The sequence below is a fragment of the Sphingobacterium sp. xlx-96 genome (assembly GCF_011007365.1).
In the GTDB taxonomy this organism is placed as follows: Bacteria; Bacteroidota; Bacteroidia; order Sphingobacteriales; family Sphingobacteriaceae; genus Sphingobacterium; species Sphingobacterium luzhongxinii.
In genome coordinates this window covers 115,173-172,843 of the sequence record NZ_WFKM01000004.1, presented here as the reverse complement: position 1 = coordinate 172,843, position 57,671 = coordinate 115,173, and the positions used below count along the sequence as shown (strand labels likewise).

Here is a 57,671-nt window from a genome sequence, read left to right as displayed (position 1 = left end):
CAATTAATAATTGATAATCGTCCGTCTTCTTTTTATAGGAGGGAAGCTGTTCGTAATCATCTTTTAAGCTTTCCAATTGCTGCTCGGTCTCTGTTATCCTGTGATTGAGTAATTGTTTGTTGTCTTTAAGCTTTTCAATTTTGATTAATAGTTGCTCTTTATTATAGGTAATGTGATGGAGACTATTGATTGGTTCTCTAAAATGTAGGGAGACAGACTCAAATTCCTGAATCTCCTTTTCATACAGCTTTACTTTAGGACGTTGTTGTTCTAAGGTTTCTAGTTCAAGTTGTTTGTTGTCAAGATCAGTCTTGTTTTCCTTCTCTATACGTAGTTTATATAGTTGTTTTTCAACTTTTTCAAATTCTAGCTTTACCTTCTCTAAGAAGAGCTTCGCGTCTTCTAACGCTTGCTTATTCTCGATAATTATTTCGTTCGAGACTTCTTCAAATCCCGTAAGAGCACCTTTTATATGTTCAAGCTTTTTATTGTTATTACTTTGTAATAGACTTACTTTGGGACCAAGGTCATACTGGTTTAAAAAGAAAATCTCTTTCATCATATCTGAACGATCCTTTCCCTTTAGTTCCAAAAACTCCATGAACTGTCCCTGAGGGATGATAATTGTACGTCTGAAATTTGGATAGGAGAGGTTGGTAACTTTGGCTCCATCTGCTGACTCTAGAGGGATCCAATTGTTATCTTTCCATACATAGGCGTAGCGTTCGATGCTAGTTGTCTCTTCAAATTTTTTTTTACGTCTCCACTGCGCCACAAATCTAAATTTCTTGCCTTCGAAGTTGAGAAATTGAAAATCGATTATAGCAGTGTCGGATTTGAGGTTAAGCATGTTGTATGCTCGTTTCTCTTGCTTGTTAAGACGTTCTGTTTCGCCGTATAAGGCAAAGCTTATAGCTTCTAGGATGGAGGATTTTCCGGAGCCAACTGCTCCAAATATACCGAACAAACCTCCCTCGGTCAGTTGTGTGAAGTCGACTTCCTGTTTCTTTTGATAAGAATATAATCCTTCTAGACTTAAATATATCGGTAGCATATTATCCTTCTATATCTTTGTTTTGTGTCATTACTTCCTTAAATAAGGCATTAATCTCTTCGTTTGGATCCTGTCCGTATTTGCTTCTGAAATAGTCGGCAAAAAGGGAGTGGATATCTTGATCCAATTTGACAGTAGTTTTGGACTCTGCATGCTCATTTACACCGGTCAATACTGGAATCACGTGAATGATTCCGTCGTGAGCCTCATGTAGTCTTTTTAATTCTAGCGAAGAGAGGTAAGTGTCGGTTTCCATGGTGAGCTCGACCAATGTATCTGGGTGTTCATGAAGCCAACTTACGGCATCATCAATAGATTGAAATTTCTTACGGTGTAGTCTACGTCCTTTGGTTAGACCTATGGGCGTAATTTGAGGAACTTTAGCTGGTTCTATTTCAATTAGGACTACTTTTTTGCCTTGCCCAGCTTCTGCAAATGAATAGGCTAGAGGGGCACTGGAATATACTACTGGAGAACGGTGTCCTGCAATGTGTTGATAGCGATGTAGATGGCCCAATGCTGTGTACTGTATAGCTGTCGGAATCCCGTCGGTATAAGTGATGTCGGCATTTCCTATTTTGATTGGCTTTTCACCTTCGGGTTCTTCCAGTAGCTCTCCGCCGCGTTCCATCATGTATAGATGTGCCGTCAGTATGTTTACTCCCTTGTCGTCACAGTAGTTTTCTGCTAGTTTTGCCCAGTGGGTACTGAGCCATTGATTAAGCTCTTCGGACTTATCTTCTATCCCCATGAATTGCTTAAGCCGTATTTCATTGGCATAAGGTGTCGTTAATAAACGTATCGGGAAAGGGATGTGTGCTAATTTAATTTCTAAGAAGCCTTGATCACTGTTCGTTATCTTAAAATGATCGTCGACAGCAAACGGATGTATTTTGAAATTGGGATAACCTATAAAAATAATTCCACAGGCCTTGGCCAAAGGATCTACAGAATCTACACGATCTGGAGAATCGTGATTTCCAGCTATGGCTATGACAGGACGTTTTCCATTTGCTGTAAGACGTTTCAACGTTTGATATAATAGCTCAGTAGCTTCTACAGGAGGGTTGAATGTGTCAAAAAGGTCTCCTGCTACTAGGATTAGATCGACCTCTTGTTGTTCAGCTATTTGACATATTTCATCTAAAACATCCTTCTGTTCTTCCAGTCTCAATACGAAGTCAAGACGCTTTCCTAAATGCCAATCAGCGGTGTGGAGTATTTTCATGATACAAATCTGTAGTAAATTTTCCTCTGTCGTGTCGACAGCTTTTTTTGACAGAGGAAAAATACAGATTTTTGCCCAAAAGAACAGTTAATAAAGTATAAAAGTTTAAGGTTGTATAGCTACAGTTTTCGGCTCTTTGTTTCCGTTATGACATGTTTCACAAGTAATGTTTTGAATTACACCAGCATGTTCGTGCTTGAAATATTTCTTGTTTATTTTATTTGTCATTTTCATCATCTCTCGCGCAGTGTTTTTATGCGGATTTTCGTCGCTGGCAAAGTCTAATCCTTTTTCACCATTAGATTTTGGCGCATGACAAAAGTTACACTTAACGCCGAGAGCAGCATTAAATCCCTTCATGACCTTCTCCAACTCTTCATGTGATACATTTTTAGGAAGGACTTTTAGGTTTTTAGGACCTTCTGTCTGTATGGTGGCAGGCGCTTGAGTGAATGCACTGATTGTAACGACAACAGCGGCAATACCCGATAAAATAAGGAGTTTTGAACGATTTATCATGGTTATAACTTTTTACTTAGCGCAATATAGTTATATGATTTGAATTGTCATAGTACAGTCATGTGAATTTATGGTTAAATTTTTGATTAAGCTCATTTTCTTTGAAAGCTCGGTGTGGTTTTATAGATTTGCCCTCGACTAAACTAGGATATAAATTTATGTGGATAAGAATAATTGTAATGCTATTGATATTGGGCCCTTTTTTTCGTGTTTGTGCAGACGATGTGAAACCAATCAAAAATAAAACCTCTTATGATTTTCTATTACGATTGCCTAATAGCTATTCCGAAGAAGGAGAGAAGCAACCTATTTTGGTGTTTTTGCACGGTAAGAGCTTATCGGGGTCTAATCTAGAACGGGTGAAGCGTTATGGCGTATTGTATGCCATGGAAAAAGGTCTGGAAATACCAGGTATAATAGTAGCTCCTCAGACGATTAATGGCTGGAATCCAGATCAGGTAATGGAAGTCATAGATTATATTCTCGCTAATTATAACGCGGATGCTTCGCGGGTATATGTTTGTGGGATGAGTATGGGAGCCTATGGAACTATGGATGTAGCTGGAAAGTATCCGGATAGAATTGCGGCTGCAGTCGCAATTTGTGGCGGAGGTACAGCTAACTATGCTTGTAATCTAACACAGGTCCCTTTATGGATACAACACGGTAACCGGGATCGCGCAGTGCCATTGTCCGAATCAAAGAAGATGTTTAATGCAATAAAGAAGTGTGATGATGATGCCGACGTTACATTAACAGTGGTACCAGGAGGAACACACGGCAGTGTCGAACGTTTGTTTCATAAGGATGAGATCTATGATTGGTTGTTTTCTTATAAAAAGCTTAAATAAAAAAGAGATGCATTCAGCATCTCTTTTTTATTTAAGCTTTTGTATTTCTACAGAGCGTCAATTTTTTCTTGAATCGCTTTACTTTTCTCTTCCAACTGTAGGAAATCGTAAAGACCTTTCAATCCTTTTAAAGCGCTCTCGTTTTTAGGATCATTTTCAAGAACCTTTAAGAAATGTGCTTCAGCGGGTTTTATTTTTTCTTTCAATTCACCGACTTTAGTGGTGTATTGGTTATTGGATAACGTCTTGTCGTCGTTAACTTTTTGTAATTGCTCGCGAATAGAATTCATCAATACCACACCTGCATTTAAGTTCGCATCGTTATAGTTTGGATCGATTGCAATCGCTTTACTATAGGCTTCGTATGCTTTGTCAGCGTTGTTATTTGCGCTTTGAGCTATACCTAGATAATAATAAAGATTTTTGTTCTTGCCATCTTTTGAAATTTGATTTTCAATTTCGCTGATGATTTTTGACTCGTTACCAACAATAAGATTCAATTCGATATTCTGTACGACCGCATCATTTTCATTCGGGTATTCCTTTGCTGCTAATGCTGCATACTCCAAAGCGCTGGTTGTATCTTTAAGTGATAGGTAAAGCTTTGGTAAATCTACCAATACAGCTTTATGCTGCGAATAATTCTTTTTGTCAATCAGTTGTTTGTATTTATCAATACCATTTTGATAATCGTTGTTTTGTATTGCTGCAAGACCAGCGTAATAGGTCAACGTCGTATCCCCTGGCATGTAATTAAGTGCTTTATTGAATGCATCGTAAGCGGCCTTGTATTCTTTCTTGTCCCAATATCCTACTCCGTTATTGAAGTTAAAAGAATATAGGTTTTGTTCTGCTACGCTGATATTCGTTTTGTTCTTTTGGTCTTTGTCCAGCTCTTTAGCTTTAGCGATACCTTCGGCAGCTTTCGTAGCCTTTTCTTCACTTTTTTCGTCTACTGCCATATTCGCGTACACTAAAGAATAATAAGTCCATGTTTCCGCTAAATCTTTAGTCTTCTCATGAACAGAAGCTGCGTCGATCGCTTCTTTAGCTGTCTGTAGGAACGATACGCCTAATTGAGCGGACCCTGTGCTTCTTAATTCTTCGTATTTTTGAATGTTGGAAGCTGCTTTTTTCAGATTACTAGATTGGGCAAATACCGTAGTACCTGCTGTAACCATCGCTGATAAAATTATTGCTTTTTTTAAATCCATATCTAATTCTTATTACTATTTCTAATTATTTGAAAGCTGGTTGAGTAACACATTGACTCGATCTAGTTGATCGGGATCTTCTGCCGCTTCATAATACAATGCTAACCCTTTTAACGCATTAATTGCATAAGGTTGTATACCATTCGCCTTTAAAAGATAATCCTGCGCACCGTATTGGGCCTCTAAATTGCTCTTATCTTTTAAAAACTGGTTTAAGAAGATTAGTCCTAATGCTAAATTTGCATCGTAATTGTCCTCATCTAATTCTATTACTTTATGGTAATATTTTTTTGCGAGTTCGGTATGCCCTCCATTTTCGTTGGCAAAACCGGCCAAATAATGTAATTCTATGTTTTCTGGCTCGTACTTGATCGCTTCATCTATGATGGGAACTATCGCAGCGTAGGATTTGGACGCTGCATAGTTTTGAATCAACAGAAAAAGAATTTTTTTGTTGTTCATAAACTTATTTCGAGCGGCCTGTAGTGTGTTTAAATAGAGCTGTTTTTCATTCTTGGAGTTATACAGGTCGGCTAATGCCAAGTATTTGCCTGCATCAGCATCCGTTTCTTTTATGATTTGACTATAGTAGTCTATAGCTTCGTCAGTCTTTCCTGCTTGAGCAGCTAATAATGCAAGATTGTTAAGGACATCTTCTGATTTGGAACCCAATTTGTTTACCTGCAGAAAACTATTATAAGCTTTTTCATACTCTTTGTTTTCTATAGCTTTGTTTGCTTTATAAATATAAGCTGCAGTAAGGTTTTGATTAACATACTTAATCTCACTCTCGAAATTGTCTTTGTCTTTTTGCTTTAATTTTGCAACAGCCGCCAACGTAATGTCAATAGGATCTTTAGCTGTCTTTATCTTACGTGTCGAATCGGCATAAGCAAGCGAGCTATAAACAAGAGCACGCAACATGTTATTTTTAGAGAGAGAAGAGTCTCTCTTTGTCGCATAGGATGCGTCGCTGAATTTCTTGGCACTTTCCAGCTGCTTAATATCCCCCGTCTGTATATAACGGGCAAAACTGTTGGAGCCCTCCTTGTAATTGGATTGGGCTACAACAGTTGTACTTAAACTTATCAATAATAAGGAAGCCGATATTGCTTTCATATTTTATTCTTCTGTTGCTTCAGTTACTTGTTCATCTAAGTCGGAGTTCTCGGTAGTATTTTCGGAATTTGTACCGATTTCTTCTTCCTCTTCTTCGCGAGCAACTTTAGTAATTGAGGCTATCTCATCTGTTTCTTTAAGCGTGATAAGACGAACCCCTTGAGTGGCACGCCCCATAACACGGAGCGAATCTACTCCGATACGGATTACGATTCCGGATTTGTTGATAATCATAAGGTCATCATTGTCTGTTACATCTTTAATAGCGACGAGTTCGCCGGTTTTCTCTGTAACATTGATGGTTTTGACCCCTTTACCACCTCTGTTCGTAATGCGGTAATCTTCGATATCTGTTCGTTTACCATAGCCTTTTTCAGAAACGACTAGTACGCTCACATCAGAACTATTCACACTAATCATGCCAACTACTTCATCTGTCTCGCTTGTCAATGTAATTCCGCGTACACCGGTTGCGGTACGTCCCATTGGCCGGACAGTAGATTCATTGAATCGGATCGCTCTACCAGAACGTAAAGCCATCACAATCTCACTACTACCACTCGTTAAACAGGCTTCAATTAGCTGATCACCTTCATTAATATTGATGGCGTTGATACCATTAGCACGTGGACGCGAGTAGGCTTCCAAGGATGTCTTCTTGATCGTTCCTTGTTTGGTACACATGATAATGAAGTTGTTCGCTAAGTATTCTTGATCTTTAAGATTCTTGACTAAGATATATGCTTTTATTTTTTCATCTTTTGGGATATTGATGATGTTTTGTAAAGCTCTACCTCGTGAAGTCCGACTTCCTTCTGGAATTTCAAATGCTCTCAACCAGAAACAGCGACCTGCCTCCGTAAATAATAACATGTAATTATGAGCAGTTGCGGTAATGATATGCTCTGTGAAATCTTCGTCTCGGGTATTGGAGCCGATAGCTCCTTTACCACCCCGACCTTGACGTTTATACTCGGTCAACGGCGTGCGTTTTACATAGCTATTATGTGAGATTGTAATAACAACTTCCTCATCATCTACGAAGTCTTCCATTGTCATGTCCTCTGCTGAATGCACGATGACCGACCTGCGCTCGTCACCGAATTTTTCCTTAATTTCTAAGAGTTCATCTTTAATGATTTGCATTCGGAGACCTTCATCCATTAGAACTTGTTTTAAGTAATCGATGGTCTTCATTAATTCGGCGTACTCCTCCTTAATCTTATCCCGCTCTAGTCCTGTAAGACGACGCAACGTCATATCTAAAATAGCGCGGGCTTGTAGATCGGATAGTCCGAATTTTTCCATTAAGCCAACCCGAGCATCTTCAGGTGTCTCGGAACTACGGATTAACTTGATAACCTCATCTAGATGATCTAATGCAATAAGATAGCCTTCTAATATATGTGCTCGCTTTTCGGCTTCGGCCAATTCGAATTTAGTACGACGAACGATTACCTCATGTCTATGCTCCACGAATTCATGAATCATATCTTTCAGGTTCATCAACATCGGGCGTCCTTTGACTAAGGCAATGTTATTTACGGAAAAGGATGACTGTAGGGAAGTATATTTATAAAGGTTGTTTAAAACAACATTTGCGTTTGCATCACGTTTGATTTCATATATAATACGTACATCTTTTGTAGATTCATCACGTATCTCGGAAATGCCTTCGATTTTCTTTTCGTTGATTAGATCTACGGTACGCTTGATCATATCCGCTTTGTTAATCAAATAAGGTATTTCGGTTACGATGATGATTTCACGGCCGGATTTAGTCGTTTCGATCTCCGCTTTCGCACGCATTACAATTCTTCCACGACCTGTCTCAAATGCTTCGCGGACACCGTGGTGCCCGTATATAAATCCTCCTGTAGGGAAATCTGGAGCTTTAACATACTGCATTAATTCCGAAATTTCGATATCTCTATTGTCTATGTAGGCAATGGTACCATCAATAACTTCGGTCAAATTATGGGGGGCCATGTTTGTGGCCATACCAACGGCGATACCCGAAGCGCCATTGACCAAGAGGTTAGGGATGCGGGTCGGTAATACTGTTGGCTCTGTCTCTGAGTCGTCAAAATTCAACTGAAAGTCAACAGTGTCTTTTCTGATATCGGCCAACATTTCCTCTGCGATCTTGCGTAGACGAGATTCCGTATAACGCATTGCTGCTGGTGGATCTCCGTCTAATGATCCGTAATTTCCCTGACCATCGATCAAAGGGTATCGGAGAGACCAATCTTGAGCCATACGCACCATAGTATCGTATACGGCTGTATCTCCATGCGGGTGGTACTTACCCAATACATCCCCAACAATACGGGCTGATTTTTTATAAGGTTTTCCAGAAGTAACCCCTAACTCGTGCATACCATATAATACACGTCTGTGTACGGGCTTTAAACCATCTCTTGCATCTGGGAGCGCTCTTGACACGATTACAGACATCGAATAGTCGATATATGCCGACTTCATCTGGTCTTCAATGTTGATTTTTACTACCCTGTCATTAGCAGGTACTAGATTGTTTTCATTTTCTGTTTCTTCAGCCATATTTACCTGGTTACTGTAAAACTAATTAAGTGCATGTATAATGCTCGCACTACGCATGCGAAGATACGATTTTTTTTTCTGAAAGTGTAGGTTTTTGGAGCCTGTTCGGAACTTTTCAGACGGTTATCATTGTTAGATCTACAGCCGATGATTCTAGTCAAAAGAGACAGATTTTGGTCGTTGATTGCAATGTTAATTCGGTAAAATGTATCGCTTTGTATCGCAGATTGTATTTTTTATTATTCAGTAATAGTTTAAAATGAAGTGTTTGTGTGTGATTATTTGTTTTTTGTAAAGATATTGTATTAAAAACCTTAATTGTTTATGTTTTTGGTAACAAATAATTGTTTGCGTTAATATTAATATAAAAAATGTTGTTACATTTGTTCAGAATTTCACTTATAACACACAAACAACGAGATGAAACATAATTTTGGTGCTGGTCCTTGTATTTTGCCCCAAGAAGTTTTTAAAGAAGCTTCTCAGGCGGTATTAGATTTTAATAATACGGGATTGTCTATTTTGGAGATTTCCCATCGATCAAAGGAATTTGAGGCGGTAATTGTAGAGGCCGAACGTTTAGTTCGTGAGCTACTGAATGTACCGTTAAATTACTCCATTTTATTTCTTCAAGGGGGCGCAAGTCAACAGTTTGCAATGGTGCCCATGAATTTGTTGCCTGAAGGCGGAAAAGCTGCATATTTAGATACCGGTGTATGGGCTTCGAAGGCAGCTAAGGAAGCAAAGAATATTGGAACGGTAGAAGTTGTAGCTTCATCCAGTGATAAAAATTATAATTATATACCGAAAGGATTCACTATTCCTTTGGATGCATCGTATTTTCACTATACCTCTAACAATACCATTTATGGTACAGAGGTGTTTAAGAAACCAGATACACAGGTTCCTACGGTGGTGGATATGTCTTCTGATATTTTTAGTCTAAGTATTGATGTGCGCGATTTTGATATTATTTATGCAGGTGCGCAAAAGAATATGGGGCCTGCCGGGCTGACTTTAGTTATTGTCAAAGACGAAATCTTAGGAAAAACAGGTCGTACAATACCGACTATTTTTGATTATCAGGCACATATCAAAGCTGCGTCAATGTATAATACGCCTGCTGTATTCTCTATTTATGTATCTATGCTTAATCTTCGTTGGTTGAAAGCGAAAGGCGGTATTTCTGTAATTGAACAAGAGAATATTATTAAAGCACGTACATTGTACGATGAAATAGACCGTAATCCGTTTTTTAAAGGGACAGCTGAAGTGGAGGATCGTTCACGGATGAATGTCACGTTCGTTATGGATACACCGGGGCTGGAAGCAGAGTTTTTGACCTTAGCGAAAGAGCGGGACTTGATCGGGATCAAAGGCCATCGTTCTGTAGGTGGTTTTAGAGCTTCAATCTATAATGCACTGAGTATACGGTCAATCAATGCGCTAGTAGATGCTATGCGAGAATTTGAGGATAAACATAGAAGTTAACAAGTTATGGAGTTATCAAGTTAATAAGTCAGAATGGTTAGATGTGGACCAATGTAGATGTTAACAAGAACGCAGTATAACTCGATCACAAGATCACAAAGAATAATAATGAAAATTTTAGCAAATGATGGGATAGATCCTATCGGTAAAAAAATATTAGAGGATGCAGGTTTTACAGTAGATACTGTGCATATTCCTCAAGATGAACTAGTGAATAAGTTGAATGCTTATGATGCTGTTACAGTACGTAGTGCTACAAAGTTAAGAAAGCCTCTTATTGATGCTTGTCCGAATATCAAAGTAATTGGTCGAGGAGGGGTTGGTATGGATAATATTGATGTGGATTATGCAAGATCTAAGGGGATTACGGTTATCAATACACCTGCTGCTTCATCTCATTCGGTAGCCGAATTGGTCTTTGCACATTTATTGAACGGCGTCCGTTTCTTGTACGATGCTAACCGTAAAATGCCGGTTGAAGGTGCTGTCAATTTTGGTGGTCTTAAGAAGGCGTATGCAGCAGGTACTGAATTGATGGGGAAGAAATTGGGGGTTGTCGGATTTGGTCGTATCGGTAGAGAGACCGCCAAGATGGCTTTAGGGATAGGTATGGATGTATTGTATTACGATCTGTTTGAAGGGCCTACTTCATTGCAGCTTGATTTATCTGGGGGACTGAAAGTTGATGTTCCTGTGCGCCAAGTAGAACTTCCGGAGTTGTTTAGCGAGTCTGACTTTATCTCCTTACACGTTCCTTTTTTGGATAAGCCTGTTATTGGGAAAGAAGAATTTGCATTATTGAAGGATGGTGTCGGACTGGTCAACGCATCACGTGGTGGCGTAATTGATGAATTAGAATTGTTGGAGGCTTTGGATTCAGGCAAAGTAGCTTTTGCTGGCCTTGATGTTTTTGAAGATGAACCAACACCGCGTGCAGCACTTCTGAGTCATCCAAAGCTGTCTTTGACTCCGCATATTGGAGCTGCGACAAACGAAGCTCAGGAACGCATTGGGGAAGAACTTGCGCAGTTGTTGATAGCGAGTCTGAAGAAATAATACTTCCGTATTATTAAGAAATGCGGCACAGACCTGAACGGGGTTGGTGTCGCATTTTTTTAATTCTCTATTGCCGACTTTGCATTACGCTAAATGAAGAGGTATTTGTAGGTGTAATTATGATTTTTCTATTTTTTTAATGGTAAAAATGAAAAATCCGCATAATTATCGGTTCAATTGGGTATATTCACGCTCTAAAATAGTTTTTTGCTGTTTTTGAAAATGCATTTGGTTCTGTCGATAGAGCCTTTTGAAATATAATATAAAGTTAAAAATATAATTACTTCATGAAAATTCTAAAATTCGGTGGTACTTCCGTAGGAAGTGCAGCTCGTATCAAAGGGTTACTCGAAATCGTAGACCCTAACGAGCGTCAAATTGTGGTATTATCTGCAGTGTCGGGGACAACAAACGCTTTAGTAGAGATCGGTCAGGCTTACTTGAACGGAGATAAGCAGCTTGCCAAGCAATTGATCACAGCACACAAGGATAAGTACGAGGCGCTTATTAAGGAGCTTTTTGCCACCGAAGAAGGACTTAAGAAGGGGAAGGAACTTATCGATCACCATTTTCATGTAATTGAATCTTTAGCAAACAACGATATATTCACGCCTACAGAGGAGAAAATAATTTTAGCTCAGGGTGAATTGATGTCTACCACCCTTTGGCATTTTCATTTGGAAGAAATAGGTGTTGCATCTGTGTTGCTTCCTGCTTTGGAGTTTATGAAGATCGACGAAGACAATGAACCTATGATAGACCATATTAGGCAAAAGTTGTCCCCATTGTTAAGTGATAATCCAGAAAATAAGCTATTTATTACGCAGGGATTTATCTGTAGAAATTCTTTTGGCGAAATTGACAACTTGCGTAGGGGAGGATCCGACTATACGGCTTCTTTGATTGGAGCTGCAATAGCTGCAGATGAGGTTCAGATTTGGACAGATATTGATGGTATGCACAATAATGATCCCCGTATTGTGGCCAACACCTCCCCGATAGCCCATCTGAGTTTTGATGAGGCTGCTGAGTTGGCTTATTTTGGAGCTAAGATTTTGCACCCGCAGAGTGTATTCCCTGCGCAGCGCTATAATGTGCCAGTGCGTTTGTTGAATACGATGGATCCAGGTGCCCATGGAACGTTGATATCAAAAGCGGGCTCTGAAAAAGGCGTCATTCGGGCAATTGCTGCAAAAGATGGAATTACTGCTATCCACATACATTCGTCTAGAATGCTGTTAGCTTATGGCTTTTTACGTAAAGTGTTCGAGATATTTGAGCGTTATAAGACACCTATAGACATGATTACGACTTCGGAAGTAGCTGTATCTCTTTCAATCGACGATACAAGTAATCTTTTGGAGATCATCAAAGAGGTAGAGTTGTTTGGTAAAGTAGGTGTCGATGAGGGCCAGACTATTGTATGTGTCGTAGGGGATTTCGGAGCTAATACGCATGGTTATGCAGCACGTGTACTGGACGCAGTCAAACATTTACCTATCCGAATGATATCCTATGGAGGGTCGGATTATAATGTGTCTATACTTTTAGATACCAAATATAAAGTAGAGGCATTACGCTCGTTACATAATAGGTTGTTTTAATATTCAGAGCAAGGATATGTTTAAAAATAAGGAATTGTTGAGCCAGTTTTCTAATCAGGAGACACCGTTTTATTACTATGATTTAAATCTGCTAAAGCAAACACTCCAATCTGCGAAAAAAGCAGCAGATAAACGTGGGTTTCATGTACATTATGCTTTGAAAGCTAACTTTAATGATAGATTGCTTGCTGTTATTCAATCCATGGGATTTGGAGCAGATTGTGTCAGTGGTAATGAGGTGCAGAAATCTATTGATACAGGGTTTCCTGCGGATCAGATAACGTTTGCGGGAGTAGGAAAATCGGATAAAGAGATTTTGACCGCTTTAAAGCATGGAATTTTTGCTTTTAATGTGGAGTCTATTCAAGAGTTAGAGGTGATAAATGAGTTGGCGGGACAGCATGGCGAACGTGCTAACGTTTCTTTAAGGATCAACCCTAATGTGGATGCTAATACCCACCATTATATAACAACCGGACTTGATGAGAATAAATTTGGTGTACCAAATTCAGAGTTAGAGAAGGCTGCTGCTGTCATTAAAGGATGTGAACACATAGATCTTATTGGATTGCATTTTCATGTTGGTTCTCAGATAACAGATATGGGGGTCTTTAGGAGTCTGTGTGTCAAAGTTAATGAATGGAAGAACTGGTTTGAGGATAGGGGAACTTATATTAAAGTGATCAATGTAGGCGGAGGGCTCGGTGTAGATTATAGGGATCCAGATGGTAATCCTATAGCCGATTTTGAAGCTTATTTTGATGTGTTTGATAAGTTCTTGGAACGTAACGCGCAGCAGGAGGTTCATTTTGAATTGGGACGGGCACTGGTGGCACAATGTGGGACGTTGGTGAGCCGTGTGCTTTATACGAAAAGCGGTTCAAAAAAGAACTTCTTAATCCTAGATGCAGGAATGACCGAATTGATGCGTCCCGCTTTGTATCAAGCTTATCATAAAATAGAAAAGATAGGAGAAGGTACTAATGAGAAAGAGCTGAATTATGATGTTGTAGGGCCGATCTGTGAAAGTTCAGATAGCTTTGGAAAAGAGGTTTTACTTCCAGTGAGCAAACGGGGGGATCTAATTGCTATAAGGACGGCGGGAGCTTATGGAGAGGTAATGGCCTCGAATTATAATTTAAGGAACGAGATACGTTATCTGTATTCGGAATAACAGTTAATTTAATCCTTCCTGTGAAAGCCTCATTAGAATTTTCTAATGAGGCTTTTTTTATTTAGGTCCATCAAATGTAAAAGCAAACTCGCTGTATACAAGTGTCTTGTTTGATTTTGTTTGTTGTTTTTAGAATTATGTTCTGTTTATTTGTGTTTTTGTTGTTCTTAAATTTATTTTTATTTAATTGTATCGAATTTAATTCTTTTTACGTTATGTTTTGGAATCCGATAATTTTTCGGAGGATTTTTATTTTAAATATATAAGAATATGAACAAATTATTTTCAGTATTAATTTTGGCTACAGCAATTTTCTCGAGTTGCTCAAGCACATCTAAGATAAAGGAAATGAAAAAAGAAACCTTATCAGTTGAATTCGTTGGTAACGGGACTATTAAGAAAGCCGAAGGAAAAGTGAGTCTTTTCGCTGTATCGGAGAATATCGCTGATGTACCGGCAACATTGATTTTGGAGCAAAAGCTAACATCATCTAAATTGCCATTTAAAGTAACAGTTGAACTGCCTGAAAACCATAAGAAAATGATTAAACCGGCTGTTAGAGAGGGAGAAGTAATTAAATACTATGTGAATATCGATTGGGATTCAAATAATGATGGAGTCGCCGGAGCAGGTGATATCGTTATTGACTATGATAAAAAATTTCCGACCGTAGTCATTGGTGAAACTACCCAGGTTTTTGTCCACGAGTTAAAGTAAATTTTCAACATATAATATTGGGGAGACATGTGCAGGATTTTACTCCTGTATGTGTCTTTTTTTTTGTGCTTAATCTAGCAGGTGTCGTATGAGATAGAACGTATAAGTTGTGTAACTTTGAGGAATATTTAGAGGGATAATTTAATATGAAGACGAGAGAACTCAAGGTGTCTATTAAGGTGACAGTTCCTAAGGCAGTAATAGATAATACGGATGAGCCTTATTTTTATAAAATAGGATTTGAAAAAGAAGACGAGGTGTTAAAAAATGAAGTGGAAAATGGAATAGAAGCTTGGTTTGATGGTTTTGAATTGGTGAGTAACCGTGTTGGAGAGGATATCGAAATAACAGATACTGCTGAAGAAATGATAACGGCAAAGCTGCACTATACTGTCTTCGTAGAGAAGATCTATTAAAGAAATCGGGAAACTGGACTAGGGGTTATTTGTAAAACTGTAGGAGTCTTAGGATCTGGATTCCGTTTACTTTTGTTATGCAATAAGACATAATGTAAATGAGCAATATTGTTAGTAATTTAAATATCATTCTCAAAAGAATCGAAAGGGCGTGTTTAGATAGTATGCGTGATCCAGCAGAAGTTAAGTTGCTGTTAGCAACTAAAACAGTGCCCTCCGAACGTATTAAAGAAGCACTTCAAGAAGGACAAACTTTGATCGCAGAGAACAAGGTTCAGGAAATAAAAGAAAAATACGAGGATTTGAGAAGTATACCACATACGAGTCATTTTATAGGGCATCTGCAATCCAATAAAATTAAAGATATCTTAAAATATGACATCAGTTGTATACAATCTCTCGATCGATTAGAAATTGCCGAAAAACTACAGCAGCGATTGGCGTATGAGGATAGAAAAATTGATGTTTTGATTCAAATAAATACTTCTGGAGAACAAAGTAAGTTTGGTATACATCCCGACGAGGCGATTGAGCTCGTGAAAAGTGTTTCTGAGTTCGATAATATAAAGATTAAGGGGTTAATGACCATAGGGTTGTTTAGTGCCGAGGCAGAGAAAGTGAGACCCTGTTTTCGGCTACTCAAACAGATCCAACAGGAAATTATTGCTGAACAGATTCATAATGTAAATATGCATGAGCTTTCTATGGGGATGAGCGGGGACTTAGAAACTGCAATTGAAGAGGGATCTACGATAGTTCGTGTGGGGACAGCTATCTTTGGTCCGCGTATTTACGCAAATAGCTACTACTGGAATGAAAGCAGGCTCGGATAAACCTTAGCTGTTTAGACTATTTATTGAAGCTTTTGTTTACTGGCTGACGTCGCTTTATGTACGCCGATACTGCAAGAAATAATAAGACGGTGGCTGTAGTCGCGATAGAACTTACCATCAAAATAGCGTAGATGTCTACTTCAGGATTTAGTAGGTATAATGATGAAAAAGCAGCTATAAAATAAAGTATACCAAAAATTAGAGTCTTCATATTTTAATGCATTTATCCATATTTAGTATTTCTCATTGGAAACTATGTGTCGAGTTGCTATAGTGAATACGGTGTCCGATTCATCTTAAATATAATAATTAAACGTTACTTGTGCCTGAATTGCTACAACATTACGTAATAATATGGAGAGTATTTACGGGTTTCCGTAGTTGGGGAAACCGTATATTAAAATAGGCTACCTCGCAAGAGGTAACCTAAGAAAGAACAGACGTGTATTCTGCGTTTCTGTTAAACAAGTGTTTCTTTTTCTAAGTTTTCTTCCAAATATTTTTCTAAACTGTCATCCATTTCATCCATCCAAGCTGTATGATGAGGGGTGGCTTGCGTACCATCCATGACCGATTTATAAACTTGATCGCGGTAGCTAAGAATGTTGGTTTCTTTATCTTGTAGCCAGCTTTTGAACATTGCAGACACTTTGTCTACATTGAAGTCGGGATAATCTGTAAAAGACATCAGCTCTTTGATATAATCTGTTTGAAAGTCGACATGTTCAATACCTGTTTTTGTACTTTCTTCGTAGTCCATCCATTTTTTTATATCTAAAATGCGCTCTTCTTTTAAGGGGATATTGATCCTGCCAAGCATGTAGTCTCTTGCAAACCAGGCTTGCGTATCAAACATGTTGAATGTGTAATATTGATCCTGCATACCTAGATAGAGTAATTGCTCATTATGATTAAAAACTACGCCTTTATAAAGGTCGTCCGGATATAAGCGGTTTTTAGTCTTTAGTCTTAGGTCATCCGGTAGAAATGGGAATTTGTGCTGATACCCCGTACAGAGTATCACAGCATCAAATTCTTCAGAGGTACCATCTTTGAAGTAAGCAGTAGCACCTTCAAAATGGGTTACACAGGATTTTTCTTTTATTCCTTCGGGCCAGTTACAGCCTATTGGGTTACTTCGGTAAGCTATAGTTACGGATGCACTACCATGTTTATAGCACTGGACACCAATGTCCTCAGCCGAATAGCTACTGCCTATAAGAAGTAAACGTTGATCCTTGAATTGATCGGCTCCTCTGAAATCATGGGCATGCATTACGGCTCCAGGAAAATTTTCAATACCTTCGAAATAAGGAAAGTTAGGTGTTGAGAAATGTCCTGTGCCAACAATTAAGTAATCAAAATACTCTTCAAAGGTTTTATTGTCCTTTAAGTTGTCAAAAATGACGCGAAATTGTTTTTGATCCTCGATATAGTCCACCCATCGGGCGACCGTATTGAATTGGATATAATCGCGAGCGTTACTTTGATTGATCCTACCCTGGATATAGTCAAATAATACTTCGCGTGGAGGATAAGAGGAAATAGGTTGCCCAAAATGTTCTGAAAAAGTATAGTCAGCAAATTCAAGACATTCCTTGGGGCCATTCGACCATAAGTATTTGTACATACTTCCATGGAGAGGTTCACCGTATTTTCCTACCCCAGTTCGCCAGGTGTAATTCCACATACCGCCCCAATTATCTTGTTTTTCATAACATTTAATTTCTGGGATGGGATTACCTTTTTTCTGTTCCGATTCAAATGCTCGTAGCATAGCCAATCCGCTCGGACCAGCACCAATAATACCAACTTTAAAATTTGTCATATAATACTATTAATAAAATGTTAAGCTATCCTAAAGGGATAACTGTGATTAATTTATTTAGAAAGTGAATCATTAGATTCAAGACCATCCCGAATAAATTCGGAATGCAATGGAAGAGACTTTTTAAATCTCTAATTAGATGGCATAGCCAAAAAGAAAGGAAAAATTAGGTTTTACCAAAAAGGTAAACATGTTGAATATTATTATACAGAGCCGTAGCTATACGGATGTTTTTTCCTTCAAAAAACTCAATATACGGAAAATTAAATCATTAAGCAAACTATTACACCTTTCATTATATCTGTATTTTTTATCTATTTGACGATAGAGATCGTTCTTGATGTACTTCCAGAGTTCGTTCAGAGCGATTTAGCCTTTGATAGTGTTATAGTTGGAGGAGTTGTCGGCTTACAGTTTCTTTCAATATTATTGACAAGAAGTTATTTATAATGCCTATTATATTTTCTGCAAGACCTTTACAATAGTATTGATGTTGCGGGAGGTAAGCGTGTTTTTGAGTTTTTTCTGCCCTAAGACTTTACTGAATTCAGAATCTAAGGAGCTTCCTTTTGGAACTTTCCAATAAAAGGCTGAGCCGAACATAGCGCCTTCTTCACCTGGTGCTTTTTTTGACTGTTCGAATTCTTTTTTTAGCAAATTTTCAATACCATCTATTCCAAGGAATACATAAGTGTGGAAATTTGTATTGGGTTCAAAAGGATTACTATTTATGATGCTTTCAAGTTCCTTTTTGTTTTTTAGGAAAAGAAATGCATCATAGTCAAAGTGTGAAGAGAGGGCTTTTTCCAGAATTTCTTTTAATTCCGTCCTTGGTTTACCGGAGGAGAATAAGATATTGCCAGAAGCTAGTACCGCATTAACTTTAGCCATCCCGTTGTTTTCAAATAATGTACACACCTCTTTCATCTTCATCGTTGTCCCTTGTACGTTGACACCCCTCAAAAAAGCACAATATAGATAGTTCGATTGATCGGATTGTTTACTCATAGTTCAAGCATTTGTCGTATGTAAAAATAGGAATTATTATAGGTGACATCAATGAGGCTGAATAATTTGTGGAATATATCGAGGTAGCCCATTAGTGTTGATAAAAATTCTTGTCTGTTTACAGAATGCAGTTTTTTTTATCGAAAAGTTCAGTATGTTTTGAGTTTCTAGTGGCAGTTTTGGATATTTGTCAAATAATCTCTTTTTGGACTATACTCGATAGGTAGTCATACAAAACTAAAATTATGCAGACATCGATGGAAATAATAAAGAATAGATCAGATATTGGAGCTGGTACTAGAGGAGCGGATTTAGGGATAGATGCTATGGAGATAGCGGCGATTAATAAGGGTAGTGATTTTTTTCATCGTTATCCTTTTGTGGATGTACCGACACGTAATGACTCTGTGTACGAAAATGATCAACATCCTTATGCTAAATATATACCATATGTTTACGAGCAATGCGAGGAAGTTGCTACTGTGGTCGGTAATTGTCTTTCAAGGAATCAGTTTCCTCTAGTTTTCTCAGGAGATCATTCGTCTGCGATGGGTACAATTAGCGGTATTAAATCTGCATTTCCAGAAAAGACACTTGGCGTTGTTTGGATAGATGCACATGCCGATATACATTCCCCGTACACGACGCCATCTGGTAATATGCATGGCATGCCATTAGGTGCTATGCTAAACGAAGATAACCTGGAGTGTGCGATTAATAAACTGGATGAAGAAACCCACACATACTGGGATAAACTGAAAAACTTAAAGCTTTCTGGCCCAAAGATTAAGGCTGAACATCTTGTTTATTTTGGTGTGAGGGATACTGAACAGCCCGAAGATTCGTTAATCCAGAGCTTGGGAATACGCAACTTTATGGTGGCAGAAGTCAGAGAGCGTGGAATAGATGTTTGTATTCAGGAAGCACTTCTAAGACTTAAGGAATGTGATATACTGTACCTTTCTTTTGATGTAGACAGTATGGATAGTGATTTGATTTCGGACGGTACGGGCACGCCTGTGCCAAGAGGTTTCTTTCCTCATGAGATTTCAACCTTATTAAAAGGGGTGTCAGATTCAGGTAAAGTATGTTGTTTAGAGATTGTAGAAGTAAATCCATTATTGGATAGTCAAGGTAATAAAATGGCAGAAGTGACCTTTGATATTTTGGAAAAGCATTTTCAAGATAAGGGCGAATAGGAGTGAGCTTTGTCCTCAAAAAAGTGCAATACATTTTCAATGTATTGCACTTTTTTATTTCATTTGTTTTATGTATTTCGTTTTTTCAATAAAATATTATTAATAAAAGCTGTTTTTTGTTGATAATATTTTATTGAAATATGTATTTTTGAATGTAAATACTAATCTAATTTAATCTATTCAAATGAAAAAGACGATTCCGTTTATTGTGTTAATTGCTTTGGGTATTATAGGTCTGTTTGGATCTCCTACAGAAATGGCAAACCTGTCCAACGTCAAGCTGGATTCAGGAGATACAGCATGGTTGTTGACTTCCTCCGCATTGGTGCTGATTATGACTCCGGGTTTAGCATTTTTCTATGGAGGTATGGTTAGTAAAAAGAATGTTATTTCGACAATGTTGCAGAGCTTTATTTGTATGTGCCTAATATCGATTGTATGGGTTGTTTTTGGTTTCAGTTTGGCATTTGGCGAAGATATTGGAGGAATTATAGGTGATCCTCGAACTTTTTATATGATGAAAGGAATGCTGGGCAATGTAGCTTGGGAGGGGTTACCAACCGTTCCCCTGATTCTTTTTGCGATGTTTCAGTTAAAATTCGCTATTATAGCACCTGCTCTTATCACCGGAGCCTTTGCCGAGCGAGTTCGCTTTAATTCTTACATGGTATTTATTCTACTTTTTAGTATATTCATTTATATGCCCTTGGCTCACGCAACCTGGCATCCCGAAGGTATTCTAGCGAGGTATGGCGTATTAGATTTTGCAGGGGGTACAGTCGTACACATGTCTGCGGGTTGGGCTGCGTTGGCTTCGGCGCTTTACTTAAAAGGAAGAAGGACTCCGACACATTCACCAGCTCGGATCAGTTATGTTATTTTAGGTACGGCATTGTTGTGGTTTGGTTGGTTTGGTTTTAATGCTGGGTCGGCAGGAGGGGCGAACAGTTTGGCTGCGCATGCATTTGCAACAACCACGATAGCTTCTGCTGTAGCAGCTATGTCTTGGATTTTTGTCGATATTATTCGAGGTAAGAAGCCATCGGCAATGGGTGCATGTATCGGTGCTGTCGTTGGACTTGTCGCGATCACTCCCGCTGCAGGATTTGTAAGTATATCGCATTCTATTGTTATTGGATTAATTGCTGCTTTAGTAAGTAATTTGCTAGTATTTCTACGTAGTAAAACCCGTATCGATGACACGTTGGATGTGTTTCCTTGTCATGGAGTAGGAGGTATGGTCGGGATGGTATTGACTGCCGTATTCGCACATAACTCAATAAACCCAGTCTTGAAAGAGAACGGTTTATACTTTGGTGAGACAAATTTGTTTACAGCACATGTGATTGCACTCGTTGCTGTTTCTATTTTTGCTTTCTTTGGAGCGCTATTACTCCTTAAGCTTACTGATCTGATTGCTCCGTTGCGTGTGCACGAGAAAGATGAAGAATTGGGGTTAGATAGAACACAGCACGACGAAGAATTATAAAAAAAACGCCTGAAGCGGGGAGCTACAGGCGTTCTTAACTAACCAATTATTAACCTAAATTATGAATACCCAAAGTTAACCGTATAAATCAATTTAAAATGTTAAATACTTGTTAATATTGATATAGTCATAGTATTGTGACATTTTATTTTTTTATGAGAATAAACTCTGCCGATAAGAGATGGGGGATATACCTTTTGTGTTTTAAATATCTTCGAAAAATAGCTGGGTGATGGATAATGCATCGCATATGAAATCTCCGCAATATCTAGTGTTAAATTCTCCTTTTTACCCGGATTAATTATGTCGTACTATATCCTATCTCTTGTCGAGAATTTATAATTTTACTACCTTGCCCTTATATATACCTAATTACCATAAAACTAATAAAAAATGTTTTTTTTTCGATTTTCTGTTTTTTTTATTGCCTCTCTGTGGGGATTGACATTGAGTGGACAACATAAGAAACCCAATGTGGTAATTATTATTTCGGATGATCACTCCTATCAGACTATCAGTGCCTATGGTTCGAAATTAGGTCGGACGACTAATATAGACAGAATCGCCCAAGAAGGTGCTACTTTTAATCGGACTTATGTAAATAATTCGATATGTGGCCCAGCTAGAGCGACCCTTTTAACAGGGAAATATAGCCACAAAAATGGATTCAAAGATAATGAAACCTCTACTTTTAATTTTTCGCAGAATACCTTTATTAAAGAGTTGCAACAAGTGGGGTATAAGACAGCTTGGGTCGGTAAAATTCATTTAGGTGAGGAGCTTCAAGGATTTGATTATTACGATATATTGGTAGGACAGGGGCATTATTTCAATCCGGATTTTATTTCACAGGATGGAAAAAAGAGAAGTGAGGGCTACGTGTCGGATATCGTTACTGAAAAGGCATTGGCTTGGTTAGATTCAACGGCAGATAATTATCCATTTTGTTTGGTCATCGGCCATAAAGCTACCCATAGAACCTGGATGCCTGACCCCAAGGACTTTGGGGAATTTGATCAGGATAGTATCCCTCTTCCTCCTAGTTTCTTCGATGATTATTCAGGGAGGTCTGCAGCAGCAGTACAGGAAATGTCTATTAATAAAGACATGAAGATGGGGTACGATTTAAAAATGTTTGAATCCTGGGAGAAAATGATGGTGGATGGAAATTTTAAAAGGATGAACCCGGAACAGAAAAAGCAATATGCAGCATATTATAAGCCAATTTATGAAAAGTTGGAAGCAGCTAATCTTTCTGGAGATGATCTTGCTAAATGGAAATATCAACGCTATATGATAGATTATCTAAATACGGCGCGTTCTATGGACAGGAATATAGGTAAAGTGTTGGATTATCTAAAAGCGCGTAATCTTGATGATAATACGGTGGTGATTTATCTTTCTGATCAAGGATTCTATATGGGTGAACATGGATGGTTTGATAAACGTTTTATGTACGAAGAATCGTTTCGTACCCCAATGTTGATGAAGTATCCAGGGACCATCCCCGTAGGGGCACATATCGATGCCAATATTGTCAATGCAGATATTGCTCCTACAGTATTAGAATTGGCCGGGGTAGATATTCCTAAAGATATGCAAGGGCAATCTTTCGCTAAAGTTCTGAAATCTCCTTCTAAACCCCATCGTAAAGCATTGTATTACCACTATTTTGAAAATGGCGAGCACGCGGTGTCTCCACATTTCGGCGTAAAGGACGATCGCTATAAATTAATTCGTTTCTATAAACGTGTAGATGTATGGGAGCTCTTCGATCTGGAAAAAGATCCACAGGAGTTGAATAATGTTTATAATGACCCTGCCTATAAAAGTGTTGTGGCTAAGATGAAAGCGAAGTTAAAAAGAGAAATTAAGAGTTTTGATGATAAGGAAGCAGAGGAGATCTTTTCAAAATTTTAATATGTTTTGATAAAGCCCTGTTTTCCTATACATAGGTGCTCCTTCTCTTAAGTACATTTTAGTAGTATGAATATATTACAATGCCCCATATAACTTACTTTTGTGAGGTATGATCGAACATTTTTTTTTAAGTTTTGGTATTTTCAGTAAAGAAGAGGTAGCAGGTTTTTTACCCCTATTTGAATATCGGACATTGTCCAAAATGGGTTATTTTGCTCAGGCGGGTCAAGTCTGTAAGGAAGTCGCTTTTATTGAGTCAGGTATATTCCGTTCCTATTATCATACGGAGAAGGGAGATGATGTTACTTATTGTTTCCGTTTTCCTAACGGTATGTTGGGGGCTTATTCTTCTTTTATCTCGGGTGCACCGAGTGTCGAAAACTTGCAAGCCCTTACTGAAGCGAAGATTTGGGTTCTAACTATGAAGAAGGTAGAAGACTTGGAAGCGTCTGACCCGAAATGGACGAAGTTCTTGAAGATCATAGCCGAGCAACAATATATAGAGCTTGAAGAACGGGTGTTTCAATTGCAAAAAGAAAGTGCTTCATCGCGTTACGGTAGTTTGCTCAAAAAACAACCTGATTATATACAATCCATACCTTTACAGTACCTCTCTTCTTATCTGGGGATCACCCAACGACATTTAAGCCGTATTCGTAAATCGCTTTCTTTTTAGACATTTGTCCTGTATAATCGGTTGGTATAGCTGTTAGCTTTGCATACTATATTTTCGCAGACATGAAGAAGATCTTAATTATCAATGGACATCCCAATAAGAAATCTTTTAACAGTGCTTTGGTACAAGCCTATTGGGATGGAGCACTTGGGCAGCAAGCCGAAATAAGGGTTATTCCTATTGGTGAGTTGCAATTTGACCCTAATCTACAGTACGGATATCAACAACGGATGGAGTTAGAGCCCGATTTGATACAGGCTTGGGATAGTATTTTATGGGCCGACCATCTCGTTTGGATTCATCCTGTTTGGTGGGGTGGGCTCCCTGCAGTAACCAAGGGCTTTGTGGATCGACTTTTTTTGCCTGGTATGGCGTACAAGTACCGTCCAAATTCTGTTTGGTGGGACAAGTTGCTGCGTGTTAAGACCGCTCATATTATAACCACTCTGGATCAACCGGGATGGTATTACCGTTTATTTTTTGGAAGGCCTAGTGTCAATCAACTGAAAAAGTCGATTCTGGAATTCTGCGGAATCAAGCCGGTAAAGGTTACGTATGTTGGGGTTATACGTAATTCAACGGATGCTCAGCGTACGAAGTGGTTGGATAACATAAAGGCTTTGGGACGTCAGTTACTTTAACGGAGCTTCCAGCAAGAGTTTCTTTACACTGTTTTTGATGTATCCATTCTCGAAATAGGTGTAGATGTTCTGGCCTGGACAATTGGTATGTCCACAATAGTCGCGATGGGTGGCTATTGTTTCAGGCGATATGTCATACTGTTGACAGAAAGAAGCAGTAAGCTTCACCAGGACATCTAGGAGGTGTTCATTGAGTTGCTGTTCATTGTAGTTTCCCAGAAAAGATATCAAAAGATGGCCTGTAGGATCATAGTCTGTATTGGTCTCGCCCACTGTCAGCACATCTCTACCTTGATAGACAGTGCCATCTGGAGCTATCAGGTAGTGATACGGGATATCTGTCCAATTGCGCTCAGGTCCCATGCACCAAGTCTGTATATTCTTTAGCCTTTGTTTAGCATCTCCATTTTCCAATACTATTTTTCCTCCTTCGTGATGTATGGTAATTCGTACAGGGGTATGCTTTTTATAAGGACGTGCTGTTTGTGCATTCCAACTACTACGTGGTTGTATGATTATTTCTATAGAAGGATCTATAGGATAGAATGACATTAAAGGAAATAGAAGAAGTAAGAACAAAAGCTTCATGTTGATTTTTCTTAGGTTTGCTAATGCAATTTAGGTAATTTTAGCCGTACTTTTTATTATTCCAATATGTGTTTCAATCTGCGCTTTTTTTCTGTCTTTGTTCTTTCTCTCTTTTCTATGGCCTGTTTTGGTCAGGATTTAGAGCGCGAACAGAAAGACCGGGATCTAAAGATATTGGTGATTTCGGATTTGAATGATGCGTATGGTTCGGTCACATACAGTACGGAGGTACATCGTTTGGTGGGGCGGATAAAGGATATCAATCCAGATATTATCTTATGTGGAGGGGATATGGTCGCAGGACAAAAAGCCTCTTTACGTAGATCTCAGCTAGATAGTATGTGGAGCGGATTTCAGGCTTCGGTGTTGGAGCCTATCCAGCAGATGAATATTCCTTTTGGTTTTACGATGGGTAATCATGATGCTTCTCCCAATTATAAAAATGATCGGGAAGCGGCTTCTGCTTTCTGGACAGCGTATAAAGATCAGGCAAAACTTACTTTCGTAGATGATACCCACTTTCCGTATTATTTCTCTTATCTAAAGAATAACATCTTGTTTTTGAGTTGGGATGCTTCAGCATCGGTTATTCCTGATGCGGTAAAGAGCTGGATGGTAACACAATTGTCCTCTGACTATGCGCGGAAAGCAAGGGGGCGAATAGTTTTAGGGCATTTACCTTTATATGCTATGGTAGAGGCGAAAAACAAACCCGGAGAAGTAATAGAGGACGCCGATGCTACCTTAGCTTTCTTTAAGGACCATGCTGTGGATATGTATATTTCCGGGCATCAACATGCTTATTTCCCAGGGTCCAAACAGCAAGTTACACTCCTTCATAGTGGTTGTCTAGGAGGGGGACCTAGACCGTTGATTGGTCATGACGCTCCGGCTTACAAATCGTATGCAATTATTGACATTCCAAAAAAAGGAGGAATGAGCAAGGCGAGTATACTTGGTTTCGTCGCGCCAGATGACCATAAAGTACCGCTTTATGCGTTACCCCGAGAAATAACGGGGTTCAATGGAACTGTAAAGCGTATAGATCGCTCCCTTAACGGAGAAAAATTGAACTTACCCAAGCTACCGAAGAATGCCTTACCTGCAAAGAGTATTGTACAGCAACTTTCTGATTTAGATAACGAACAACGGGAGAAAGCAATAGCGGAGAGTTTTCTTAGGGGTAACTTTCCAAAATTTATGCGGAAATTACAACGGATTGATGTAACTGGGCTGGATGAAAAGGGAAATAGGATAGATGCCTATTATTATGTCATGCCTGATTACCTCATGTTGGGTACGGATGTCGATTTCGTGCGATTGCCGATAAGACCTAGCACGGCTCAGTATATAGCCGATTCGTTGGGATTCGTGTTGAGCAATAGTAAGATCTGTGATGCTGTTTATCAACAGGCAAAGGTGAAGCTCGAGCCTTTACCATTAACAGAAGATAGAGAGCAGTTCAATACCTTTGTGGCGCACAATGTTCGTATTGAACAACAAAGACAAGGGCGAAAAGGCCTTATCGCCGGAATTAAGAAGGATGTGGTGTCGACTGAAAAGCTTCGGGCCACTAAAGGGAAATTGGCACTATACGGTTGGCATAAATTGGATGCTAAACCTATACAGCCCGTATTTACCGGACATGCCGATTATTACGTAGATTATAGCCACGGCATTCGGTTTGTATACCCTTACCTCTTTGTTGGTAAGCAGAAAATAGCATTTGATGACGCGCTAATGAACCCCTCATTGCGTGTTATGCTGACCGATGAGAACGCAAGTTCTTATTATAATTACCCTTGGTAATCCAGCAAAAGAGGAATATCTGGACTATGTCGTATTGTTATTTCTGTATCATTTAACTGTTCCAGCTTAGACCTATGTTTGTACTGTGTTTATTAAACCCCGTACAACTATGGTTAAAGCTATTTTTTTTGATGTAGACGGTACTTTATTACGATTTAATGAAGAGACTATTCCTGATTCGATTCTTGATAGTCTACGCTGTTTAAAAAACACTGGAATAAAGGTGTTTGTCGCGTCTGGGCGTTCCTATGCGCAGATTAAGCGTGTCACCGACTTTCCTTTTGATGGATTTGTTGCTTCGAATGGAGCGGTAGGCATCGATGCGGAAGGAAAAGTTCTTTATAAATCATCTATACCTTATATAGATCTATTTAATCTGGTACAATACCTAGAGTCCAGACCTTCGGCATTTTGTGTTTCTTACATGACCGAGGAAGGTGTTTTTGCCAATGATATTAACGAATTACTGAAGCATCATTATTCACTTATCCATATCCCTCTTCCTGAAAAGCGCCCTCTGTTGGAGTTGTTGCGTTCCAAAGTATTTCAGCTGACTGCCTATATCACTCCTGAGCAGGAAAAGACAATCATCGATAATATTATGGTCAATTGTGTAGCGACGAGGTGGCATGATGATTTTGCAGATATCAACAATCAGCGTTACAACAAAGCGACCGGAGTCGCCTTTTGGTTACGTTATTATGGAATTGGAAAACGTGATACGATGGCTTTTGGAGACGGTGGCAATGATATCGAAATGCTCAAATATGTTAAGTATGGAGTGGCTATGGGGAATGCGCGTCAGGAGGTAAAGGATATCGCTTATCATGTCACGGCCGAAGTCGATGAACAAGGAGTGGTACAGGCGCTAAAGTACTTTAACCTGTTACAGGAAGAAGATGGATTGATTACACTTTAATATAATAGGATCATGAAGAAAGACAGATATGAGAACAGTAGACGGCTTTTTCTGAGGGCAGGATCGCTTATTCCTGGGGGAGTGAATTCTCCTGTTAGGGCATTTAACGGTGTGGGAGGGAATCCTGTTTTTGTGAAAAAAAGGAAAGGCGCTTATCTGTACGATGCGGATGATAATACTTATATAGACTATGTGAATTCTTGGGGAGCCCTCTTGTTTGGGCATGCCTTTTTTTCTGTGGTGGATTCGATTCGGAAGCAATCACTTTTGGGGACTTCGTATGGTATTCCTACAGAAGCGGAGATAGAGCTGGCAAAGTTATTTGTCGATGCTGTACCCCATGTGGAGAAGGTTCGCTTTGTCAATTCAGGTACAGAAGCAACGATGAGCGCTATTCGACTTGCGCGCGGATTTACAGGGAGGAGCAAGATCATCAAATTTATTGGCTGTTACCACGGCCATGCCGATTACTTCTTGGTTGCTGGAGGCAGTGGCTTGTCTACATTGGGGATTGCGGATTCGGCAGGAGTACCACAGGGAGCGGTAGTGGATACTTTATTGGCTGATTTCAACTCGCTAGATAGTGTCGCGCTTTTATTTGAGCAGTTTCCCGAAAGTATTGCAGCAGTAATTGTCGAACCAGTAACAGGTAATATGGGCTGTGTGGGTCCTGTCTCGGGATTTTTGGAGGGTTTACGTAAACTTTGTTCCCAGTATCAGGCTTTATTGATCTTTGATGAAGTAATGACCGGGTTCCGGCTGGCACGGGGGGGAGCACAGGAGTATTTTAAGGTAGAAGCCGATTTGGTGACCTTTGGAAAAATTGTCGGAGGCGGATTGCCAGTTGGCGCATTTGCTGGTAAAAGTCATATTATGGATCAGTTAGCACCCTTGGGGCCTGTTTATCAAGCGGGGACACTTTCCGGGAACCCTTTAGCCATGTCGGCAGGAATACAGATGCTGAAACGGATCAATAAGGATGAAGCGCTGTATCGGAGGATTCAACATAAGACGGCTTATTTGGAAGAGGGATTGAAATCCTTGTTTGAGGAATTGCAGATTCAGGTCTGTATCAACAGTGTAGGTTCTATGATTTCTCTGTATTTCAATAGCGATGTGGTTACGGATTATGTATCAGCCCAAGGTGCAGATGCAGGTGTATTTCGTACGTTTTTCCATGGTATGCTGGAGCAGGGAATTTATCTTCCGCCTTCTCCATTCGAGTCCTGGTTTTTGTCTGATGCGCTTACGCAAGAAGACCTCGATCATACTATTGAAGCAGCCCATTCAGTACTGTCGGGTATGCTAAAAAATAAAATAACAACAGCGTCTGCGCTAAGCTGGACTAGGTGATTTTGCCTGAACTGTCATGGCAAATTTATTACCATATGGCGTATCTTTGGGTAACAAAAGATGATCTACTAAAGTGAAGATCTTAAGGTCAGGTGACTGATTGGAAGGTAAAGGTTTGCAAGACCTTTTATAATGGTTCGAATCCATTCCTGACCTCTTTTTCCAAAGCCATATATCCCCAGCCCGGGTCGATTCTAATCATATTCTTTAAAACGAATAATTATTCTTTATGGCAATGTCAAGATTTTATAGTTTACTTTTTAGTTGTTTACTGTTGTACAGCCCGCAGGTTTCCAAAGCACATGTCATGCTCCCTACCTCTTTTTCATTTCATGATATGGATTGGATAACCTGTCTTGGGGTTGTATTGGTTTTATTTCTGTTTATCGTCTCGACTTTACTCTATAAGTATATCAATCGGTACTGGCAGTTGCTACAAGGACGCCTGCATCGAGATGAAGGTTATGGAAAACGTTTGGATGAGCTGATACGGGATAGCAGTGCAGAGCAGGTCAGTCGATTATGGAGCGTGATCAGTCAATTGGTTAAAAATAAACGAGTTGGTGCCGTTCTTTTCTTTCTGTTGGGAGCTGCATTACAGGCTAGAGCACAGTTTTACGAAAAAGTAGATGATCTGGATTTGCTCAGTCAAGGCGGTGTATTAGTGACGATGGTTCTGGTAGCCATTCCACTTGTTGTCGCCATTATCCTGCTGGTTGTACAGATCAGGAAGCAGGTGCGCAAGTCTGTCAATATGGGAACAAAGAAGGAAGCGGAAGAACTCGCTGACTATGTGCGGAAACAGGATGATGTAGATGCCGCTGTTTTTGAAAAGCGGATGGGGGCACTCCAATATCGGCTTTCGGATCAGGAACTGAGTGGGGCAGCGGCGGTATCTGATGAAAAAGGACTGTTGCAGAGCCGGGATTTGGAGAATCTTCCTTTCGTAGCTAAAAAGCGAAAAGCACTCCCTAGACCTAAAATAGATGCTTCAAGTTCCAGATTGATACAGTGGTTTATCGGTACGGCTACATTCTGGTTGTTATTTGGTACGACTGTAGGTGAATATCTGGGTATCAAATTTATTGCGCCCGATGCCGAAGCAATAAGCTGGCTCAGTTTTGGACGGCTACGTCCGGTACATACCAATGCTGTTTTCTGGGGCTGGTCATCCTTAGGGATGATCGGGTTGGGCTATTATATTGTTGCTAAGGTGAGTAATGTACCGTTGCAGAAAGTCAATTGGGGGTGGTACTCTTTGATATTGATCAATGCCTGCGTATTATTTGGCAGTATCAGTCTGATGGCCGGGATAAACAATGGCGGCGGCGAGTATCGCGAGTATATTTGGCCCATCATGCTGCTGTTTGCTTTGGGATTGACTTTTACCTTAGGGAGCTACCTCAAAACAATAGCAAAAAGAGAAACCAAAGAGATTTATATATCCAACTGGTATATTGTATCGGCTGTATTGTTCATTTCTATTGTTGCTGTAGTGGGCTATCTTCCTTCTTATCAAGATGGATTGGGGGAGACTATTATTCAGGGATATTATATGCATCAGGCGGTAGGGATGTGGTTTATGCTGTTTACCTTAGGAATTGTCTATTATTTTCTGCCCCAACAGCTCAATCGCCCTATTTACTCCTATAGTCTGGGTATACTGGCGTTCTGGACACAGATTCTGTTCTATACGCTTATTGGTACACACCACTTTGTTTTTAGTGCTATTCCCTGGTGGCTACAAACTGTTGCTATTGTGGCCAGTGCAGGCATGGTGATCCCTGTGGCGGCAGGTACGACCAATTTTATCATGACTTTCCGTGGTGCCTGGCACAAAGTGAGAGATAGTTATTCTCTTCCTTTTTTTGTCGTAGGTATTGTTTTTTACTTTACGGGATCGATGCAGGGAACAGCTGAAGCCTTCCGGTACACGAATCTACTTTGGCATTTTACTGACTTTACGGTAGCGCATTCCCATATGACGATGTATGGTATTATTGCCTTTCTACTGTGGGGCGGGATCTATGCCCTGCTTCCGCGTCTTACGGGAAAGGAATCCGGACAGGCAGCCATAGGTGCTCATTTTTGGCTAGCATTAATCGGTCTGATGATTTATTCGGTCTCCCTGATGTATGGAGGGACATTGCGTGGTTTAGCATGGATGGAAAATGTGCCATTTATCGATAGCGTGCCTTTGATGATGCCTTATTGGCTGTGGCGCGCAATAGGCGGTACTTTAATGTGGATATCGCATATCGTATTTGCGTATAATGTGTTCCAGATGATGGCTGTAAGTAAAGAGGATAAGTCACTTGTGGATCAGGTTATCACTTATCTGGAAGAGGAAAATGTCGAAAACAACTAAAGGAGGAAGCTAAAAATGGAAATTTTTAATAATCATAAAAAGCTATTTACAACGGCTACGGTTTTATTTCTGTTACTGACTGTTGTTATTGCTATTGTGCCAGCATTTGATAATCAGATGAATAACGGTCCTCTGCCGGATGCGCAGCCCCTGAGTGAAAATGCAAGAAAAGGTAGGGATCTCTATATATCCAATGGTTGTGTGGCATGCCATAGTCAACAGGTACGTAATGTGCATATGGATAAAGTGTGGGGCAATAGACCATCCATAGCTGCTGATTATGCATTGAGCAAGCGTGTGGATACCTGGCGAAATACAGCAACATTGATGGGGACTGAACGGACAGGACCTGACCTGACGGATGTAGGAAATAGGCAACCTAGTCTGGATTGGCATCTCCTCCATTTATATAACCCACGTCTGGTTGTTAAGGAGTCTATTATGCCGGCTTATCCTTGGCTGTTTACACATAAAGAGGTTTTGGAGGAAGGAGATATCGCAGTAAGTGTGCCTATAGCTATGCGGAAAGGGAATAAGAGGGCGGTGGCTACCCAAGAGGCACTATATCTTGTCGCTTACCTGCAGGAGCTGAAGCAGGCTCCGCTTCCTGAAGCTACAACTACGCCATCTTTTCTTTATAAGCCGGAAGAGAAAGTTGGGGGAACCGTATCAAAAATGGATGATGGACTATTGGATGGACAGACATTGTATGCCGCCAATTGCCAATCCTGTCACCAGGCTTCTGGCGAAGGATTGGCAGGAGCGTTTCCTCCTTTGAAAAATAGTAAAATCGTGCTTAGCAATGACCTCAAGCTATATGTAGATATTATCATGAACGGTTATGATTCCAGACCTGAATATAGTGCGATGCCTGCGGTGGGGCATAATATGGGCTGGACCGAGAAAGAAGTAACTGCGATTATAAACTATGAACGTAACAGTTGGGGCAATAAAGCTCCCAAAGTGAGCGAAGAGGAAGTTAAAGAAGTTATGGAGTATTTAAAAACACAAATGAAGTGATGAACAAGTTAAGAAGTATACTCGTTATTGCGTTCTGCGTAATACAACAAACGGTGTGGGCATGCCCGGTCTGTGATAGGCACCAGTCCAAGATATTAAGGGGTGTGGTGCATGGGTCAGGACCCGATAGCCAGTTTGACTATTGGATTATAGGGGCTGTAGCCTTGATTGTGCTGGCTACACTTTTTTTCTCCATTAAATGGCTGATTCGTCCCATGGAGAAGGAGCATACGCATATCAAGCGGATGATAATCAATGAAGTGGATGTTTAAAGTGCTTAGAGATGGAAGCTAAAAGCAAAATATACATATTTATGGATGAGGAGGTGAACCCTCTAGCGATAGTGACTACACCTATTCATATCGATATCGATACCCGCAAACTAGTTGATGGCAAGCATAGTTTGAAATTGGTCAGTAAAGATCCCTCTGGTAAGGAAGGAATACGGATCATTCCTTTTGAGGTACGTAATGGTCCCGCGATAGCGGTGGAGGGTATTCAGGAGAATGCTGTTGTCGATGGTGTAGTGCCTATTATGATTAATGCCTATGGTAAAGGATATCAGAAGTCTTTTCTGATATCCGGTAGTGAGACTCCGCAGACCATCCCGTTTTGGGTGTGGATTTTACTTATTGGCTTTATTGCTTGGTCGTTGTACTATTTGGTTCGTTATATGAATCTCCCGGTTGTGGAGGTGCTGTGAGTATCTGGATCAGTAGCTATTGCACATTCTGTACTAGCAATACCATCCATCTGAAGCTTACTTTTGCGGAAAATAATAACAGAACTTCGTATTTAACTTAAAACTTTTACGCATGATGGAATTAGACAACTTTATTTTTGATCTTATCGCACAAGAGCAGGACAGACAGATGAAAGATCTGGAACTCATCGCTTCAGAGAACTATGTAAGCCCGCAGGTGATGCAGGTCACAGGTTCTGTATTAACCAATAAGTACGCCGAAGGATATCCTGGCAGGAGGTATTATGCCGGTTGTGAGGTTGTGGATCAGGTAGAACAGGCCGCTATAGACCGTATAAAGAAGGTATTTAATGCCAGCTACGCCAATGTGCAACCACATTCCGGTTCGCAGGCCAATGCTGCAGTGCTGTCGGCCTGTCTTAAGCCAGGTGATAAGATACTTGGATTTGATCTGGTGCAAGGTGGGCACCTCACGCATGGAGCCTCGGTCAATTTTTCAGGCAAGTTATACAAAACCAGTTTCTACGGCGTCGATAAAGAAACTGGTTTTTTAAATTATGACCGGATCCAAGAGATTGCCCTCCGGGAACGGCCCAATCTGATCATAGCAGGAGCTACGGCTTATTCCCGTGATATCGACTATCAGCGATTTAGAGCGATAGCGGATAGCGTAGGAGCGTTGTTATCGGCAGATATTGCACATCCTGCGGGGCTTATTGCTAAGGGATTGCTGTTTGACCCAATCCCGCATTGTCATGTGGTGACAAGTACAACTCATAAAACTTTACGTGGGCCGCGTGGAGGAATAATATTGATGGGGGCTGATTTTGAGAATCCCTTTGGGCTCCAAGATAATAAAGGGAATATACGGATGATGTCTTCGCTTTTAGATGCTTCGGTTTTTCCTGGAAATCAAGGTGGTCCATTGATGCATATCATAGCCGCTAAAGCGGTTGCTTTTGGTGAAATACTTACAGCAGAATATGATAGCTATATTAAGCAGGTACAGAAGAATGCCAAAGCCTTTGAAAACGCCCTTCGTTCCCGCAATTTTGATATGGTGTCCGGTGGTACAGATAACCATTTGCTGTTAATCGATCTTTCTAGTTGGTCTATATCTGGACGGGAGGCCGAATTAGTTCTGAATAACGCGGGTATTACTTTGAATAAGAATATGATTCCATTTGATACGAAATCGGCGTTGCAGACTTCTGGTATCCGGGTTGGAACACCAGCGATTACGACACGTGGATTGCTTGAAAAGGATATGGAGACCATTGTCGATTTGATGGAGGAAGCATTGCGCAACAAAGATGATGCAAATAAGTTGAAGGGTATCAAAGAGAAGGTTAATAACTGGATGATGGATTATCCTTTGTATTAGATGTTGGATAAAGTCTGTAAAAGGTACTGTTTACCTTAGAAGCAGCGGCGTGGGGGGTAATTGAAGTCCTGTTTATGATGTTTTCTCTGTCCTCCATGCCGGACAGGCGTGACACTTGGTATCGGCCAAGTGTCCAAGCCTAGTCGCTTGAACATTCTGACCGAACGTTTGTGCTTCTCAGTACTGATGTCAGAATCTTCACAGGCGACATTAATCTAGCTTGTAAGGGGAGCGTTAATTAATGCAAAGTCCTCGCATTAATTCCTTTATCGCCTAGAAAAATTTTGACTATTGCACGAGGATGCAGGAACGTTGTGTCAAAAGTTTTGAGCGATGAGTTTTTGCGTACTTTTTGCGGAAAAAAGTACGAGCCATTCGCGGGCTTGGGCGAGAAAATTGATTGTAGAATAAAAGCTTTTAATCTAATCTTGCCTTTGCCAATATATCAGCAAGTGCTATAATTCCCTCTTTTATCTGTTCTTCGGATACAGAACCGTAGCCTAGCCGAAGTCCTTCATAACCTGTATGTTCGTAGTAGTTAGAAGGATGTAAGATGGATATTGATTTTTCTGTTAATCTGTCAAATACCATAGTCCAGTTGACGGGGTATTTAGGACATATCCAAAAAGCAAGTCCGCCTTGGGGTATATGGTAGGTAACCTGTGTAGCGAGATGTTCGCCCAACATTTTTACCATAAAGTTCTGTTTGGACTGATAATGAAGAGTCGCTTTTCGTATATGACGTTTTATGGTTCCGTCTTTTATGAGCTCGAGGACAGCTTGCTCCATGATGCTATCGCCTTGAATATCTATGATACGACGGAGATCAATAATGTTATCCAGCAGTTTTTGGTTTTTAGTAGCGAGATAACCTATTCGAAGCGCTGGTGCGACTACCTTACTTAATGTACCTATATAAACTACATTTTCCAATTCGGAGAATGCCGAAATGGGTTGTAGCGGACGATAACCAAAATGAAATTCATAGTCATAATCATCCTCGATAATGGTAAATTGATATTGATTGGAGAGACTGACCAGTTCTAACCTGCGTTGTAAACTCAGCGTGACTGTAGTCGGGTATTGCCGATGTGGAGTAAGGTATATTGCTTTTATTTTGGGGTTTGAAGCGAGATGCGGTAGGATATCTTCAACGACTATTCCATCCGAATCGACAGGAATATAAATCAGATTCGCTTCCGCTTTTTCAAATGTTTTCCAGGCTGAACTATAGCCAGGTGATTCGACGATTACATAATCTCCGGGGCGTAAAAGACACTGTGATACCAGGTACATGGCCATCTGGCTTCCTCGTGTGATGCAGAGCTGATTTTCATGCAATTGCATGTTCCGCTCTTGGTTTAACATGCTTGCGATGGCTTTTCTAAAGTCCAGGTTACCGTTAGTTTCTGAATATCCCATCATCTTCCAACGGGCGTTTCGTTTGAAAATCTGTCGATAGGCCCGTCCAAGTTGATCTACAGGCGCGATTTTGCTGTCCGGATGGCCATCATCAAAAGGAATGTGCACAGGGAGCTGTGGTTCAGGTGCAATGTCGCTTTCCGCTTGCAGGGATTTTGATTTTGAAGAAATTGGGAGATTGTGCGAGACAAAGGTTCCCCTTCTTTCTTGACTGGTCAGCCATTCTTCATTGAGCAATACCTGAATAGCTTCAATAACGGTGTTTCTGTTGACTTGTAGGCTGTTAGCCAGTGTTCGGCTTCCCGGAAGGGCGGTGCCTTTAGGGAGGCGACCTGATTTGATACTTTCGATTATAATATCTGCTATCTGCAAATAGATCGGTTTTGTAGCGGATTTGTCTATTTCTATATCAAGTGTCCAGGGTCTTAACATGTCGTGTCAGATTTAAATTGTTTGGTGGTCCAAAGATACGATTGTTTACAGATGTTTTCTATACCAGATGGTCCGATGTTGGTTTGCTTGTTTTTGTAATGTACTTGTAAATAGTTGTTTATTGTTTTTAAGTTGTTTTTGGTCTGTGGCTTTAAAGCAAAACTGGACTAGCTGGATTATCGGATTTAGACGGAATTTCGTCTTTCCAAAAGATGATCGTCAGATCTCTAGTTATGTTGTTTTAAATTTTAGCATTGTATGAACCCATTTGCCGTATTTCAGAAGTCCAATATTCATATTGTAAGAGCTCAAGGTAGCTATGTGTATGATGAAGAAGGACGAGCTTATTTGGATATGTATGGTGGACATGCCGTTATTTCTATTGGTCACGGTCATCCACACTATGTCAACGCCATGCGACAGCAATTGGATCGTATCGCTTTCTATTCCAATGCTGTCGAGAATAAATTACAGGACCAGTTGGCGCTGGAGTTAGGAGAGCAGTCCGGCTACCCGGAGTACAGCGTGTTCTTTTCCAATTCTGGAGCTGAGGCCAATGAAAATGCCATTAAGCTGGCTTCTTTTCATACTGGGCGCAGTAAGGTACTGGCGATGTCCAATGCCTTTCATGGACGTACATCTGCGACAGTTGCAGCGACTGATATTGGCTCCATGCGTGCTCCGATCAATGAAAATTTCAACTTTGTTTTTACGCCCTTCAATGATATTTCGAGTCTTAGAAAGCAATTGGAGACGGAGGTTTTTTGTGCTGTTATTATCGAAGGAATACAGGGAGTAGGTGGTATACATGTGGCAGATAATCTATTTTTAAATCAAGTACGGTCAGCTTGCGATAACACGGGGACGCTACTTATATTGGATGAAATACAGTCTGGATATGGGCGTTCAGGGCGTTTTTTTAGCCATCAATATGCGGGTATAAAACCTGATTTGATTACGGTTGCAAAAGGAATTGCGAATGGATTTCCTATGGCGGCAACCTTGATATCTCCTTCTTTTAAACCCGTTATGGGGAAATTGGGGACGACTTTTGGTGGTAATCATCTGGCTTGTGCAGCAGCTATGGCCGTATTGGAGGTCATGAAAGACGAGGAGTTGCTCCATAATACGGCTGTCGTAGGGGATTTTCTGCAGGAGGCGCTGAAAAAAATACCTGGAGTGGAGGATGTCCGCGGTCGGGGATTGATGATTGGGGTAGAGTTTGATAAAGATATAACCGCATTAAAAGATCATCTTTTGTATCAAGAGGGCGTGTTTACGGGATATGCTGGAAATTATACGTTGCGGTTGTTGCCAGCATTGACTTTTAGCTTGGAACAGGCGCAGGTATTTTTAGAAAAACTAAAAAGAGCATTAAGAAATGAAGGATAAAGACGCTAAAATAGTGAGTGTACAGAGCCTGGTTTCTACGGGGTATGTGGGAAATAATATGGCTATGTTTGCTGCACAATTGCACGCGTCGGATGTCTGTATGCTTCCTACCGTCCTGTTGTCCTCGGCTACCGATAACCCCGATTACAGGGGTGATGTGATCTCAGCTGAACTCTTTTCGGAGCTCGTAATAGGGGTGGATTTGGGGTTGGATAAGACCATATCCCATTATTTTATGACCGGTTATATCTCTGCTGTAGCCCTTATTGATACTACTGCCGCATGGATTTCTTCCTGCAAGGATAACGGGTGTGTAGCCTATTATATCTATGATCCGGTCTTTGGTGATTTCCGTACTTCAGGGCTGTACCTGTCCGAAGATGCGGTTGCTCACTCCCTAAAAATACTGCTCCCTCTATGCGATATTATGACCCCAAACCACTTCGAAATGGAGTATATATTGGGAAGTAAATTTGAAACTCAAGAAGAGTTAAGCGAATTATTGACGGGTTTTCCGCAGTTAAAAGGAAAGAAAATCATTGTTACAGGGGCCCATTTGCACGATACACCGGAGGGATATTTGGAGAATTTGCTCGTTATCGAGGGGCATGTCGAGCGGTTTATGGCAGCCCGTATACCTATAGAAGCGGTAGGAACAGGAGACCTTTTTACCGCATTGGTGACTGTAGAATTGAAAAATGGACGGTCAATATCGGAGTCTATAAACTATACGACGGAGTTTATTTCGGCAGTTTTGAGTCGGGTAAATGCGCGTGATTCGACCGAAATAAGAGCGGAAGATCTGCTGTATGCAAAGGAGAAAATGAATGTTTTACAAATTTATAAAGGAGGAAAAATAGATGAAAATTCATAAGGAAGGAAGCGCTTCGATAGGGATAGCGATAGGTATTTATGTGCTGTTAAATCTACTGTCATTTTATTTTTTCTATGGGATTTCACCTCTTATCAGTTGGTCGATTTTGCTGTTGATCACCGTTCCACTAGGGCTCGTTATTTACTTTTTTAGGATCCCTTTTCGGGACCACACAGCTAGTGATGAATGGGTAATTGCACCTTGCGATGGCAAGGTAGTAGCCATCGAAGAGGTGGAGTGTGATGAGTATTTTGAAGGTAGGAGAGTTCAGGTTTCTATCTTTATGAGTGTGCTGAATGTGCATGTCAACCGGTACCCCATAGGAGGGAAAGTGATCTATAGAAAGTATCATCCAGGTAAATATCTCTTCGCTTGGCACCCCAAATCGTCTACCGAAAATGAACGCTATTCGACGGTTCTACAACATAAAAATGGGCAGCTTATTTTGGCAAAACAGATTGCAGGAGCTTTGGCAAAGCGCATCGTGAATTACAGCGAAGAGGAGATGGAAGTAAGGCAAAATGAAGAGCTGGGATTTATCAAGTTTGGGTCTCGAATGGATGTGTTGTTACCATTGGGTACAGAGGTGTTGGTGAAGCTGGGAGATAAACCTAAGGGAGGAGTGACACCTATCGCTAGGTGGTAAAAACTATATTTATTTTTTTGTTTATATAGTTTGCTATATACATTTGATTATAATGTTTTTAAATTTAATATTATTGTTTTATTGACAAATTTTCAATGCATTTGGAGCGTTTTAAGCCATTTACGCTGTTTTTTTCTGTGTTGATTTTGTTTTATATGTAAAGTTTTACTTCTTTTGTTTTTATTTAAAGTGTTATATACTAAAGGTTAGTGTTTTTCAATTATGAAATTCGTAATTGTGTTTGGGCTTATTTTGAGATGCGGTTTTACGAAAAACACTCCAGGTAAGTGCTTACTCTCTTTTTGACTTTATGAACTGTGTTTCGACAAGAAATGCAGTTCTTGGATGGTTAGAAATCGAGTGTAATTTTAATGCTTTTTTTTGACTTTTTCCGAAGAGATTATTGAGGTGTCAGTTTTAGAAAAACGGGAAGTTGTCAAGCTTTGTTTTTTTTAAAATGAAGATCGGAAAGTTGAGGGTGAAAGTACAAGGTTGAGTCGGATATGGGGAAAAGAAAAAAGGTTTTCAAACGGGGAGAATGAAAACCTTTTGTAACCAATTATAAACCTAAATTATGATACCACAAAGATAGTGTATGTATTACACATTTGCAAGTCTTTTTTAATTTTTTTTAATAATATGTTTTTACGGATCACTTAAAATCTCTTGATGGGAATAGCTCTCCTTGGATTCCACTTGTGCTGATTTTATCCGTAGCTTTTTTTTCGTTGGTCGAAGTTGATTTCTGGATGGAGCCTATGTCGCGGCTTCGGGTTTTTATCGCTAAGAGATGATTCATGTTGTGACAGGATTCTACGACGACATGGATGACCTCGCCTTCGATCTGAAGTTTGCCGGTGACGAGTAGCAGTTGGGATTGTAAGATGACTTTGCGATAGGTCTCAAAAGTCTTTGCCCATACCACGAGGTTTGAAAAACCGGTCTCGTCCTCGATCGTTATGAAGAGGACGCCTTTGGAGGTACCCGGTCGCTGGCGTACCGTAATCAGTCCGCAGACTTTTATCCACATGCCATCGCGCATGTCGCTGAGTTTGGCAGAAGGGGAGACATGGAGGGCGTCCAGATTTTTTCGGGCAAAGCTGACCGGGTGTGCCTTGAGCGAAAGTGTGGTGCTCGCATAGTCGGCCATGACATGTTCGATCGGTGACAGGGTTGGTAGCGTTACTTCGGTTTCGAAAGTGCTGTTCGAGGGTTGTCCGGTAAACGCACCCGTCGGATGGTCTGCCAAAGCTGCGACTTCCCAAAGTGCCTGCCTTCGGTCTAGACCTATGGAACGAAAAGCATCGGCATCGCTGAGTTTTTCCAGCGCACTTAAAGGGACGCCAGCTTCGAATACCGAATTGACCGATTTATAAGCCTTCTGACGGCCTTTTGTTAAAAGATGAGCGCCTACCTCGTCTAAGCCTTTTACTTGTCTTAGACCGAGTCTTAATGCGTGATACGGCCCCGTTAGCTCTTCCAGTGTGTTGTCCCATTCGGAATGGTTGATATCTACAGGTCTGACCTGCACCCCATGCTTACGTGCATCGATGATGATTTGTGCCGGAGAATAGAAGCCCATGGGTTGGCTGTTGAGCAAAGAGGCAGCGAACACATCAGGGTAGTGATATTTGATGTAGGAGGAAACGTATACGAGCAACGCAAAACTGGCGGCATGGCTTTCAGGGAAGCCATAACTTCCAAAGCCTTCCAACTGGCGGAAGACGCGTCTGGCAAATTCTTCTTTATAGTCGTTGTTGACCATTCCCTCCACGAGCATGCGTTCGTACTCGGCGACCTTGCCTTTGGATTTGAAGGTGGCCATGCTGCGACGGAGCCCGTCGGCCTGGGCAGGTGTGAAGCCTGCGGCGACGATGGCGATCTCCATAGCCTGCTCTTGGAACAGGGGGACGCCTAAGGTTCGTTTCAGAATAGCTTCTAGTTCGGGCGAAGGATAGTCTTCTGCTTCTTCTTTATTTCTTCTTCTCAGGTAGGGGTGTACCATGTCACCTTGGATCGGTCCCGGGCGTACAATGGCGACTTCGATAACCAGATCATAGAATTCCTTTGGTTTCAGTCGGGGCAACATGGACATCTGCGCACGGCTTTCAATTTGGAAGACTCCCAATGTGTCGGCGTGGCTAATCATTTCATACACGTCTTTATCTCCCTGAGGTATGTTGGCTAAGGTCATCTCTCGCCCGTAATGCTGTCTGACCAGATCAAATCCTTTACGGATGCAGGTGAGCATGCCCAAGGCGAGTACGTCTACTTTGAGGAACCCCAGGGCTTCGATGTCGTCCTTGTTCCACTCGATGTTGGTTCGGTCTTCCATCCGGGCATTCAGGATAGGGCAGAGTTCGGCCAGGTTGTTTTGGGTGATGACAAAACCGCCTGTGTGCTGCCCGAGCTGCCGGGGGAATCCGATGTAGGTTTCGGTGAGTTCGAGCACCTTTCGCAGGAATGGATCCTTTGCGCTGAATCCTTGTGAGGTCAGTTCCTGTCCGTTGAGCCATTCTTCCGTCAGTTCGTACTTGGACTTGGCCAGATGGTCTACAGCATCCACCGAGAGTCCCATGGCCTTACCGATATCCCGGATGGCCCCCTTCCAATGCACTTGGGTTACCGTGGCTACGATACCCGAGCGGTGGCGTCCGTATTTGTTGTAGACGTATTGCATGACTTCTTCCCGACGTTCGTGTTCAAAATCGACATCAATATCAGGTGGTTCGTCCCGTGCGTCCGACATAAATCGGGCAAATAAGAGATTTATGTTTTTGGGATTCACCGAAGTGATGCCCAGGCAGTAACATACGGTCGAGTTGGCTGCGGATCCGCGTCCTTGGCATAGGATCTCCCGTTCGCGTGCAAAACGTACCAGATCGTATACGGTCAGGAAGTACGAGGCGTAATTCTTTCGGGCTATGAACTCGAGTTCCATCTCTATCGTTGCTTTGATCTTTTCGGGTATATCCCCGTCGAATTGTCGGTCAGCACCTTTCCAGGTTTGATACACCAGTTCTTCCTGTGGTGTTCTTCCTTCGGTGGTAATCTCTTGCGGATAGACGTATTTCAGTTCGTCCAATGAAAATCGGCATGCTTGTACAATTTTTAGCGTATTGTGGATGGCCTGTGGGTAGTTGCGAAACAGGCGGTGCATTTCGTCTATCGGTTTGAGGTAGCGTTCGGCATGCGCGTGTAGACGGTAGCCTGCTGTGTGGATGGTGCATTTTTCCCTCACGCAGGTCAGTACGTCCTGAAGTTCACGACGCTCGGAATTGTGGTAGTGTACGTCATTGAGGGCGACGATGGGGATGTTCAGTTCTTCCGATAGCTGGTTTAACCGAAATAGTTTTTTGTGGTCGTCTCCATTGTAAAGAAAAGACGCGCCTAGGTAAATCATGCCACGCAGGTGCTCTTGGTACTGCTTTAGCATCAGGCTGAATTCAGGTTCAAAGTCAAAGGCCTCGTTTAGCGTTTTTGGTGGTAGGATGATGAATTGTATACCTGCAGCATAGCGGAACACATCTGCGCTATAGAGGTGACACTCTCCTTTTTCAGCACGAAGATTACCTGTTGTGAGTAGAGTGGAAAGATTACTGTAGGCTTTTATGTTGGTGGGATAGGCTAGTAAACTGGGACCGTCGAGTAGATCGAGCCTGCAGGCCGGGATAAAATGGATATCCTTTTCCCGTGCTGCACGATGGGCACGTACGATTCCGGCAAGGGTATTGCGATCGGTTATGGCAATCGCTTTGTAACCGAGCTGTACCGCTTGTTCGACCAACTCTTCGGGATGTGAACCTCCCCGTAAAAAAGAAAAGTTGCTGGTGGTTTGTAGTTCTGCGTATTCCATTGTGTTTATGTAAAATAACCATGAAGGAACCATTTTGGATCCCCTTGCCCGTAATATCCGCAGCGGAATAGCCAGTATCTAGCTCCTTTTTCATCTTCCACACGGTAGTAATCCCTTGGTTGTTCGTCGCTGATCCACCATTCCTGCTCGATGCGCTCGGGCCCATCCGCTTTGACAAGCTTATATATCTTTTTACGGTGCCTAAAGAGCGCCGGTGGGTAATCGGGAAGGGGAACCATGACCTCGATAGGTTCGGGATGTGCCAGTAGGTGTAAGGGGCGTAATGCATGGCTGGGCCAGTCCGATTGGGGCTGTGTGTCTAAGGATGAGGTGGGCTCGATTGTCCGTTCAGGCCAGTGGTGAGCGGAAGGTAGAAAGCGATGGATAGATCCAGAACCTATCTTGGCTGCAATATTGTCCAGCAATTCGGCAATTTCCGGTTGCCCGCCTTTCGTTTGCCAAAGACCTTCCTGTGGAAGGATGCTGTTTTCTACCAAGGTGGCTTCCAAAACAAACAGCTCTATACCCAAAGCTGGTTCTATGTTGGGAACTTTGAGGTCAAACAATTTGAAAAGGTGGGTGGGGTTGGAGGAAGCTCTTCCTGTACCTATGTGGATTGTTTGTAGGTTGCCATCGATCCGGTATCCCCTGAATATCGCTTGACGAAGTCCCTTTTCTTCTTTCCTCAGTCTGTCGCACAAGGTGGTTAAGAGCTGTTCTAAGGCTATTTGGATACCTGTGCTGGTCGATATAGGTTCTAAGCAGGATAATCGCTCCTGATAGCTCGGTATGGGTTCTATAGGGTTGATGTGTTCCTGTTCTGTTCCTAATGCTTGTCCTAATCGGCAGATAAGTACGTCTCCAAAACGCCGTCTTAATGTGCTTTTGGGGATGTGCATAAACTCTTCGATATAACGAAAGCCTAATTTATGGAGGCGTTGCTGTATCTGTAGGGAGATCCGGAGTGCAGCTGGAGGCAGTCCGGATAGGGCCTGTGCCTGTTGTGTCTTAGGGATTATACTAAGCCGGGTGGTATGCCGGGCTACCGCCCAGGCAGCACCTATGGTATCGGCAATTGCTGCCTGAGCCTGATAACCTCCTTGAGCGATCCTGTCGATAATGTGATTGCCGTATTTTTCTTCTCCTCCCCAGAGATGTGTACAGCCCGATATATCGAGTACAATGCCATCGGGAGCTTGTAGTTCTACTATGGGGGCAAAACGGATGCACCATTCCCCAAGAGCCTGTAGTGTTTGGTTGAGGCTGTTGGTGTCGTAGATTGCAGATTCCAGCTGGGGCAATATGGCTTGGGCATCGGCCAGTACCATGCCGCAGGATATTCCTTCCTGTAGTGCAGGCCTATTGGCTGCTTGTATTTTTACACGGCCATTTTGGGAAAGGGTGAGTACAAACGGGGCTTTCCTTCGTTCAGGCTGTTCTTTCTCTGCTCGATCGGTTCCGAAGAACGGAAGCCAGATACACATATAACGTCTAGGCATATTGTTCGTGGTTTGGTCGTGCTGTCGTTGGAATTGTCTCTTTTGATAGATGTATCAGTCGATTGTTTTGCCAGCTTACCTGCCATTTTCCAGGTCGGCCGTTGCGGACTTTCTCTAGAGAGACCTCCCAGGTGGGGTAACCTACCCCAGGTAAGTCATCTGGAAGACGGCTGGCGATGGAGCGTATTTTCCATCGGGATACGCAAGCCAAGGTGTTTTCATGACGAGGGCGTCTTCGGTGTAAGAAGCCTGTAACATTGCTTTTCTCTACGGCAAGCTGTAATCGTTGGGATTCGGAAAAGCTTACTTCTTCCATTTCTGCGACTACGGCTGCTAATGCGTTACATTTGAGGGCTTGCTCCATTACCCATAAGGCGTCTTTGTCCTGTGCGATATCTACAAAGATGACTTGATGTGGGGCTATTCCGAAATGGGTTAAGCCAATAGGAGACAGGCTGCGTTTGGTGCTGATCCAGAGACAGAAATTGCCCGCGTGCATTAGCTTGGCAACTATATTGGCAATAAAGCCATTGGTTGCGGTGGCATGAATTGCAGTAAGACTGATGAACTCGTGTACTGCGGCTGTAGGGAATGTTCCGAATGGAAAGGCGTATTCTATGTCGGCCAAACCAAAGTCAATACGGTTTAATATCCCCGTATGGGGTTTAAAACCTTCTAATTTTAGAATCTTTTCTTGAAGCTGTCTTATTACCTCTTGTTTTGCTGTCCCTTCCATATGCTACCCCCTTCGTATTTAATTCATTTTTGTATCTATCGCATTGTTTATTTATTTTTGTTATTAATAATAACAAAATAGTGTTATCTATAATAACAAATGAAGTCGGTAAATCAAAAAATATTTTTTGCGTCTAATATTAAATTCCTTCGGACACGACAGGGATTGAGTCAGGAAGCAGCAGCAGAGAAATTGGGATTGACAAGAGCCAAGTTAGCTTCTATTGAGGCGGGGAATACCAAGGCGCCTCAGCCGGAGGATTATCTGAATTTCTCTAATTTTTTTGCTGTAAGTATAGATACCTTGCTCAAGGTTAACCTTCCGCTATTGGGCGAATTAAAACTGAGAGAGTTGGAGTCGGGCAATGATGTTTTTATAAAAGGGGGGAATCTTCGGGTATTGGCTATTAGTGTAGATAAAAGTAATAATGAGCATGTGGAATATGTACCGGTCAAGGCTAAGGCAGGGTATGCAGCTAGTTATGCAGATCCTGAGTTTATAGCCGGTTTGCCTAAATATTCGTTGCCCCATCTACAAGGGGGGACCTATCGTATTTTTCCTATTGTAGGTGATTCGATGTTGCCGATTCCAGATGGAAGTGATATTACAGGGAGCTATGTGGAGGATTGGACGGCTCTTCCTGCGGGTACGCCTTGTATTGTGATTTTAAAAGGGCAGCAGGATTTTGTATTCAAGTTGGTGAGCTGGCTTCCTGAGGGGCAGTTTTTGCTGTCGTCGCTTAATCCTGCATATCGTCCCTATACGGTAGCTATGGAGGAGGTATTGGAGGTATGGAAATTTCATGCTTATAGTACGCGTGTTTTTCCGGATGGACAATCGGACTTATCGATGGTCATGGCCGCAATAAAAGATCTGGAAAGGCATGTTAGGTCTTGTACACAACCTCGATCTTTGGATTGATGTCTTGAATGGTACCGATAAAGCCGACTTTTTCCTTTGGCGATATCAGGACAGAATCAAAGCTGTTGTAGAAAATTTCCAATCGATCAAGGGATGCAGCTGGTGAACTGACCATATTGTTGGTCTCTACGATTTTTCGGACGCTGTCTATTGGGATATTTTTTTTATAAAGTAGACCGCTCCTGATTTTTAATATATTTTCTTCAATGGTATAGTGCGTGTTGAGCAGGGTAGGAAGACATATTATGGAAGTTAGTACTAAAAGTATTGCAGCCTCCCATAGGTGTGTACGGTGATATAGCATAATACCCGGTGCGATCAGGATAGCGACCACAACCAACAGAAGTAATCCTTTGCTTATTTTCGACTTAAATACCATTTTTTGTTGTTTGGGCTATATGGGTAACTGTTCTGCTAATATACGGTATGTTTTGTGTTCTTAATCCTGTCGAAAAAAATAAACCTCTCCCCAAAACAAATACAGTGCTTAACTGTTTTTTTATTGAAATTTAAAAAACAACATGATTATGAGTTTAAGAAAAGTATTATCCATGTTCCTGGTGGCTGGGGTAGTTGCCTTAGGGACAATCTCTTGTAAATCCAAGATATCGGATGCGGATTTAAAAGCAAAGGTAGAAACGGCAGTTAGTGCAAGTCCGGGGGTTATGGTTGATGTCAAGGATGGTGTAGTTACCCTGACAGGTACAGTAGGCTCAGAAGATGAGCGAATGGCATTAGAAAACTCGGCTAAGGCGGCGGATGCTAAGGGAGTTAAATCTGTAGTCAATAATATTACGGTACAGGCTCCTATAGAAATCAATACCAATGATGCAGACCTGACCGCTAAGATTGTGGACGCAACAAAAGATTTTCCAACGGTAAAAGCTACAGTAGCAGGTGGTGTGATTACGGTTACAGGTACATTGGAGCAGGCGCGGGTTATGGTTTTGAAGCAATCGTTGGATGCCTTGAATCCTAAAAAAGTGGATATGTCGGCGTTAGTTGTTAAATAGTGATTTTAAAACAAAAGAAAATATGTCTTTACTAAATAAATATAAAGTTTTGATTGATACCGCTAATGCATCAGGTATCAGTGATTTGCAGATGGCAGAACAGGATGGCGTTTTACAAATAAGAGGTACAGCTCCGAATGCCGATGTCAAAAATAAACTATGGGATATCTATAATCAGATAGATCCTAATTTTTTATCTGGTGATGTGGTTATGAATGTGGATGTGTCTTCAGCGGTAGCGGGTACACAAGCTCGAGTCATTACTGAAAGCTCAAATCTCAATGTACGTAAAGGACCAGGAACAGACCAGCCTATTGTAGGGAAAGCTGCAAAGGATGAGATTATTACCTTGATCAGCAGAGCGAATAGCCAATGGTGGTTAGTACGTACGAAAGATGGGGAAGAGGGATACTGTTATGCGCAATATCTGGAGCCTATCGGATAGGTTATAAGTTTAAAGATTTACCGTTTTTAATTTTGCAAAGGCCCTATACTAGACAATAGTATGGGGCTTCGCTGTTTTATTTATATAATGAAGATATACAATTTGCGGATGAATGAACATGGGGTAGTTTTCCTCTTAATAAGGGGCTGGAAGGTAAGATCCTTGTATGTAGATAGGTTATAGATAGTATTAAGAGCCTATTAAGTATTAAGAAGGTAACGGTGTGCGAATTCCTTTCAAGATAATAGCAACCTGACTCTAAGATATGCATGGATTCAACTCGGACTCAACACGGATTCAGGTGTTTTTGGATAACTGTAGTTACTACCTTGTCTTAGGCTACTTATCGAATATAAGTAATATTTACCAGCTGTTGTTTTAAAAAGTAATAGCTGGTAAATATTATGCTAAAAGGCTATAAAATTAGCCTGAAGATATTGCCTTTTGATCCCGTTAAGTATATGGTTTTACTGTCAGGGCTTTTACTAATGGTGTTAAAGCTATCCTGGGATATGTTTTTCCAGTTCATGCCCCCATCGTAGGAAATGTCTGTGCCAGATGTTCCAGTGGCCAGTACGATTTTTTCGGTGATATAGCATACATCGGAACGGTAGCCCTGTACAGGGGTGTTTGGTCTGACCCAGTTTTTGCCTGCATCGTTTGTCAAAAGTATACTATTGCTATTGTCCTGATCGGATAGGTAATCGCCACCTACTGCAATTCCAGTGTTGGGATTGATGAAATCAATTGCAAAAATTCCCGCGGAAGCTTTGCCCGATAGGATCGGACAATCGTATTTGTCTACGCGGAGGGCTTTGGGATTAAGGTCAAAAAAGCTAGCATATCTTCCTCCTGTTCCGATATAGAGTCTTTCCTTCCATTGTTTCATAGAGGTACCGGAAGCTGCAAATGCGGCTTCTCCTGAATCGGCAAAGAGTATGAACTCGTTGCTTACATCCTTCCATGAGTTTCCCTTGTCTGTGGTTTTTAAAAGCTGGAAGGCTCCGTTGATAGGGTCACCTAAGATATAGCCTGTTTTTCCATCTAAGGTCAGGTCGTCCAGGAAAATCTCGGGCCTGCTATCTTCATAGACTTTGGTCCATGTTTTTCCCGCATCTTTGGTTTTTAGTACAATGGCAGGGGAGCCGACTCCCATGATCAGGGCTTCCTTTCTGTTGATTACAGCAATATCTCTGAAATCAATATTTTCATATCCTCTGGGGTTTACCCATTGCCAATTTTTACCTTTATCAGTGGAGTAGCCTACAGTTCCTTTGCTTCCTGAAACCCATACGGTCTCTTTTCCATAGGTTGCTAACCCTCTGAAACTAGAAGGTTTGTTTTCTACTAGTGGTACAAAAGTTTGGGCAAAGCTTATGGTTAGCATGCCAAATACTCCGGCAATCAGAGAAATTGTTCTTTTCATTCTTGATTTTAGCTTAGTTCTGCCATAAGCTTATTGAATTCTTCGCGTAAGGTTGCTAGTTCTGTTTCTAATGTTGTTACCCGTTCTTCTAAAGCTTGTACCTGAGCGCTTGACCCTGTGGAGACTGTTGTTGCACTTGTTTCGTAGTCTTCTTCGTCGAATTCACCAAAAAGATGGATGTATCGGGCTTCCTTCTGTCCGGGACGTTTGGCCAATAACTTGACATAGGGTGTTTCGTCTTCTGCGAGTTTATTTAATAATTCCTGTACTTCATCTAATGTTTCGAATTCGTAAAGACGTCCTGAGTTGGAGTTGATCTCTCCAGCCGTAAGGGGGCCTCTTAAGAATAATAGACATAGGGCTGCTAATTCGGCAGGTACTAGAGGGTATTGAATGGCAATATTGTGTTTGTATTTGGTGACGCGTGAACCTCCGCCTACTACAGTAGAGACTAACCCGCGGCGCTTTAAACCATCTAAGGTGCTGATGATGGTGCTTTCATCATAATTTACCACGGGTTTGCGTGATGTTTTTTGGTTACAGGCTGCTTGTAGACTGTTGATGGTCATGGGGTAATATTCAGGTGTGGTTTTCGACTTTTCCAACAGGCATCCTAAGACGCGAATCTCTTCTTGGCTTAATTGAGGTAACGTTTTTATTTCTTCCATTGTTGTCTGTAAAGTATAATTGTTTTCTAAGATAAGAAATATTCGTGTTTGGCAAAGTGCAGGGGCTGTGTTTGTTGTTATTTCGATATTATTAGGATTGGACGGTTGTGCTTTTGGATAAATTAGTTTGCTATGCATCTGCCTTCGGCGGTCGTCGTTCCTGTTTGGGAAGTCGAAGCAAGTTCTTGTAATGGTGATAGCTGGTTGCTATGTTCGGATTGTAAGAAGATATAATTGCTCGAATTATTTACTTCTTCGTATTTTCGTGGGTTGAAAATATAACGAATTGCTGAAAATCGCTTATCATACCAAATATGTTCACCCTGTGCGTGAGGGGCATCGCTTCCCGATGTTGAAGTATGAACTGATTCCTGAGCAGCTCTGCTACGAGGGGCTGGTCTCTGCTGTTAATTTTTTTGAACCGAAGATGGTTGATTTTGAAACGGCGGCGCTGGCTCATGATACGTATTATTTACGTCGGCTGTTTGATTTGACGTTGGATGCAAAGATGGTGCGGCGTATAGGATTTCCGTTGACACAGGAATTGGTCGATCGAGAACGTTATTTGGTGGACGGTACTATAAAATCTGCTTTATTTGCGTTGGACTATGGTATATCTTTTAATGTGGCCGGTGGTACACATCATGCAGGACGTGATTTTGGAGAGGGTTTCTGTTTGATGAACGATCAGGCGATAGCGGCGGCTTATTTGTTGGAACAAGGGTTGGCAACACGTGTTTTGATTATCGATTTGGATGTGCATCAAGGTAATGGTACGGCACATATCTTTGAGAAAGTCTCTTCGGTGTATACTTTTTCGATGCATGGTGACAAGAATTTTCCTTTTATCAAGGAGCGTTCTGATAGGGATATCGCTTTGGAGGATGGGATCCTGGATGAGCAGTATTTACAGTTACTAGGGGAGAATCTTGCCTTTGTTTTTGAAACTGTTAATCCTGATTTTGTTTTTTATCAAGCAGGAGTCGATATCTTAAGTTCGGACAAGCTTGGTAAACTGAAGGTGTCTGCTGCTGGGTGCCGAGAGCGGGATAGGATGGTGTTGGAAAGCTGTAATGTACGAAAAGTTCCTGTACAGGTCAGTATGGGAGGTGGGTATTCGACGCAGATTCGTGATATTGTCAATGCACATGTCGAAACTTATCGAGCAGCAATTGCTATTTTTGATTTCTAATTTTTAACTTCTGACTTTTAATTTTATACTATGTTTTTTTATCAAGATGCCTCTTTTGAAAATTTATCCATACACCATGTTGGTAATAAAGCCAATGATGAGTTCTATATCTTATCCGAGGCGCCTGTGGATTTAGTGGGGGATGAGGTATTGCCGGATTTACTGATGCAGTACTTTATGAAACCTTTCGTTAAGGCCAATGAGGTGTATCGTTTTTTTCATCCGAATGAGGAATTGCAACTCAACGAAGTCTATCACTTCAGTAAGAAGTTTTTTGATCGGGAGATTGATTTTCATGAGTTTTCGCAGCAGGTTACTAAGCATCTGTATGAGGTGTCCGAACATCCTAAGATTAAGCCAGGGGAGGTGTATGTGGTATCGCTAAAGAATGTGCAGATGGAAGGAGAGGATTGGAGTGCTGTGGGGATTTTTAAGTCAGAGAATAAAGAAGCTTATCTGAAAGTATATCCGGAACAAGGGGGGTTTCAGTTGAACTATGAGCAAGATGCTATCAATATTAATAAACTCGATAAGGGCGTAGTTATTGTCAATACGGAAGTTGAGGAAGGGTTTAAGGTGCTTGTTGTGGATCAGACCAATCAATCGGAAGCGGTGTATTGGAAGGATAATTTTCTGCAGCTTAAATCCCGAAATGATAATTATCAACAGACGGGAAATCTGATGAAGGTGTATAAAAATTTTGTCAATGAGAAGTTGGATGAGGTCTTTGAGTTAGAGACTGCAGACAAAATAGATTTGTTAAATCGGTCTATGAATTATTTTAAGACGAAAGAGACATTTGATAGTGCTGAGTTTGAAGAGGAGGTTATCGGTAACCCTCAGGCTGCGGGCTTGTTTAATGAGTATAAACAGAATTTTGAGGATGAATTTGATTTGCCTTTTCAGGCTAGCTTTGAGATTGCAACACCAGCGGTGAAGAAAATGCAGTCTTCCTATAAGTCGGTTATTAAGCTGGATAAGAATTTCCATGTTTATGTACATGGGAAACGGGAATATTTGGAACATGGGTATGATGAGGAGAAGGGGATGAACTATTATAAGTTGTATTATGAAAATGAGAGCGAGGGGTAACACAGAGAAGAAGATACTTTGTTATGTACTAATTGGCATTTGTCTTTTTCTTCATTTTTGTATGTTCTTCGCTAAGGATAGACCAGACTGGATAGAACGCTATTATTCGCAAACTTTTTATCCTGTATTTTCCTATCTATCGATTTTGCTTTTTTCTTGGGTGCCGTTTAGTGTAGGGGATTTGCTATATTTAGGCGTAGTGATCATCATGCTGTTGCTGTTGGTACGTATCACTATGTCGCTATGGAAACGGATTTGGCAGGATGGACTAAAATATGGTTTGCAATTGGTGACCCTATTATGTGTGCTGTATACTTTTTTTTACATTAACTGGGGTCTTAACTATTTCCGATTACCTGTGAGCGAGTATTTACATTTAGATATACAGGGAACCCATGTCGATGATTATACGGAGGTCTTGGCCAAGTATATTGTTATGGCTAATAGACTTAGAGAGCAGTTAGATCTGGAGCACCAACCTCGTTTGGGTGTAAAGATGGATCTAGAAAAGTATATCCGAAAAGATACTGTATTTGTTTCTTTCCTTTCCCAGGCACAGGTGCATGCCAAGGTTCCTCTATCCAGTAAATTGATTTCCTATTTTACGGTTTCCGGTTACTTTAATCCTTTTACTATGGAGGCTCATATTAATCAAGAGATTCCTAACAGTTTATACCCCTTCGTATATGTACACGAGCTAGCGCATCAGATGGGAGTTGGATTTGAAGATGAGTGTAATTTTATTGCTTTTCGCATGTTGGTGGATCATGAAAATCGCTGGTATAGATATACTGCTTATTATGCGGCCATCAAGAGTCTCTTGAAACCTTTTTCTAAAGATAAAGTGCAGATGGAACGATTGCGCAATATGTTGTCTGAAAAAGTACGTGCAGATTTTAAGGAAGAGTATGCTTTTTGGAAATCCAAGCAAGGTTGGATTGAGCATCTTACCAGTCTGTTTTATAATCAATATTTGCAGCATAACAATCAACCCGAGGGATTGGCGCGTTATGATATGATGGCAAAACTTATAGTTGCCTGGGAAAAGCAACAAAGACATAAAATGTCAAAGGAAGAAAAAGAGAAGTTGTATGCTCCTCCCACTAGATGAAGGAGGAGGGCATAAACCTCTTTTTTACTGTTTTTTTTGTTTTTTCTTTTTAATAGTATTTAATATTTCACTTATTAGGGGGTAGGTGTTACGTTCCACCTTGTCTAATTCTTTTGCATTCAGCCAGATTGCTTCGGTAATATCCTCTTCTGTTTGTGGGATTAATTTCGGAACCTTATTGACACCCATTTCATACCATTTTGTTTGTTTTAGGACAAATTTTCCACGCATATAATACGTATGATAAGTGGTCGCTATTTTAGGGCCTAGATAATTTACTTTAATCCCACATTCTTCTTCTACCTCGCGTAGGGCTGCGTCTTTCATTTTTTCAGATTCCTCTACTTTGCCTTTGGGTAAATCCCATTTATCGAGTCTATAAATGAAAAGATAGTCGCCATCTCCATTTTTTACCAATCCTCCTGCTGCGTGAATGATCTTTACCTTTGTCAATATGGTTTTTAATACCTGATTAATATTAGGGTGCACATATAAGTAAGTTAAGTCATTGTTTTTCGTGATGCTGTTAAAAAGTTTTTCGAGATCAATATCTTGTAAACCAATTGTTTGTACGGTTCCCTTGATCAAGGGGGCAAAATCTGCTAAAATTAGCAGGCTTTGGTTCATATAAATTTTATAAATTTGTGCCATGAATAATTTTAATGAGGTTGAACAAAAAGTTGCTGAATCCTTATTGCAAATTAAAGCAATAAAATTACAACCTAAAAGTCCTTTTACATGGGCTTCGGGCTGGAAGTCTCCAATTTACTGTGATAATCGTGTCGCATTATCACATCCTGCTATTCGTACATACATACGTCAAAAGCTTTCTCAATTAATCCAAGAGGAGTTTGGATCGGTAGATATGATATCGGGTGTGGCAACTGCAGGGATACCTCAGGGTGTACTGGTAGCACAAGATTTAGGATTGCCTTTTACTTATGTACGGAGTAGTGCCAAAGAGCATGGCCGCCAAAATTTGATCGAGGGTGAGGCTATTTCGGGACAACGTGTTGTTGTAATTGAAGATTTGGTTTCTACTGGAAAAAGTTCTCTACAAGCTGTAAAAGCTTTGCGTGACGCGGGCTGTAATGTAGTTGGCTTGGTGTCGATTTTTACCTACGGCTTGGATATTGCTACAACTAATTTTGCGGAAGCAAAATGTCCGTTGTTTAGCTTATGTGATTACAATGCGCTTATTCATGTTGCGGTAGATAAAAGTTATGTTCTTGAGGCTGATGTAGCGGTTTTAGAGCAGTGGCGTTTAGATCCAGCAAATTGGACTCCTGAAGTTTAAAATGATACATAGCTAACATCATTTCTATAAAGTTAAAATATAAATCTTAGTGATATGACTGTAATCCAAAATAATGTGATTATAAATAAACCTGTAGGTGATGTTTATGCTTTCTTGGCCGATTTGAATAACCATGAGCAGTTAATGCCCGAGAATATATACAATTGGACCTCAACTGTCGATGAAGCACGTTTTACGATTAAGAATATGGCAAAATTGGCATTGAAGATAAGCCAAAGAGTCGAGAATAAAGAGATTGTTTGTGTACCTTCAGAAGAGGCTCCGTTCGAAATTCGATTAGCTTGGAGATTGGAGGAGCACGGGGAAGAGACAAAAGCAATATTTGTAATCGAAGCACAGCTTAATATGATGATGAAGATGATGGCTTCCGGGCCACTACAGAAGTTAGTGGATCACCAGGTTCAACGGTTGAAGGGAATATTGGGATAAAAAAATAAAAAAAGGGGGAAATGCAATGCCCCTTTTTTATTTAGATAGCGTCTTGTTCTCCATGCTTTCCCGAGTGTATCATTTTGAACAAATGGAGAATATGTGGAAATAGAGCGTCCATAGATTCCTTTGCTCCGTTGGTAGAACCAGGCAATGCAATAACTAAGGTGTTGCCAATTAATCCACCAATACTTCGGGACAAAATAGAGTAAGGCATTCTGTTTTGCCCATATTGTCTCAAGTGTTCGCCAATTCCCGGGATTTCCCTGTCCAGCAAAGATTTTACCGCTTCTGAGGTGAAGTCTCTTTTGGAGAGACCTGTTCCACCGGTAATTAAAATTAATTCTACTTGATTGTCCAGATATTCCTGTACCTGATTTTGAATGGATTCCACACCGTCCGGAATAATGTCGTAATGTAAAATCTGTGTCGGATAGGCTTGCAATTTTTCTACAATAGCCTTGCCCGATTTGTCCTCTTTCTCACCTTTGGAAATACTGTCGGAACATACCAAAACAGCCGTTTTGATAGGGGTTTCAAAGGAATCTTTCTTGTCTGATTTTCCTCCTTTTTTATGGATCAGCTTTATATTTTGAATTTCAATTTCTTTGTCGATCGGCTTCAGCATATCGTACATGGTAAGAGCCACCACGGAGGCGGAATGCATGGCTTCAACTTCCACACCTGTTTTGTAGATGGTTTTTATTTCTACTTGGATGTAGATGTGCAGATGCTGAATATTGTAAGATATTTTGGCATATTCAATAGGTAGCGGATGGCAATCGGGAATCATGTCTGCAGTACGTTTGGCTGCAAATAAACCCGCCGTTTTTGCCATTTCGAAAACATCACCTTTAGGTACTTTTTTGCCAATGATGGCATCTATGGTTTCTTGCTTGCTTACGGAAACAACCGCTTGAGCGACAGCAATCCTAAGGGTATTATTTTTGTGTGTAATATCTACCATGTTCTAATTATTTTCTTTCCATTGATAAGTTTGATCCTCAAAGATTTCTTTTCCCCAAATGGGAACTTCCGCCTTGATGCGTTCCACCAACTCGTCACAGGCTTTTTGTGCAGGTTTCCGATGTCTAGATGAGGTGAAAACAAAAAGACAGAGTTCTCCGGCATTGATGACTCCTAAGCTGTGATAAATATGCATGCAAGTAAGTTCATATTTGGCGAAAATATCTTCCCGTATTTCTGCAATCTTCTTTTCCGCCAATTCGGGATAAGCGCTAAACTCGATGGCTTTTACGATTTTCCCGTCTATTTGGTCGGCTCTTACCTGTCCTAAAAATATTGCGTGACCGCCAATATTGGTTTTATGCTGATGATGGGCAATGCCGGCAGCTATTTTTTCGGGAGGAATAGCTCCTTGGATAAAACTGTTTTTAAGTTTGATTTCTTTCATGATTCAAAAATTTGAAAGCCGTTTTCTACTTGATATATTTTTGTTGTGTTGGAGCGGTTTTCATTTAAAATCTGAATCGCTTTTCTGCTTCTTACGCCACTTTGGCAAATGAAAATCCAATGTTCAAAGTTGTTGAGTTCAGATAAATTTTGCTTTAAACCACCCAAGGGAATTTCCAGACATGGAAAAGCGGTAACCTTGGGAAGTTCTTCGAATTCTCGCACATCAATAAGGCAAGATTTTTCTAAATTCATAATTCGCTCTAGCTCTTTTATGTTGTGTATGGAAAAAAAGGATTCACAAGAAAAATCATAGTTTCTATCCAAAATATCTTGTTTGGATGTAGGTAAAAATGCCTGCTTATTTTTTGTAAGCCCTATTTGGATGTTGGAATTGTCTTTAGCATTGAACAGCTGTAACTTCCCCGATATCACATCGCCTATTCCGGTAATTATTTTGAGAACTTCATTGGCCTGAAAGCATCCTGCAATACCTGCCAAAACGCCCACTACGCCAGCTTCGTTGCAGTCGGGGACAGAGGTTTTATCTGGAATGTCCGAAAAAATATCCCTTAAATTAAATGGATTTTCTCCGTAATGAAACACCGACAACTGCGCTTCATACTGAAAAATTGATGTGAATACCAAATACTTATTCAGCCAATAGCAAACATCATTCACCAAATATCGGGTAGCGAAATTATCTGTACAGTCAACAATGATATCATATTTTTCAACAAGTTCGAAAACATGATCCTGATCCAGAAAAAAGTTGAAAACATTAAATTTAATTTCGGAGTTGAATTTTTTTAATTTTTCTACGGCTACCACGGCTTTGTTTTTTCCAATTTCGGTTTCATCGTACAAGACTTGCCTCTGCAGATTGGTAAGCTCTAAAATATCTCCATCCATCACACCTATCTCTCCAACTCCTGCCGCAGAAAGATATTGTAATACGGGAACTCCCAAGCCACCTGCACCTATTACCAATACTTTGGATTGCAATAGCTTTTGCTGAACAGTGTCACCAAATTCGGGTAAAA

53 protein-coding genes (2 of these 53 cut by a window edge) are annotated in these 57,671 nt (G+C 40.8%); 32 read left to right on the top strand and 21 right to left on the bottom strand.

Annotated features, from left to right (window positions below):
* The 3 genes from G7B20_RS09105 to G7B20_RS09095 form a co-directional block, all read right to left on the bottom strand.
* On the bottom strand, nt 1-1,054 hold the 5' end (the start) of the coding sequence (locus G7B20_RS09105; RefSeq protein WP_164110476.1) for an SbcC/MukB-like Walker B domain-containing protein. 1,982 nt of this gene lie to the left of the window's left edge; the window shows 1,054 of its 3,036 coding nt (coding positions 1-1,054); the start codon lies at nt 1,052-1,054; its stop codon lies beyond the left edge, outside the window.
* Between the two features lies 1 nt (nt 1,055).
* Nucleotides 1,056-2,282: an exonuclease SbcCD subunit D gene (locus tag G7B20_RS09100; RefSeq protein ID WP_164110474.1), complete on the bottom strand. Its 1,227-nt coding sequence runs from the start codon at nt 2,280-2,282 to the stop codon at nt 1,056-1,058.
* A gap of 105 nt (nt 2,283-2,387) precedes the next feature.
* Complete coding sequence (locus tag G7B20_RS09095) at nt 2,388-2,801, bottom strand: c-type cytochrome (protein WP_164110472.1); 414 nt, start codon at nt 2,799-2,801, stop codon at nt 2,388-2,390.
* A gap of 158 nt (nt 2,802-2,959) precedes the next feature.
* Between G7B20_RS09095 and G7B20_RS09090 the strand changes: the two genes are divergently transcribed.
* On the top strand, nt 2,960-3,652 hold the full coding sequence (locus G7B20_RS09090; RefSeq protein ID WP_164110469.1) for a prolyl oligopeptidase family serine peptidase: 693 nt from the start codon (nt 2,960-2,962) through the stop codon (nt 3,650-3,652).
* A 47-nt stretch (nt 3,653-3,699) separates the two neighbouring features.
* Here G7B20_RS09090 and G7B20_RS09085 read toward each other — a convergent pair whose 3' ends face one another.
* The 3 genes from G7B20_RS09085 to gyrA are packed head-to-tail and all read right to left on the bottom strand — an operon-like array spanning nt 3,700 to nt 8,547.
* On the bottom strand, nt 3,700-4,866 hold the full coding sequence (locus tag G7B20_RS09085; RefSeq protein ID WP_164110467.1) for a tetratricopeptide repeat protein: 1,167 nt from the start codon (nt 4,864-4,866) through the stop codon (nt 3,700-3,702).
* Nucleotides 4,867-4,887: 21 nt separating this feature from the next.
* Nucleotides 4,888-5,985 carry a tetratricopeptide repeat protein gene (locus G7B20_RS09080; RefSeq protein WP_164110465.1) on the bottom strand — a complete coding sequence of 366 codons (1,098 nt, stop codon included), beginning with the start codon at nt 5,983-5,985 and terminating at the stop codon, nt 4,888-4,890.
* A 3-nt stretch (nt 5,986-5,988) separates the two neighbouring features.
* Nucleotides 5,989-8,547: a DNA gyrase subunit A gene (gyrA, locus tag G7B20_RS09075; RefSeq protein ID WP_164110463.1), complete on the bottom strand. Its 2,559-nt coding sequence runs from the start codon at nt 8,545-8,547 to the stop codon at nt 5,989-5,991.
* A gap of 420 nt (nt 8,548-8,967) precedes the next feature.
* Here gyrA and serC point away from each other — a divergent pair, with 420 nt between their 5' ends.
* From serC to G7B20_RS09040, 7 genes are all read left to right on the top strand, one after another.
* A complete protein-coding gene (serC, locus tag G7B20_RS09070; protein ID WP_164110461.1) occupies nt 8,968-10,038 on the top strand; it encodes a 3-phosphoserine/phosphohydroxythreonine transaminase in 1,071 nt (356 codons plus the stop codon).
* Between the two features lie 108 nt (nt 10,039-10,146).
* Nucleotides 10,147-11,094: a D-2-hydroxyacid dehydrogenase gene (locus tag G7B20_RS09065; protein WP_164110459.1), complete on the top strand. Its 948-nt coding sequence runs from the start codon at nt 10,147-10,149 to the stop codon at nt 11,092-11,094.
* A gap of 287 nt (nt 11,095-11,381) precedes the next feature.
* Nucleotides 11,382-12,698 (top strand): aspartate kinase, encoded by a 1,317-nt coding sequence (locus tag G7B20_RS09060; RefSeq protein WP_164110457.1) that lies wholly within the window; start codon nt 11,382-11,384, stop codon nt 12,696-12,698.
* Between the two features lie 16 nt (nt 12,699-12,714).
* On the top strand, nt 12,715-13,872 hold the full coding sequence (gene lysA, locus G7B20_RS09055; protein WP_164110455.1) for a diaminopimelate decarboxylase: 1,158 nt from the start codon (nt 12,715-12,717) through the stop codon (nt 13,870-13,872).
* 270 nt (nt 13,873-14,142) lie between these two features.
* Nucleotides 14,143-14,589 (top strand): hypothetical protein, encoded by a 447-nt coding sequence (locus tag G7B20_RS09050; RefSeq protein ID WP_164110453.1) that lies wholly within the window; start codon nt 14,143-14,145, stop codon nt 14,587-14,589.
* Nucleotides 14,590-14,735: 146 nt separating this feature from the next.
* A complete protein-coding gene (locus tag G7B20_RS09045; protein ID WP_164110451.1) occupies nt 14,736-15,005 on the top strand; it encodes a hypothetical protein in 270 nt (89 codons plus the stop codon).
* 98 nt (nt 15,006-15,103) lie between these two features.
* Nucleotides 15,104-15,838, top strand: a complete 735-nt coding sequence (locus G7B20_RS09040; protein WP_164110449.1) for a YggS family pyridoxal phosphate-dependent enzyme — start codon at nt 15,104-15,106, stop codon at nt 15,836-15,838.
* Between the two features lie 16 nt (nt 15,839-15,854).
* Here G7B20_RS09040 and G7B20_RS09035 read toward each other — a convergent pair whose 3' ends face one another.
* The 3 genes from G7B20_RS09035 to G7B20_RS09025 all read right to left on the bottom strand — a co-directional run bounded on the left by G7B20_RS09035 (nt 15,855) and on the right by G7B20_RS09025 (nt 18,674).
* The gene (locus G7B20_RS09035) at nt 15,855-16,049 is read right to left on the bottom strand and encodes a hypothetical protein (protein WP_164110447.1); all 195 of its coding nucleotides are present in this window, start codon (nt 16,047-16,049) and stop codon (nt 15,855-15,857) included.
* Nucleotides 16,050-16,298: 249 nt separating this feature from the next.
* On the bottom strand, nt 16,299-17,666 hold the full coding sequence (locus G7B20_RS09030) for an NAD(P)-binding domain-containing protein (protein ID WP_164110444.1): 1,368 nt from the start codon (nt 17,664-17,666) through the stop codon (nt 16,299-16,301).
* 456 nt (nt 17,667-18,122) lie between these two features.
* Nucleotides 18,123-18,674, bottom strand: a complete 552-nt coding sequence (locus G7B20_RS09025; protein WP_164110442.1) for a DUF1697 domain-containing protein — start codon at nt 18,672-18,674, stop codon at nt 18,123-18,125.
* A 245-nt stretch (nt 18,675-18,919) separates the two neighbouring features.
* Between G7B20_RS09025 and G7B20_RS09020 the strand changes: the two genes are divergently transcribed.
* From G7B20_RS09020 to G7B20_RS09000, 5 genes are all read left to right on the top strand, one after another.
* Complete coding sequence (locus tag G7B20_RS09020; RefSeq protein ID WP_164110440.1) at nt 18,920-19,873, top strand: arginase; 954 nt, start codon at nt 18,920-18,922, stop codon at nt 19,871-19,873.
* A gap of 184 nt (nt 19,874-20,057) precedes the next feature.
* Entirely contained in the window at nt 20,058-21,362 is a 1,305-nt protein-coding gene (locus G7B20_RS09015; RefSeq protein ID WP_164110438.1) for an ammonium transporter, read from the top strand.
* A gap of 393 nt (nt 21,363-21,755) precedes the next feature.
* Nucleotides 21,756-23,282, top strand: coding sequence for a sulfatase (locus G7B20_RS09010; protein ID WP_164110436.1), 1,527 nt, complete (start codon nt 21,756-21,758; stop codon nt 23,280-23,282).
* A 109-nt stretch (nt 23,283-23,391) separates the two neighbouring features.
* Nucleotides 23,392-23,958, top strand: coding sequence for a Crp/Fnr family transcriptional regulator (locus tag G7B20_RS09005; protein WP_164110434.1), 567 nt, complete (start codon nt 23,392-23,394; stop codon nt 23,956-23,958).
* Nucleotides 23,959-24,020: 62 nt separating this feature from the next.
* The gene (locus tag G7B20_RS09000) at nt 24,021-24,599 is read left to right on the top strand and encodes an NAD(P)H-dependent oxidoreductase (RefSeq protein WP_164110432.1); all 579 of its coding nucleotides are present in this window, start codon (nt 24,021-24,023) and stop codon (nt 24,597-24,599) included.
* Here the strand turns inward: G7B20_RS09000 and G7B20_RS08995 are convergent.
* On the bottom strand, nt 24,591-25,187 hold the full coding sequence (locus G7B20_RS08995; protein ID WP_164110430.1) for a peptidoglycan recognition family protein: 597 nt from the start codon (nt 25,185-25,187) through the stop codon (nt 24,591-24,593). The genes G7B20_RS09000 and G7B20_RS08995 overlap by 9 nt on opposite strands.
* Nucleotides 25,188-25,304: 117 nt before the next feature.
* Here G7B20_RS08995 and G7B20_RS08990 point away from each other — a divergent pair, with 117 nt between their 5' ends.
* The 8 genes from G7B20_RS08990 to glyA all read left to right on the top strand — a co-directional run bounded on the left by G7B20_RS08990 (nt 25,305) and on the right by glyA (nt 34,743).
* Nucleotides 25,305-26,996 (top strand): metallophosphoesterase family protein, encoded by a 1,692-nt coding sequence (locus tag G7B20_RS08990; protein ID WP_164110428.1) that lies wholly within the window; start codon nt 25,305-25,307, stop codon nt 26,994-26,996.
* A 109-nt stretch (nt 26,997-27,105) separates the two neighbouring features.
* Entirely contained in the window at nt 27,106-27,915 is an 810-nt protein-coding gene (locus G7B20_RS08985; protein WP_164110425.1) for a Cof-type HAD-IIB family hydrolase, read from the top strand.
* Between the two features lie 12 nt (nt 27,916-27,927).
* Entirely contained in the window at nt 27,928-29,268 is a 1,341-nt protein-coding gene (hemL, locus tag G7B20_RS08980; protein ID WP_164110423.1) for a glutamate-1-semialdehyde 2,1-aminomutase, read from the top strand.
* 229 nt (nt 29,269-29,497) lie between these two features.
* Nucleotides 29,498-31,636: a cbb3-type cytochrome c oxidase subunit I gene (locus G7B20_RS08975; RefSeq protein ID WP_240465996.1), complete on the top strand. Its 2,139-nt coding sequence runs from the start codon at nt 29,498-29,500 to the stop codon at nt 31,634-31,636.
* Between the two features lie 15 nt (nt 31,637-31,651).
* Nucleotides 31,652-32,656 (top strand): cbb3-type cytochrome c oxidase subunit II, encoded by a 1,005-nt coding sequence (locus G7B20_RS08970; RefSeq protein ID WP_164110421.1) that lies wholly within the window; start codon nt 31,652-31,654, stop codon nt 32,654-32,656.
* Complete coding sequence (locus tag G7B20_RS08965) at nt 32,656-32,928, top strand: hypothetical protein (protein ID WP_164110419.1); 273 nt, start codon at nt 32,656-32,658, stop codon at nt 32,926-32,928. The genes G7B20_RS08970 and G7B20_RS08965 overlap by 1 nt, the downstream gene beginning before the upstream one ends.
* 11 nt (nt 32,929-32,939) lie before the next feature.
* Nucleotides 32,940-33,359 carry a cytochrome C gene (locus G7B20_RS08960; protein WP_164110417.1) on the top strand — a complete coding sequence of 140 codons (420 nt, stop codon included), beginning with the start codon at nt 32,940-32,942 and terminating at the stop codon, nt 33,357-33,359.
* A 115-nt stretch (nt 33,360-33,474) separates the two neighbouring features.
* On the top strand, nt 33,475-34,743 hold the full coding sequence (glyA, locus tag G7B20_RS08955) for a serine hydroxymethyltransferase (RefSeq protein WP_164110593.1): 1,269 nt from the start codon (nt 33,475-33,477) through the stop codon (nt 34,741-34,743).
* A gap of 417 nt (nt 34,744-35,160) precedes the next feature.
* On the opposite strand, the gene G7B20_RS08950 is transcribed toward glyA, so the two are convergent.
* A complete protein-coding gene (locus tag G7B20_RS08950; protein ID WP_164110415.1) occupies nt 35,161-36,597 on the bottom strand; it encodes a PLP-dependent aminotransferase family protein in 1,437 nt (478 codons plus the stop codon).
* A gap of 258 nt (nt 36,598-36,855) precedes the next feature.
* Here G7B20_RS08950 and G7B20_RS08945 point away from each other — a divergent pair, with 258 nt between their 5' ends.
* From G7B20_RS08945 to G7B20_RS08935, 3 genes are read left to right on the top strand one after another with little or no spacing between them, the layout of a single operon-like run.
* Nucleotides 36,856-37,989 carry an aspartate aminotransferase family protein gene (locus G7B20_RS08945; protein ID WP_164110413.1) on the top strand — a complete coding sequence of 378 codons (1,134 nt, stop codon included), beginning with the start codon at nt 36,856-36,858 and terminating at the stop codon, nt 37,987-37,989.
* Nucleotides 37,979-38,863 carry a PfkB family carbohydrate kinase gene (locus tag G7B20_RS08940; RefSeq protein WP_164110411.1) on the top strand — a complete coding sequence of 295 codons (885 nt, stop codon included), beginning with the start codon at nt 37,979-37,981 and terminating at the stop codon, nt 38,861-38,863. The genes G7B20_RS08945 and G7B20_RS08940 overlap by 11 nt, the downstream gene beginning before the upstream one ends.
* Nucleotides 38,850-39,509: a phosphatidylserine decarboxylase family protein gene (locus tag G7B20_RS08935; protein WP_164110409.1), complete on the top strand. Its 660-nt coding sequence runs from the start codon at nt 38,850-38,852 to the stop codon at nt 39,507-39,509. Before G7B20_RS08940 ends, G7B20_RS08935 begins: the two co-directional genes overlap by 14 nt.
* 652 nt (nt 39,510-40,161) lie before the next feature.
* On the opposite strand, the gene G7B20_RS08930 is transcribed toward G7B20_RS08935, so the two are convergent.
* From G7B20_RS08930 to G7B20_RS08920, 3 genes are read right to left on the bottom strand one after another with little or no spacing between them, the layout of a single operon-like run.
* Nucleotides 40,162-43,365 (bottom strand): error-prone DNA polymerase, encoded by a 3,204-nt coding sequence (locus G7B20_RS08930; protein ID WP_164110407.1) that lies wholly within the window; start codon nt 43,363-43,365, stop codon nt 40,162-40,164.
* 5 nt (nt 43,366-43,370) lie between these two features.
* Nucleotides 43,371-44,864, bottom strand: a complete 1,494-nt coding sequence (locus tag G7B20_RS08925) for a Y-family DNA polymerase (RefSeq protein WP_164110405.1) — start codon at nt 44,862-44,864, stop codon at nt 43,371-43,373.
* The gene (locus tag G7B20_RS08920) at nt 44,857-45,600 is read right to left on the bottom strand and encodes an ImuA family protein (RefSeq protein ID WP_164110403.1); all 744 of its coding nucleotides are present in this window, start codon (nt 45,598-45,600) and stop codon (nt 44,857-44,859) included. Before G7B20_RS08920 ends, G7B20_RS08925 begins: the two co-directional genes overlap by 8 nt.
* A gap of 99 nt (nt 45,601-45,699) precedes the next feature.
* Here G7B20_RS08920 and G7B20_RS08915 point away from each other — a divergent pair, with 99 nt between their 5' ends.
* Nucleotides 45,700-46,521, top strand: a complete 822-nt coding sequence (locus tag G7B20_RS08915) for an XRE family transcriptional regulator (protein ID WP_164110402.1) — start codon at nt 45,700-45,702, stop codon at nt 46,519-46,521.
* On the opposite strand, the gene G7B20_RS08910 is transcribed toward G7B20_RS08915, so the two are convergent.
* Nucleotides 46,487-46,900 carry a PH domain-containing protein gene (locus G7B20_RS08910; protein WP_164110400.1) on the bottom strand — a complete coding sequence of 138 codons (414 nt, stop codon included), beginning with the start codon at nt 46,898-46,900 and terminating at the stop codon, nt 46,487-46,489. The genes G7B20_RS08915 and G7B20_RS08910 overlap by 35 nt on opposite strands.
* Nucleotides 46,901-47,048: 148 nt before the next feature.
* Here G7B20_RS08910 and G7B20_RS08905 point away from each other — a divergent pair, with 148 nt between their 5' ends.
* Both G7B20_RS08905 and G7B20_RS08900 read left to right on the top strand, forming a co-directional pair.
* Nucleotides 47,049-47,534, top strand: coding sequence for a BON domain-containing protein (locus G7B20_RS08905; protein ID WP_164110398.1), 486 nt, complete (start codon nt 47,049-47,051; stop codon nt 47,532-47,534).
* Between the two features lie 22 nt (nt 47,535-47,556).
* Nucleotides 47,557-47,979, top strand: a complete 423-nt coding sequence (locus G7B20_RS08900) for an SH3 domain-containing protein (RefSeq protein ID WP_164110396.1) — start codon at nt 47,557-47,559, stop codon at nt 47,977-47,979.
* Between the two features lie 415 nt (nt 47,980-48,394).
* On the opposite strand, the gene G7B20_RS08895 is transcribed toward G7B20_RS08900, so the two are convergent.
* Together G7B20_RS08895 and G7B20_RS08890 are read right to left on the bottom strand one after the other, a co-directional pair.
* On the bottom strand, nt 48,395-49,405 hold the full coding sequence (locus G7B20_RS08895; protein WP_164110394.1) for a WD40/YVTN/BNR-like repeat-containing protein: 1,011 nt from the start codon (nt 49,403-49,405) through the stop codon (nt 48,395-48,397).
* 8 nt (nt 49,406-49,413) lie between these two features.
* Entirely contained in the window at nt 49,414-50,073 is a 660-nt protein-coding gene (locus tag G7B20_RS08890; protein WP_164110392.1) for a YceH family protein, read from the bottom strand.
* Between the two features lie 286 nt (nt 50,074-50,359).
* Between G7B20_RS08890 and G7B20_RS08885 the strand changes: the two genes are divergently transcribed.
* The 3 genes from G7B20_RS08885 (at nt 50,360) to G7B20_RS08875 (ending at nt 53,468) form a co-directional block, all read left to right on the top strand.
* On the top strand, nt 50,360-51,265 hold the full coding sequence (locus G7B20_RS08885) for a histone deacetylase (RefSeq protein WP_240452741.1): 906 nt from the start codon (nt 50,360-50,362) through the stop codon (nt 51,263-51,265).
* 30 nt (nt 51,266-51,295) lie between these two features.
* Nucleotides 51,296-52,357: a nucleoid-associated protein gene (locus G7B20_RS08880; protein ID WP_164110389.1), complete on the top strand. Its 1,062-nt coding sequence runs from the start codon at nt 51,296-51,298 to the stop codon at nt 52,355-52,357.
* Nucleotides 52,358-52,418: 61 nt separating this feature from the next.
* Nucleotides 52,419-53,468, top strand: coding sequence for a DUF3810 domain-containing protein (locus G7B20_RS08875; protein ID WP_164110387.1), 1,050 nt, complete (start codon nt 52,419-52,421; stop codon nt 53,466-53,468).
* Between the two features lie 24 nt (nt 53,469-53,492).
* Here the strand turns inward: G7B20_RS08875 and G7B20_RS08870 are convergent, their stop codons facing one another.
* Nucleotides 53,493-54,119, bottom strand: a complete 627-nt coding sequence (locus tag G7B20_RS08870) for an NUDIX hydrolase (RefSeq protein WP_164110385.1) — start codon at nt 54,117-54,119, stop codon at nt 53,493-53,495.
* Here G7B20_RS08870 and pyrE point away from each other — a divergent pair.
* Both pyrE and G7B20_RS08860 read left to right on the top strand, forming a co-directional pair.
* Nucleotides 54,118-54,765 (top strand): orotate phosphoribosyltransferase, encoded by a 648-nt coding sequence (gene pyrE / locus G7B20_RS08865; protein WP_164110383.1) that lies wholly within the window; start codon nt 54,118-54,120, stop codon nt 54,763-54,765. The genes G7B20_RS08870 and pyrE overlap by 2 nt on opposite strands.
* Before the next feature lie 54 nt (nt 54,766-54,819).
* Nucleotides 54,820-55,215: an SRPBCC family protein gene (locus G7B20_RS08860; protein WP_164110381.1), complete on the top strand. Its 396-nt coding sequence runs from the start codon at nt 54,820-54,822 to the stop codon at nt 55,213-55,215.
* A gap of 40 nt (nt 55,216-55,255) precedes the next feature.
* Here the strand turns inward: G7B20_RS08860 and moaCB are convergent, their stop codons facing one another.
* The 3 genes in view from moaCB to G7B20_RS08845 are tightly spaced (at most 3 nt apart) and all read right to left on the bottom strand, a layout consistent with a single transcriptional unit that may run on beyond the window.
* Nucleotides 55,256-56,182 carry a bifunctional molybdenum cofactor biosynthesis protein MoaC/MoaB gene (moaCB, locus tag G7B20_RS08855; RefSeq protein WP_164110379.1) on the bottom strand — a complete coding sequence of 309 codons (927 nt, stop codon included), beginning with the start codon at nt 56,180-56,182 and terminating at the stop codon, nt 55,256-55,258.
* A gap of 3 nt (nt 56,183-56,185) precedes the next feature.
* On the bottom strand, nt 56,186-56,629 hold the full coding sequence (locus G7B20_RS08850) for a molybdenum cofactor biosynthesis protein MoaE (protein WP_164110377.1): 444 nt from the start codon (nt 56,627-56,629) through the stop codon (nt 56,186-56,188).
* Nucleotides 56,626-57,671, bottom strand: the 3' portion of a protein-coding gene (locus G7B20_RS08845) for a HesA/MoeB/ThiF family protein (protein ID WP_164110375.1). 25 nt of this gene lie beyond the right edge of the window; only the last 1,046 of its 1,071 coding nucleotides appear in the window; its start codon lies beyond the right edge, outside the window — the gene reads right to left on this strand; it ends in the stop codon at nt 56,626-56,628. The genes G7B20_RS08850 and G7B20_RS08845 overlap by 4 nt, the downstream gene beginning before the upstream one ends.

Bases quoted from the DNA above. Each gene is read 5' to 3' on its own strand.
- hemL (WP_164110423.1), top strand. From the start codon at position 27,928: ATGAAGAAAGACAGATATGAGAACAGTAGACGGCTTTTTCTGAGGGCA.
- G7B20_RS09080 (WP_164110465.1), bottom strand. From the start codon at position 5,985: ATGAAAGCAATATCGGCTTCCTTATTATTGATAAGTTTAAGTACAACT.
- G7B20_RS08985 (WP_164110425.1), top strand. From the start codon at position 27,106: ATGGTTAAAGCTATTTTTTTTGATGTAGACGGTACTTTATTACGATTT.
- G7B20_RS08860 (WP_164110381.1), top strand. From the start codon at position 54,820: ATGACTGTAATCCAAAATAATGTGATTATAAATAAACCTGTAGGTGAT.
- G7B20_RS08915 (WP_164110402.1), top strand. From the start codon at position 45,700: ATGAAGTCGGTAAATCAAAAAATATTTTTTGCGTCTAATATTAAATTC.
- G7B20_RS09015 (WP_164110438.1), top strand. From the start codon at position 20,058: ATGAAAAAGACGATTCCGTTTATTGTGTTAATTGCTTTGGGTATTATA.
- G7B20_RS08930 (WP_164110407.1), bottom strand. From the start codon at position 43,365: ATGGAATACGCAGAACTACAAACCACCAGCAACTTTTCTTTTTTACGG.
- serC (WP_164110461.1), top strand. From the start codon at position 8,968: ATGAAACATAATTTTGGTGCTGGTCCTTGTATTTTGCCCCAAGAAGTT.
- G7B20_RS09090 (WP_164110469.1), top strand. From the start codon at position 2,960: ATGTGGATAAGAATAATTGTAATGCTATTGATATTGGGCCCTTTTTTT.
- G7B20_RS08875 (WP_164110387.1), top strand. From the start codon at position 52,419: ATGTTCTTCGCTAAGGATAGACCAGACTGGATAGAACGCTATTATTCG.
- G7B20_RS09030 (WP_164110444.1), bottom strand. From the start codon at position 17,666: ATGACAAATTTTAAAGTTGGTATTATTGGTGCTGGTCCGAGCGGATTG.
- G7B20_RS08910 (WP_164110400.1), bottom strand. From the start codon at position 46,900: ATGGTATTTAAGTCGAAAATAAGCAAAGGATTACTTCTGTTGGTTGTG.
- G7B20_RS09085 (WP_164110467.1), bottom strand. From the start codon at position 4,866: ATGGATTTAAAAAAAGCAATAATTTTATCAGCGATGGTTACAGCAGGT.
- G7B20_RS09065 (WP_164110459.1), top strand. From the start codon at position 10,147: ATGAAAATTTTAGCAAATGATGGGATAGATCCTATCGGTAAAAAAATA.
- G7B20_RS09020 (WP_164110440.1), top strand. From the start codon at position 18,920: ATGCAGACATCGATGGAAATAATAAAGAATAGATCAGATATTGGAGCT.
- glyA (WP_164110593.1), top strand. From the start codon at position 33,475: ATGGAATTAGACAACTTTATTTTTGATCTTATCGCACAAGAGCAGGAC.
- G7B20_RS09100 (WP_164110474.1), bottom strand. From the start codon at position 2,282: ATGAAAATACTCCACACCGCTGATTGGCATTTAGGAAAGCGTCTTGAC.
- G7B20_RS08880 (WP_164110389.1), top strand. From the start codon at position 51,296: ATGTTTTTTTATCAAGATGCCTCTTTTGAAAATTTATCCATACACCAT.
- G7B20_RS08965 (WP_164110419.1), top strand. From the start codon at position 32,656: ATGAACAAGTTAAGAAGTATACTCGTTATTGCGTTCTGCGTAATACAA.
- G7B20_RS08850 (WP_164110377.1), bottom strand. From the start codon at position 56,629: ATGAAAGAAATCAAACTTAAAAACAGTTTTATCCAAGGAGCTATTCCT.
- G7B20_RS09035 (WP_164110447.1), bottom strand. From the start codon at position 16,049: ATGAAGACTCTAATTTTTGGTATACTTTATTTTATAGCTGCTTTTTCA.
- G7B20_RS08940 (WP_164110411.1), top strand. From the start codon at position 37,979: ATGAAGGATAAAGACGCTAAAATAGTGAGTGTACAGAGCCTGGTTTCT.
- G7B20_RS09025 (WP_164110442.1), bottom strand. From the start codon at position 18,674: ATGAGTAAACAATCCGATCAATCGAACTATCTATATTGTGCTTTTTTG.
- G7B20_RS08970 (WP_164110421.1), top strand. From the start codon at position 31,652: ATGGAAATTTTTAATAATCATAAAAAGCTATTTACAACGGCTACGGTT.
- G7B20_RS08935 (WP_164110409.1), top strand. From the start codon at position 38,850: ATGAAAATTCATAAGGAAGGAAGCGCTTCGATAGGGATAGCGATAGGT.
- lysA (WP_164110455.1), top strand. From the start codon at position 12,715: ATGTTTAAAAATAAGGAATTGTTGAGCCAGTTTTCTAATCAGGAGACA.
- moaCB (WP_164110379.1), bottom strand. From the start codon at position 56,182: ATGGTAGATATTACACACAAAAATAATACCCTTAGGATTGCTGTCGCT.
- gyrA (WP_164110463.1), bottom strand. From the start codon at position 8,547: ATGGCTGAAGAAACAGAAAATGAAAACAATCTAGTACCTGCTAATGAC.
- G7B20_RS09005 (WP_164110434.1), top strand. From the start codon at position 23,392: ATGATCGAACATTTTTTTTTAAGTTTTGGTATTTTCAGTAAAGAAGAG.
- G7B20_RS09010 (WP_164110436.1), top strand. From the start codon at position 21,756: ATGTTTTTTTTTCGATTTTCTGTTTTTTTTATTGCCTCTCTGTGGGGA.
- G7B20_RS08960 (WP_164110417.1), top strand. From the start codon at position 32,940: ATGGAAGCTAAAAGCAAAATATACATATTTATGGATGAGGAGGTGAAC.
- G7B20_RS08895 (WP_164110394.1), bottom strand. From the start codon at position 49,405: ATGAAAAGAACAATTTCTCTGATTGCCGGAGTATTTGGCATGCTAACC.
- G7B20_RS08945 (WP_164110413.1), top strand. From the start codon at position 36,856: ATGAACCCATTTGCCGTATTTCAGAAGTCCAATATTCATATTGTAAGA.
- G7B20_RS09095 (WP_164110472.1), bottom strand. From the start codon at position 2,801: ATGATAAATCGTTCAAAACTCCTTATTTTATCGGGTATTGCCGCTGTT.
- G7B20_RS09000 (WP_164110432.1), top strand. From the start codon at position 24,021: ATGAAGAAGATCTTAATTATCAATGGACATCCCAATAAGAAATCTTTT.
- pyrE (WP_164110383.1), top strand. From the start codon at position 54,118: ATGAATAATTTTAATGAGGTTGAACAAAAAGTTGCTGAATCCTTATTG.
- G7B20_RS09050 (WP_164110453.1), top strand. From the start codon at position 14,143: ATGAACAAATTATTTTCAGTATTAATTTTGGCTACAGCAATTTTCTCG.
- G7B20_RS08925 (WP_164110405.1), bottom strand. From the start codon at position 44,864: ATGCCTAGACGTTATATGTGTATCTGGCTTCCGTTCTTCGGAACCGAT.
- G7B20_RS08870 (WP_164110385.1), bottom strand. From the start codon at position 54,119: ATGGCACAAATTTATAAAATTTATATGAACCAAAGCCTGCTAATTTTA.
- G7B20_RS09040 (WP_164110449.1), top strand. From the start codon at position 15,104: ATGAGCAATATTGTTAGTAATTTAAATATCATTCTCAAAAGAATCGAA.
- G7B20_RS08920 (WP_164110403.1), bottom strand. From the start codon at position 45,600: ATGGAAGGGACAGCAAAACAAGAGGTAATAAGACAGCTTCAAGAAAAG.
- G7B20_RS08950 (WP_164110415.1), bottom strand. From the start codon at position 36,597: ATGTTAAGACCCTGGACACTTGATATAGAAATAGACAAATCCGCTACA.
- G7B20_RS08900 (WP_164110396.1), top strand. From the start codon at position 47,557: ATGTCTTTACTAAATAAATATAAAGTTTTGATTGATACCGCTAATGCA.
- G7B20_RS08905 (WP_164110398.1), top strand. From the start codon at position 47,049: ATGAGTTTAAGAAAAGTATTATCCATGTTCCTGGTGGCTGGGGTAGTT.
- G7B20_RS09060 (WP_164110457.1), top strand. From the start codon at position 11,382: ATGAAAATTCTAAAATTCGGTGGTACTTCCGTAGGAAGTGCAGCTCGT.
- G7B20_RS08995 (WP_164110430.1), bottom strand. From the start codon at position 25,187: ATGAAGCTTTTGTTCTTACTTCTTCTATTTCCTTTAATGTCATTCTAT.
- G7B20_RS08890 (WP_164110392.1), bottom strand. From the start codon at position 50,073: ATGGAAGAAATAAAAACGTTACCTCAATTAAGCCAAGAAGAGATTCGC.
- G7B20_RS09045 (WP_164110451.1), top strand. From the start codon at position 14,736: ATGAAGACGAGAGAACTCAAGGTGTCTATTAAGGTGACAGTTCCTAAG.
- G7B20_RS08990 (WP_164110428.1), top strand. From the start codon at position 25,305: ATGGCCTGTTTTGGTCAGGATTTAGAGCGCGAACAGAAAGACCGGGAT.
- G7B20_RS08975 (WP_240465996.1), top strand. From the start codon at position 29,498: ATGGCAATGTCAAGATTTTATAGTTTACTTTTTAGTTGTTTACTGTTG.